The sequence below is a fragment of the Burkholderia sp. M6-3 genome (assembly GCF_050858985.1).
Lineage (GTDB): Bacteria > Pseudomonadota > Gammaproteobacteria > Burkholderiales > Burkholderiaceae > Paraburkholderia > Paraburkholderia caledonica.
Genome location: NZ_CP110090.1, coordinates 459717 through 517387, shown reverse-complemented (window position 1 = coordinate 517387; position 57671 = coordinate 459717). Strand labels below are relative to the sequence as shown.

The 57671-nt window shown below is 63.0% G+C and carries 52 protein-coding genes (2 of these 52 cut by a window edge); 31 read left to right on the top strand and 21 right to left on the bottom strand.

The annotated features are described in order from the left end of the window. The 3 genes from OH764_RS02285 to tldD all read left to right on the top strand — a co-directional run. On the top strand, positions 1-2614 hold the 3' portion of the coding sequence (locus OH764_RS02285; protein WP_498847889.1) for a YhdP family phospholipid transporter. Its footprint begins 1574 nt before the window's first position; 2614 of the gene's 4188 nt are visible here — the last part of the coding sequence; its start codon lies off the left edge, out of view; its stop codon occupies positions 2612-2614. Between the two features lie 173 nt (positions 2615-2787). Further along, positions 2788-3681 carry a carbon-nitrogen hydrolase family protein gene (locus OH764_RS02280; RefSeq protein ID WP_498847888.1) on the top strand — a complete coding sequence of 298 codons (894 nt, stop codon included), beginning with the start codon at positions 2788-2790 and terminating at the stop codon, positions 3679-3681. A gap of 99 nt (positions 3682-3780) precedes the next feature. Continuing rightward, on the top strand, positions 3781-5247 hold the full coding sequence (gene tldD, locus OH764_RS02275) for a metalloprotease TldD (RefSeq protein ID WP_088173110.1): 1467 nt from the start codon (positions 3781-3783) through the stop codon (positions 5245-5247). A 103-nt stretch (positions 5248-5350) separates the two neighbouring features. Here tldD and OH764_RS02270 read toward each other — a convergent pair whose 3' ends face one another. Continuing rightward, positions 5351-5533 carry a hypothetical protein gene (locus OH764_RS02270; protein ID WP_169740531.1) on the bottom strand — a complete coding sequence of 61 codons (183 nt, stop codon included), beginning with the start codon at positions 5531-5533 and terminating at the stop codon, positions 5351-5353. Positions 5534-5590: 57 nt separating this feature from the next. Between OH764_RS02270 and aroG the strand changes: the two genes are divergently transcribed. Continuing rightward, positions 5591-6664 (top strand): 3-deoxy-7-phosphoheptulonate synthase AroG, encoded by a 1074-nt coding sequence (gene aroG, locus OH764_RS02265; RefSeq protein WP_020069697.1) that lies wholly within the window; start codon positions 5591-5593, stop codon positions 6662-6664. A 239-nt stretch (positions 6665-6903) separates the two neighbouring features. Here aroG and hmpA read toward each other — a convergent pair whose 3' ends face one another. Next, positions 6904-8109, bottom strand: coding sequence for an NO-inducible flavohemoprotein (gene hmpA / locus OH764_RS02260; protein ID WP_498847887.1), 1206 nt, complete (start codon positions 8107-8109; stop codon positions 6904-6906). A gap of 104 nt (positions 8110-8213) precedes the next feature. Further along, entirely contained in the window at positions 8214-8768 is a 555-nt protein-coding gene (locus tag OH764_RS02255; RefSeq protein WP_498847886.1) for an ATP:cob(I)alamin adenosyltransferase, read from the bottom strand. A 507-nt stretch (positions 8769-9275) separates the two neighbouring features. On the opposite strand from OH764_RS02255, the gene OH764_RS02250 reads away from it, so the two are divergent. The 6 genes from OH764_RS02250 (at position 9276) to proC (ending at position 16419) form a co-directional block, all read left to right on the top strand. Beyond that, complete coding sequence (locus tag OH764_RS02250) at positions 9276-10691, top strand: FAD-linked oxidase C-terminal domain-containing protein (RefSeq protein ID WP_498847885.1); 1416 nt, start codon at positions 9276-9278, stop codon at positions 10689-10691. 140 nt (positions 10692-10831) lie between these two features. Continuing rightward, on the top strand, positions 10832-12325 hold the full coding sequence (locus OH764_RS02245; protein WP_498847884.1) for an FAD-binding oxidoreductase: 1494 nt from the start codon (positions 10832-10834) through the stop codon (positions 12323-12325). A gap of 136 nt (positions 12326-12461) precedes the next feature. Beyond that, positions 12462-13550, top strand: coding sequence for a glycolate oxidase subunit GlcE (gene glcE / locus OH764_RS02240; RefSeq protein WP_498847883.1), 1089 nt, complete (start codon positions 12462-12464; stop codon positions 13548-13550). 7 nt (positions 13551-13557) lie between these two features. Continuing rightward, complete coding sequence (glcF, locus tag OH764_RS02235; RefSeq protein WP_498847882.1) at positions 13558-14784, top strand: glycolate oxidase iron-sulfur subunit; 1227 nt, start codon at positions 13558-13560, stop codon at positions 14782-14784. Between the two features lie 36 nt (positions 14785-14820). Further along, positions 14821-15519, top strand: coding sequence for a pyridoxal phosphate-binding protein (locus tag OH764_RS02230; protein ID WP_498847881.1), 699 nt, complete (start codon positions 14821-14823; stop codon positions 15517-15519). 84 nt (positions 15520-15603) lie between these two features. Then, a complete protein-coding gene (proC, locus tag OH764_RS02225; protein ID WP_498847880.1) occupies positions 15604-16419 on the top strand; it encodes a pyrroline-5-carboxylate reductase in 816 nt (271 codons plus the stop codon). A gap of 145 nt (positions 16420-16564) precedes the next feature. Here the strand turns inward: proC and ubiA are convergent, their stop codons facing one another. The 7 genes from ubiA to recG form a co-directional block, all read right to left on the bottom strand. Next, entirely contained in the window at positions 16565-17428 is an 864-nt protein-coding gene (ubiA, locus tag OH764_RS02220) for a UbiA prenyltransferase family protein (protein ID WP_498847879.1), read from the bottom strand. Positions 17429-17722: 294 nt separating this feature from the next. After that, the gene (locus OH764_RS02215; protein ID WP_006047907.1) at positions 17723-18211 is read right to left on the bottom strand and encodes a Dps family protein; all 489 of its coding nucleotides are present in this window, start codon (positions 18209-18211) and stop codon (positions 17723-17725) included. A 266-nt stretch (positions 18212-18477) separates the two neighbouring features. Next, positions 18478-18639: a hypothetical protein gene (locus OH764_RS02210; protein ID WP_498847878.1), complete on the bottom strand. Its 162-nt coding sequence runs from the start codon at positions 18637-18639 to the stop codon at positions 18478-18480. A 78-nt stretch (positions 18640-18717) separates the two neighbouring features. Then, positions 18718-20172: a catalase gene (locus OH764_RS02205; RefSeq protein WP_498847877.1), complete on the bottom strand. Its 1455-nt coding sequence runs from the start codon at positions 20170-20172 to the stop codon at positions 18718-18720. 82 nt (positions 20173-20254) lie between these two features. Next, positions 20255-20392, bottom strand: coding sequence for a hypothetical protein (locus OH764_RS02200; RefSeq protein WP_498847876.1), 138 nt, complete (start codon positions 20390-20392; stop codon positions 20255-20257). Positions 20393-20587: 195 nt separating this feature from the next. Then, positions 20588-21547, bottom strand: coding sequence for a LysR substrate-binding domain-containing protein (locus tag OH764_RS02195; RefSeq protein WP_498847875.1), 960 nt, complete (start codon positions 21545-21547; stop codon positions 20588-20590). A gap of 148 nt (positions 21548-21695) precedes the next feature. Further along, a complete protein-coding gene (gene recG, locus OH764_RS02190) occupies positions 21696-24074 on the bottom strand; it encodes an ATP-dependent DNA helicase RecG (RefSeq protein ID WP_498847874.1) in 2379 nt (792 codons plus the stop codon). 167 nt (positions 24075-24241) lie between these two features. Between recG and queA the strand changes: the two genes are divergently transcribed. The 5 genes from queA (at position 24242) to secF (ending at position 30278) form a co-directional block, all read left to right on the top strand. Continuing rightward, positions 24242-25309 carry an S-adenosylmethionine:tRNA ribosyltransferase-isomerase gene (queA, locus tag OH764_RS02185; protein WP_498847873.1) on the top strand — a complete coding sequence of 356 codons (1068 nt, stop codon included), beginning with the start codon at positions 24242-24244 and terminating at the stop codon, positions 25307-25309. A 103-nt stretch (positions 25310-25412) separates the two neighbouring features. Next, positions 25413-26603, top strand: a complete 1191-nt coding sequence (gene tgt / locus OH764_RS02180; protein WP_498847872.1) for a tRNA guanosine(34) transglycosylase Tgt — start codon at positions 25413-25415, stop codon at positions 26601-26603. Between the two features lie 198 nt (positions 26604-26801). Beyond that, positions 26802-27131 carry a preprotein translocase subunit YajC gene (gene yajC / locus OH764_RS02175; RefSeq protein WP_020069679.1) on the top strand — a complete coding sequence of 110 codons (330 nt, stop codon included), beginning with the start codon at positions 26802-26804 and terminating at the stop codon, positions 27129-27131. 117 nt (positions 27132-27248) lie between these two features. Continuing rightward, positions 27249-29309 (top strand): protein translocase subunit SecD, encoded by a 2061-nt coding sequence (gene secD / locus OH764_RS02170; RefSeq protein WP_087750842.1) that lies wholly within the window; start codon positions 27249-27251, stop codon positions 29307-29309. A gap of 18 nt (positions 29310-29327) precedes the next feature. Further along, a complete protein-coding gene (secF, locus tag OH764_RS02165; RefSeq protein WP_110402672.1) occupies positions 29328-30278 on the top strand; it encodes a protein translocase subunit SecF in 951 nt (316 codons plus the stop codon). Positions 30279-30414: 136 nt separating this feature from the next. Here secF and OH764_RS02160 read toward each other — a convergent pair whose 3' ends face one another. The 4 genes from OH764_RS02160 to OH764_RS02145 all read right to left on the bottom strand — a co-directional run bounded on the left by OH764_RS02160 (position 30415) and on the right by OH764_RS02145 (position 33781). Then, entirely contained in the window at positions 30415-31692 is a 1278-nt protein-coding gene (locus OH764_RS02160) for an MFS transporter (protein ID WP_498847871.1), read from the bottom strand. A 320-nt stretch (positions 31693-32012) separates the two neighbouring features. Then, on the bottom strand, positions 32013-32585 hold the full coding sequence (locus tag OH764_RS02155) for a YceI family protein (protein ID WP_498848855.1): 573 nt from the start codon (positions 32583-32585) through the stop codon (positions 32013-32015). 63 nt (positions 32586-32648) lie between these two features. Further along, a complete protein-coding gene (locus OH764_RS02150) occupies positions 32649-33212 on the bottom strand; it encodes a YceI family protein (RefSeq protein ID WP_498847870.1) in 564 nt (187 codons plus the stop codon). 8 nt (positions 33213-33220) lie between these two features. Further along, on the bottom strand, positions 33221-33781 hold the full coding sequence (locus tag OH764_RS02145; protein WP_498847869.1) for a cytochrome b: 561 nt from the start codon (positions 33779-33781) through the stop codon (positions 33221-33223). 375 nt (positions 33782-34156) lie between these two features. Between OH764_RS02145 and OH764_RS02140 the strand changes: the two genes are divergently transcribed. From OH764_RS02140 to OH764_RS02110, 7 genes are all read left to right on the top strand, one after another. Then, complete coding sequence (locus tag OH764_RS02140) at positions 34157-34936, top strand: paraquat-inducible protein A (protein ID WP_498847868.1); 780 nt, start codon at positions 34157-34159, stop codon at positions 34934-34936. Positions 34937-34943: 7 nt separating this feature from the next. Continuing rightward, positions 34944-35594, top strand: a complete 651-nt coding sequence (locus OH764_RS02135; RefSeq protein ID WP_498847867.1) for a paraquat-inducible protein A — start codon at positions 34944-34946, stop codon at positions 35592-35594. Then, positions 35587-37245, top strand: coding sequence for a PqiB family protein (locus OH764_RS02130; RefSeq protein WP_498847866.1), 1659 nt, complete (start codon positions 35587-35589; stop codon positions 37243-37245). The genes OH764_RS02135 and OH764_RS02130 overlap by 8 nt, the downstream gene beginning before the upstream one ends. Continuing rightward, positions 37242-38012 (top strand): PqiC family protein, encoded by a 771-nt coding sequence (locus tag OH764_RS02125; RefSeq protein WP_498847865.1) that lies wholly within the window; start codon positions 37242-37244, stop codon positions 38010-38012. The genes OH764_RS02130 and OH764_RS02125 overlap by 4 nt, the downstream gene beginning before the upstream one ends. A gap of 541 nt (positions 38013-38553) precedes the next feature. Beyond that, complete coding sequence (locus OH764_RS02120) at positions 38554-39843, top strand: THUMP domain-containing class I SAM-dependent RNA methyltransferase (RefSeq protein WP_498847864.1); 1290 nt, start codon at positions 38554-38556, stop codon at positions 39841-39843. Between the two features lie 333 nt (positions 39844-40176). Continuing rightward, complete coding sequence (locus tag OH764_RS02115) at positions 40177-40560, top strand: VOC family protein (protein ID WP_498847863.1); 384 nt, start codon at positions 40177-40179, stop codon at positions 40558-40560. An 82-nt stretch (positions 40561-40642) separates the two neighbouring features. Further along, a complete protein-coding gene (locus tag OH764_RS02110) occupies positions 40643-41383 on the top strand; it encodes a helix-turn-helix transcriptional regulator (protein ID WP_087750849.1) in 741 nt (246 codons plus the stop codon). A 110-nt stretch (positions 41384-41493) separates the two neighbouring features. On the opposite strand, the gene OH764_RS02105 is transcribed toward OH764_RS02110, so the two are convergent. The 3 genes from OH764_RS02105 to OH764_RS02095 are packed head-to-tail and all read right to left on the bottom strand — an operon-like array spanning position 41494 to position 44446. Beyond that, on the bottom strand, positions 41494-42948 hold the full coding sequence (locus OH764_RS02105) for an NAD(P)(+) transhydrogenase (Re/Si-specific) subunit beta (protein ID WP_087750850.1): 1455 nt from the start codon (positions 42946-42948) through the stop codon (positions 41494-41496). After that, positions 42948-43277 (bottom strand): NAD(P) transhydrogenase subunit alpha part 2, encoded by a 330-nt coding sequence (locus tag OH764_RS02100; protein ID WP_006047931.1) that lies wholly within the window; start codon positions 43275-43277, stop codon positions 42948-42950. The genes OH764_RS02105 and OH764_RS02100 overlap by 1 nt, the downstream gene beginning before the upstream one ends. Before the next feature lie 26 nt (positions 43278-43303). Beyond that, the gene (locus OH764_RS02095) at positions 43304-44446 is read right to left on the bottom strand and encodes an NAD(P) transhydrogenase subunit alpha (protein WP_498847862.1); all 1143 of its coding nucleotides are present in this window, start codon (positions 44444-44446) and stop codon (positions 43304-43306) included. A gap of 293 nt (positions 44447-44739) precedes the next feature. Here OH764_RS02095 and OH764_RS02090 point away from each other — a divergent pair, with 293 nt between their 5' ends. The 8 genes from OH764_RS02090 (at position 44740) to OH764_RS02055 (ending at position 53743) form a co-directional block, all read left to right on the top strand. Next, positions 44740-45219: an NUDIX hydrolase gene (locus OH764_RS02090; RefSeq protein ID WP_498847861.1), complete on the top strand. Its 480-nt coding sequence runs from the start codon at positions 44740-44742 to the stop codon at positions 45217-45219. Positions 45220-45289: 70 nt separating this feature from the next. Continuing rightward, positions 45290-46435, top strand: coding sequence for an MnmA/TRMU family protein (mnmA, locus tag OH764_RS02085; RefSeq protein WP_498847860.1), 1146 nt, complete (start codon positions 45290-45292; stop codon positions 46433-46435). Positions 46436-46564: 129 nt separating this feature from the next. After that, the gene (locus OH764_RS02080) at positions 46565-48175 is read left to right on the top strand and encodes an FMN-binding glutamate synthase family protein (RefSeq protein WP_498847859.1); all 1611 of its coding nucleotides are present in this window, start codon (positions 46565-46567) and stop codon (positions 48173-48175) included. Positions 48176-48321: 146 nt separating this feature from the next. After that, positions 48322-49329, top strand: coding sequence for a glycine--tRNA ligase subunit alpha (gene glyQ / locus OH764_RS02075; RefSeq protein WP_498848854.1), 1008 nt, complete (start codon positions 48322-48324; stop codon positions 49327-49329). Between the two features lie 15 nt (positions 49330-49344). Continuing rightward, positions 49345-51447, top strand: coding sequence for a glycine--tRNA ligase subunit beta (gene glyS / locus OH764_RS02070; RefSeq protein WP_498847858.1), 2103 nt, complete (start codon positions 49345-49347; stop codon positions 51445-51447). 10 nt (positions 51448-51457) lie between these two features. Next, complete coding sequence (gmhB, locus tag OH764_RS02065) at positions 51458-52012, top strand: HAD family hydrolase (protein WP_498847857.1); 555 nt, start codon at positions 51458-51460, stop codon at positions 52010-52012. A 40-nt stretch (positions 52013-52052) separates the two neighbouring features. Continuing rightward, positions 52053-52811, top strand: a complete 759-nt coding sequence (locus OH764_RS02060; RefSeq protein ID WP_498847856.1) for a lysophospholipid acyltransferase family protein — start codon at positions 52053-52055, stop codon at positions 52809-52811. A 44-nt stretch (positions 52812-52855) separates the two neighbouring features. Next, complete coding sequence (locus tag OH764_RS02055) at positions 52856-53743, top strand: M48 family metallopeptidase (RefSeq protein ID WP_408413402.1); 888 nt, start codon at positions 52856-52858, stop codon at positions 53741-53743. A gap of 75 nt (positions 53744-53818) precedes the next feature. On the opposite strand, the gene OH764_RS02050 is transcribed toward OH764_RS02055, so the two are convergent. The 3 genes from OH764_RS02050 to OH764_RS02040 all read right to left on the bottom strand — a co-directional run bounded on the left by OH764_RS02050 (position 53819) and on the right by OH764_RS02040 (position 55880). Then, positions 53819-54217 carry a DUF4440 domain-containing protein gene (locus OH764_RS02050; protein ID WP_498847855.1) on the bottom strand — a complete coding sequence of 133 codons (399 nt, stop codon included), beginning with the start codon at positions 54215-54217 and terminating at the stop codon, positions 53819-53821. 40 nt (positions 54218-54257) lie between these two features. Then, on the bottom strand, positions 54258-54644 hold the full coding sequence (gloA, locus tag OH764_RS02045) for a lactoylglutathione lyase (protein WP_020069654.1): 387 nt from the start codon (positions 54642-54644) through the stop codon (positions 54258-54260). Positions 54645-54767: 123 nt separating this feature from the next. Next, positions 54768-55880 carry a porin gene (locus tag OH764_RS02040; RefSeq protein WP_498847854.1) on the bottom strand — a complete coding sequence of 371 codons (1113 nt, stop codon included), beginning with the start codon at positions 55878-55880 and terminating at the stop codon, positions 54768-54770. Positions 55881-56239: 359 nt separating this feature from the next. On the opposite strand from OH764_RS02040, the gene OH764_RS02035 reads away from it, so the two are divergent. Further along, the gene (locus OH764_RS02035; protein ID WP_498847853.1) at positions 56240-57166 is read left to right on the top strand and encodes a DMT family transporter; all 927 of its coding nucleotides are present in this window, start codon (positions 56240-56242) and stop codon (positions 57164-57166) included. Between the two features lie 115 nt (positions 57167-57281). Here the strand turns inward: OH764_RS02035 and rsmA are convergent, their stop codons facing one another. Then, positions 57282-57671 carry the end of a ribosomal RNA small subunit methyltransferase A gene (gene rsmA / locus OH764_RS02030; protein ID WP_498847852.1) on the bottom strand. The gene runs 441 nt beyond the window's last position, so 390 of the gene's 831 nt are visible here — the last part of the coding sequence; the start codon falls outside the window, past its right edge; it ends in the stop codon at positions 57282-57284.

The following is a 57671-nucleotide window of genomic DNA, read 5'->3' as shown; positions in this document are numbered from 1 at the left end:
TCTGCACGGTCGCGCCGACTGGACCATCGGCAAGAAGGCGCCCGGCGACAACCACCCGGCGTTCACAGTGAAACTGGCCGATTTCGGCGTCTCGAATGCAGACGTCGCGGCGAGCGCCACCGCCGACTACAGCAACCCCGGCCACGGCCGCGGCTCGCTCGACCTGAAAGCGGACTTCGAACGCGCGCAGGTCTCGCGCATCGCCCGTTATCTTCCGACCAGCATCAGCGAAAAGCTGCGCATCTATCTTGGTCACGGTTTGCAGGCCGGCATGTCGCGCGGCGGGACGATCGAGATACATGGCGATCTGACGAAATTCCCCTACTCGCGCGATCCCGACGCGGGCGTCTTTCACATTGTCGCGCCGTTCAAGGGCGGCAAATTCGACCCTTCGCCATACCCGCCGCGCAAGATGAGGAACGGCACGCCGAACGTGTGGCCGCCGCTCGACGGCATTGACGGCGTGTTCGAACTCAAAGAGAAGATGTTGCGCTTCGACATCGACCGCGCACGCTATAAACGCGTGGCGCTGCATGGCGTGAACGGCAGGATCGAGGACCTCGGCACGCGCGAGTCGAACCTCGTGATCAAGGGCGACGGGCTCGGGCCGCTCGCCGACATGCTCGACTACGTGAACGAAAGCTCGCTCGGCATCATGGCGCGGCACCAGACCGAGAAGATCCGTGCCGAAGGGCCGGCCTCACTCGCGCTGAAGCTGACGGTTCCGCGCACGCCCAAGCCGCATATCGGCGTGGAAGGCGCGCTTGGCTTCGAGAATAATCGACTGACGGTAGAAAACGTGCCGCCGTTGTCCCAGCTGAGGGGCAAAGTGCACTTTACCGAACGCAGCGCGCAGACCGACCGGCTCACCGCGCAGTTTCTCGGCGGCGATCTGCGGGCAAGCGGCGGACTGAAGCAGGACGGCACTTACGCTCTCGACCTGGACGGCCATCTCGCCGTCGATGCCGCGCGCGGTCTCGGCCTGCATGGTCCGGCGGCCCAGGTGCTCACGCGGATGAGCGGCAGCGCCCCTTACGCGCTCAATGTGAGCGGCGCAAAAGGCAGGCTGCCGCAACTCACCATGAACTCGGACCTGACCGGCCTCGCGCTCGACTTTCCGGCGCCGTTCAACAAGCCGGTCGGCACACCAATGCCGCTACGGCTCGCCGCCGGGCCGTCCACGGTTGCCGGCGAAAGCGGACTGGAGCGTGCGGAACTCAACTTTGGTCCGATCGCCGCGCGCTACTTGCTGGACTACAAGCCGAAAAGCCCGCCGACGGTGCTGCGCGGCGCAATCGGCGTGAACCGGCCGGCCGACCTGCCTTCGGAAGGGGTAATCGCCGCGGTCGACGTCGAAACGTTCGATGCCGACGCATGGCGCTTCCTTGTTACACAGATGCGCAACAAGGAAGCGCCTGCTGCAACGGCCACGCCTGCCACCCCCAACCCGACCGTCGCGCAGTTCCTGCCGAGCCGCTTCGCGCTCCACATCGGCACTTTGACGCTGCTCAAGCGCCATTGGGACAGCGTGATCGTCGGCGCTTCGCACGCGGACGGCATATGGCAGGCAAATATCGCGTCCAATCAGGTGTCGGGGCACGTTTCGTGGCTCCCGGGCGCCGACAAGGCGTCGCCGGGCACGCTGCAGGCGCGCTTTGCGCGCGTGGTGATTCCGTCGGTGGCCGACAAGGATCTGCTCGGTCAAGCTATCTCGGCTCCGGTGCAGAACATGCCGTCGATCGATCTGGTCGTGAACGAACTGATCGTGCGCGACCGCGATATCGGCCGGCTCGAAGTGCTGGCGCACAATTTCAACGAAGACGGCGTGCCCGTCTGGCAACTCGACAAGCTGGACATTGCAAATCCTTCGGCCACGCTCACCGCGACGGCGAACTGGCGCACCTCGACGGAACTGGCCAACTCCGCCGACGAGACCACGTCGCGGCGCACCGTCTTCGATTTCAAGCTCGACATCAAGGACGCGGGCGGGTTGCTCCAGCGCTTCGGCCAGCCGCGCACGCTGAAGGCGGGCAGCGGCACGCTATCGGGCAAGATGGTGTGGCGCGGTGGCCCGACCACGATCGACTACCCGACGCTAAACGGCAACATGGCCGTCGATCTTCGTCACGGCCAGATTCTCAAGGTCGATCCGGGCGTCGCCAAGCTGCTCGGCGTCCTCAGTCTGCAAAGCCTCGCGCGCTTCGCGACGCTGAACTTTCGCGACGTGATCGGCGAAGGTCTGCCGTTCGAGCACGTCACGGGAACCGCACAGATTCACAACGGCATCGGCCGCACCGAAAACTTCGAGATGGTGACCGCGCCGGCCCGCGCCGAAATGAAGGGCTCCGTCGATCTGGCTCAGGAAACGCAGGATTTGCATGTCCGGATCGTGCCGACGGTGAGCGCCGGCGCAGCGGTCGTCGCGGCCGCGGTAATCAATCCACTGCTCGGCCTGGGCGCGCTGGTGGCGGATCTGGCGTTCAGCCAATCGATCTCGCACGCGTTCGCGCGGGAGTACGCTATCACCGGCTCCTGGTCGAAACCGCACATCGAGCGGGTCAAGAACGATCGGGGTAAGATGGACGCTCCAGCTTCGACCGCGGTCGCTCAGTAAGCGTCTTCAGTTGAAGCTTTGGCTCAAGCTCCAAGTCGACGGCGGGTTCGACGCTGTCGGCGGGTTACGGATCGACCGAGCTCCGAACCCAGGTGCTGGAGCCAGCCACGAACGACGTATGCGGCGCCAGCATTTCGCGCCGCCGCCTTTGCCGGGAGTTTCTCGAAACGCTCATGAGCGAAACACACGTCTCTTCATCTTCGTCCCCTGCTTTGTCGGCCGCGCCAGGCGACTCGCAGCTTGCGCAGGCAAGCGGCACACAGAGCACGTTCCGCGTCGCGGCGCTGCAGATGGTGAGCACGCCGGACCGCGATCGAAATCTGGCCGACGCCGAGCGCCTGATTGCTGAAGCCGCGGCCGATGGCGCGCAGCTTGTCCTCCTGCCGGAATACTTCTGCTTCATGGGCTTCAAGGACACGGACAAGCTGGCCGTGCGCGAGTCTTACCGCGACGGCCCGATTCAGCGCTTTCTCGCGGATGCCGCGCGCCGTCACAAGCTGTGGGTGATCGGCGGCACGCTGCCGGTCACGGCGCCCGAGCCGTCGCGAGTATTGAACACCACACTCGTATTCGACGCGCGAGGACACGAGGCGGCCCGCTACGACAAGATTCATCTGTTCAACTTCGAGAAAGGCGAGGAATCGTTCGACGAGGCGCGCACCATCTGCCCCGGCGACGAGGTCCGCACCTTCCAGTCGCCCTTCGGCCGTGTCGGCCTGTCGGTCTGCTACGATCTGCGCTTTCCCGAGCTGTACCGGCGCATGGGCGATTGCGCGCTGATCGTGGTGCCATCGGCGTTTACCTACACGACCGGCCGCGCGCATTGGGAGATGCTGCTACGCGCCCGAGCCGTCGAAAACCAGTGCTATGTGCTAGCCGCGGCGCAAGGCGGCAAGCACGAGAATGGCCGCCGCACGTGGGGCCACAGTATGTTGATCGACCCGTGGGGTGAAATCGTGGCAGTGCGTGACGAAGGCGCCGGCGTGGTCGCCGGCACACTGGAGCGCACGCGTATCGACGAAGTGCGGCAGAGCCTGCCCGCCTGGCGTCACCGGGTGCTGAGCTAGACTCATTGACATTGAAACTGCGGCGCCCCTCACCCATATAGTGTTGGTAGTGTTGGTGGCGCTAACCGAATCCTTCGTATCGAGCAGAACATACTTCGCATGAATATCATCGAACCCGGTATCCGTAATCTCGCCACCGCCAAGGACATCCTCCTGACGCCCTACGGTCTCGACGAGTCCCTGCTCACCCGCACGCTGGCTGAGATCTTCACGCATCGCGTCGACTACGCGGACCTGTACTTCCAGGCAACCCGCAGCGAAGCATGGAGTCTGGAAGAAGGCATCGTGAAGTCGGGCAGTTTCAGCATCGACCAGGGCGTCGGCGTGCGTGCCGTGTCGGGCGACCGCACGGCTTTCGCGTATTCGGACGACCTGTCGCCCGAAGCCATCCGCCAGGCGGCCATTGCCACACGAGCAATTGCCAAGGCGGGCGGCGGCAAGCAGAAAATCAAGGTGGCGTCGTCGTTGACCGGCATTGCCGGGCGCGATCTGTACCTGCCCGCCGATCCTCTGCATTCGCTCGACGCGACCGCCAAGGTCAAGCTGCTCGAGCGCATCGAACACATGGCGCGCGGTCGCGACCGGCGCATCCAGCAAGTCATGGCGGGCCTCGCCGGTGAATACGACGTCGTGCTGGTTGCGCGCAGCGACGGCGGGTTCGCCGCGGATATCCGTCCGCTCGTGCGCGTGTCGGTCACGGTGATCGCCGAGCAGAACGGTCGCCGCGAGATCGGCAGCGGCGGCGGCGGTGGCCGCTTCGACTACAGCTATTTCACCGACGAAGTGCTGTCGCGTTACGTCGACGACGCGGTGCACGCAGCACTCGTGAACCTCGAAGCGCGTCCGGCGCCGGCCGGCGCGATGACCGTCGTGCTCGGACCGGGCTGGCCCGGCGTGTTGCTGCACGAAGCAATCGGCCACGGTCTGGAAGGCGACTTCAATCGCAAGGGGTCGTCGGCGTTTGCAGGACGCATCGGTGAGCAGGTCGCGGCCAAGGGCGTGACCGTCGTCGACGACGGTACGCTGCCGAACCGCCGCGGCTCGCTCAACATCGACGACGAAGGCAATCCGACGCAGTGCACGACGCTGATCGAAGACGGCATTCTCAAGGGTTATATTCAGGACACGCTCAACGCGCGTCTGATGAAGATGCCGGTCACGGGCAATGCACGCCGTGAGTCGTACGCGGCGCTGCCCATGCCGCGCATGACCAACACGTACATGCTCAACGGCGACAAGGACCCGCAGGAGATCATCGAATCGGTGAAAAACGGCTTGTACGCGGTGAATTTCGGCGGCGGCCAGGTCGACATCACCAACGGCAAGTTCGTGTTCTCGGCCTCCGAGGCGTACATGATCGAAGACGGCAAGATCACGTACCCGGTCAAGGGCGCGACGCTGATCGGCAGCGGTCCGGAGTCGCTGAAATACGTCAGCATGATCGGCAACGACATGAAGCTCGATTCAGGCGTCGGCGTGTGCGGCAAGGAAGGCCAGAGCGTGCCGGTCGGGGTCGGGCAGCCGACATTGCGCATCGACCGGATGACGGTTGGCGGCACGGCTTAATTGAACTCGCCGCATGATTCGTGCATCAACTGAGTGAATCATGCGGATTTTCCGCATTTTCTGGCCCCGGTGCTTGTCAGTCGAGCTTAGCCGGGTTATAAAGTCATTCACCCTTTTTGACCAGCGACTCCATTTCGCCATGTCCGCCAAGTTTTACTTTTACTTTTTCTGGTATCTCAGACCGCTGGCGGATCGAGAGGGGTGTTAGTGCACGTAGAACACCGAGAATTCCCGAAAAACCGCCAGCGAGTCTGGCGGTTTTTTTTCGCCTTCCGTCTTTGAACATTATGTTTTGCACGCAGCGCCTGCGCGAACACGCTACGAACCGATTCAGGAGAACAACATGCCCCCGCACAACACCGACGATGTCCGCATTCGCGAATTGAAAGAGCTCACTCCTCCCGCGCACCTGATCCGCGAATTTGCCTGCGACGAAGCGGTGTCCGATCTGATCTACAACTCACGCACCGCCATGCATCGCATTCTGCACGGCATGGACGACCGCTTGATCGTGATCGTCGGACCGTGCTCGATTCACGACACGAAGGCGGCGTTGGAATACGCTGGGCGCCTCGTCGAACAGCGCAAGCGCTTCGCGGGCGAACTCGAAGTCGTGATGCGCGTGTACTTCGAAAAGCCACGCACGACGGTCGGCTGGAAGGGTCTTATCAACGACCCGCATATGGACAACAGCTTCAAGATCAACGAAGGGCTGCGCACGGCGCGCGAGCTGCTGTTGCGCATCAACGAACTGGGGCTGCCGGCCGCCACCGAGTATCTCGACATGATCAGCCCGCAGTACATTGCCGATCTGATCTCGTGGGGCGCGATTGGCGCGCGGACTACCGAGTCGCAAGTGCACCGCGAACTCGCTTCGGGACTGTCGTGCCCGGTCGGCTTCAAGAACGGCACCGACGGCAATGTGAAGATCGCCGTCGACGCGATCAAAGCCGCGTCGCAGCCGCACCATTTCCTGTCGGTCACCAAGGGCGGCCATTCGGCGATCGTATCGACGGCGGGCAACGAGGATTGCCATATCATTCTGCGCGGCGGCAAGACGCCGAACTACGACGCGGACAGCGTCAACGCGGCGTGTTCGGACATCGGCAAGTCAGGTCTCGCCGCGCGCCTGATGATCGACGCGAGCCACGCGAACAGTTCGAAGAAGCATGAGAACCAGATTCCGGTGTGCGCGGACATCGGCCGGCAGGTTGCTTCGGGTGACGAACGAATTATCGGCGTGATGTTGGAATCGCATCTGGTGGCCGGCCGCCAGGACTTGCAGGAAGGCTGCGCGCTCACGTACGGGCAGAGTGTGACCGATGCATGCATCGGCTGGGACGAAAGCGTTGCCGTACTCGAAGGTCTCGCCGACGCCGTCAAGCAACGGCGCGTGGCGCGCGGAAGCGGCAACTGATTGCTGTTCGATTGCGTCGTGTGACGCAGTTCGCAGATGAAAAACCCGGCTCGACGAGCCGGGTTTTTTTCTGGCCAAACGGATGAATGTTGCTGGATGGACCGCCTCAGTTCCGTAGCAAGTCATCGTCGGTCTCAGCATGACTTGCGGTGAGCGGAAGCCGCCGGTTACGTTGACGATGTCGTGCGTGACTCGCGTCCCTTAAGCTTTTTTTGGAGCTTGCCATGTACGGCTACGTTTCACTCGACCACGCCCGAACCGAAGACTTCAGTGTGAATCCGCGCCGGGTCCACGCCGAGCGCCGCCAGCGCATCGCACTGCGCGCGCATGAAGGGCACCGGTCCACAGATGTAGTAGTCGGCGTCCGGCACGACGACCTGCTCGGCAATTCTTGCTACGTCGAGACGACCGTCGAAATCGTAGTCCACGCCCCGCCGGTCGCCCTCGCCGACCGCTTCGTAGAACACCACGCGCTTCACGTTCGAATGCGACGCGACCGTCTCGTTGAGCCACTGCCGGAACGCGTGCACGCGGCCGTTGCGGCATGCGTGAACAAAAGTCACGCTCCGCTCGCTGCCATCGGCGAGGATAGTTGACAGCATCGAGGTCATCGGCGTCACACCCACGCCGCCGCTCATCAGCACCACAGGCGTGGTTTTCTTGCGATCGGGCGTGAAGTCGCCCATCGGCGCGCTCACATGCACGACGGTGCCCTCTTCGACATCTGCGTGCAGCAGGTTAGACACGTGGCCGGGCGCTGTGTCTTCGCGGCCGTCTTCGCGCTTCACGGAGATGCGCAGCCACTTGCCATGCGGCGCGTCCGACAAGCTGTACTGACGCGGCTGATCGACACCCAGCTTGTCGACGAAACGTTTCACGCTCACGTACTGACCCGGTTCGAAGTCACACGCGGCCGAACCGTCGGCTGGCGTCAGATAGAACGACGTGATTTCGTCGCTCTCCACCTGTTTGCGCGCCACCTTGAACGGGCGGAAGCCGCTCCAGGCCGCACCTTCATACAGCTTCGCCTCGGTGCTCACGAAGATGTTCGCAAGCTGACCGTACGCGACTTGCCAGGCGTCGAGCGTGGGTTGATCGACCGCGTCGCCGAGCACGTCGACGATTGCACCCAGCAGGTGGCGGCCCACAATCGGGTAATGCTCGGGCCGGATGTTCAGGCTCGCGTGCTTGTTGGCGATCCGCGAGACAGTCGGGCCGAGCGCGCCCAGATTGTCGATGTTGGCTGCGTACGCATACACCGCGCGCGCAAGCGTCTCGGGCTGATTGCCGCTTTGCTGATGCGTCTGGTTGAACAGATTCTTCAGCTCTGGATGGTGCGCAAACATGCGCTTGTAGAAGTGCTTCGTGATGGTCGTGCCATGCTCAGCAAGCACGGGCACAGTGGCTTTGACGCGGGCAATCTGTTCGGCGGTCAGGGCGGTCATTTATACTTCTCCTTAAAGATGCATATAAGATACATCTTTAAGGAGTGACTTGCTCAGACAGATTGTCGCAGGCCACTGTCGCGTGCTGAAAGCGGCCGTGGCGCCTAGTTGTGCCCTCGATCCTGCTGCCAGAGCACGTCCGCGCCGCCGTCAGCGCGATTGAGCACGCGCGCGAGCACGAACAGAAGGTCCGACAGACGGTTCACATATTGTCGCGGCGCGGCGTTGACGGCCTCCTCGTCACCGAGGGCGACAATCGAGCGTTCGGCGCGGCGGCAAACCGTACGGCAAACGTGCGCGAGAGACGCCGCGCGCGAGCCTCCCGGCAAGATGAACTCCTTTAGCGGCGGAAGCGCAGAGTTGTAGTCGGCAAGCCAGCCGTCGAGTTGCGCGAGATGGCGGTCGGTGATCATTGTGTGACCGGGAATGCAAAGTTCGCCGCCCAAGTCGAACAAATCGTGCTGGATCGAGACCAGCGCCGCTCGCACGGCATCAGGCAAGGGCTCGCACAGCAGCACGCCAAGATTCGAATTGAGTTCGTCGACGTCGCCGATCGCCGCAATGCGCGCGCTGTCCTTGCGGACGCGGCGGCCGTCGCCGAGACCGGTGGTGCCGTCGTCGCCGGTACGAGTGGCAATCTTGCTCAGACGGTTACCCATGATTTCTCCCTGCACCAATGATGAAGTCCGCGCCGATAGCGTATCGGTCGCCGACTAAAGTCCCGGTTTCTTGCACTGTGGTGGCGGCAGATCGGTCACCGCATCATCTGCCGCCTCATCTCTGTCTTGTCACCGCGTTAACCATGTTGCGCGGAGGCAGTAGCCGCCGCCATTATAGGAGCGATAGCCGGCGCGAAGCCCCAGAAGCATGGGAGCGGCCCGCCCCCGGCAGAAAGCGATCGGCGTAAAATGAAGTGCCTGCTGCAAAAAGCAGCTTCGCCTGACAACGACTAACAGACCTGTTCATGGTGCTGACCGGCGTAAGTGCTGAAGCACTAACGTGGATGCACATTATTCATGGGACCGGCGTAAGTGCTGAAGCACTAACGCGAATGCACATTATTGATGGGACCGGCGTAAGTGCTGAAGCACTAACGTGAATGCACATTATTGATGGGACCGGCGTAAGTGCTGAAGCACTAACGCCGGTCGACACAGGAGACATGCGTGAATCATTCCGTTCCGCCGGCCGCGCTGCGCCGGCCATTCCCTGGCGAATTGCTGAGCGCGCTCACCAACGCGTTCGGTGAGCGCGTGTCGATCGCGCAAGCCGTGCGCGAACACCACGGCCGCGACGAATCGCCGTTCGATCCCCAACTGCCCGACGCCGTCGTCTTCGCACGCAACACCGAAGACGTGCAGACCGCCGTCAAGCTGTGCGGCCAGTACAACGTACCTATCATTCCGTACGGAAACGGCTCGTCGCTGGAAGGGCACCTGCTTGCGGTGCAAGGCGGCGTATCGATCGATCTGTCGGAAATGAACCGCGTGCTGTCCATAAACGCCGAAGACCTCACGGTCACCGTCGAGCCAGGCATTTCGCGCAAGCAGTTGAACGAGGCGCTACGCGACACCGGCCTCTTTTTCCCAATCGATCCGGGCGCGGACGCGAGCATTGGCGGCATGTCGGCCACGCGTGCGTCAGGTACCAACGCGGTGCGCTACGGCACGATGCGCGAGAACGTGCTCGGGCTCACCGTGGTGCTGGCCGACGGCCGCGTGATCAAGACGGGCACGCGGGCGCGCAAATCGTCCGCGGGCTACGACCTCACGCGTCTGTTCGTCGGTTCGGAAGGCACGCTCGGCGTGATCACCGAAGTCACCGTGCGCCTTTATCCGCAGCCGGAGGCCGTGTCCGCCGCTGTCTGCGCATTTCCGTCGATGGGCGACGCGGTTCGCGCCGTCATCGAAACAATTCAGATCGGCGTGCCGATTGCGCGCGTGGAATTTGTCGACGCGCTCGCGATCCGCTCGATTAACCGGCATTCGAATCTCACGCTGCGCGAGGCGCCCACACTGTTCTTCGAATTCCATGGCACCGAGGCCGGCGTGAAGGAACAAGCCGAACTCGTGCAGGAACTTGCCGCGCAGAACGGCGGTGAAGGATTCGAATGGGCGACGCGTCCGGAAGACCGCAGCCGTCTGTGGAACGCGCGTCACAATGCCTATTTCGCCATGCTGCAACTGAAGCCCGGTTGCCGCGCCGTCACGACCGACGTCTGCGTGCCGATCTCGCGGCTCGCCGAATGCGTCGTCGAAACGGAACAGGACTTGAAGGCGTCGCCGCTGCCCTGCCCGATTGTCGGCCATGTCGGCGACGGCAATTTCCACGTCGCTATCCTGATCGATCCCAACAAACCGGAAGAACTTGCGGAAGCCGAGCGGTTGAACCATCGCATCGTGCAGCGCGCGCTGCGCATGGACGGCACCTGCACCGGCGAGCATGGAGTCGGTCTGCACAAGATGGATTTTCTACTGGAAGAACATGGCGACGTTGCGGTAGACACCATGCGCTCTATCAAACACGCGCTCGATCCGCAGAATCTGATGAACCCCGGCAAGATTTTCAGCTGGGCCGCCTGACGCGTCGTTTCAAGGCGCGTGGTCGGGAACGATTGAGCAGGACTGAACGCGGCTGAGCGTTATCGAGCCGCGGCGGCCGCAAACGGGCCGCCACGCAAGCGCCGGATAGCGCTGGGTGAAAACAGGAGGAGACGACTCACATGAATGCACCCGCCGAACTGTCAGCAGAGGTTCTCGCCCAGCGCCAGCGCGAAGTCGTGCAGGCGCTGATGGCGGTGTTGCCGAACCACTGTCTGCTATATCGCGACGAAGATACCGTCGCGTACGACTGCGACGGCCTCGCCGCCTATCGCCGTCTACCGCTCGCCGTCGCGTTGCCGGAAACGGAGTCGCAAGTGCAGCGCATCGTGCAGATCTGCCATCGTCTCGGGGTGCCGATCGTGCCGCGTGGCGCGGGCACGGGCCTGTCCGGCGGTGCAATGCCGATTCGCCACGGCGTGGTGGTATCGCTCGCACGCTTCAGGAAGATCATCGAGGTGGACTCGTACGCGCGAACCGCCACGGTGCAACCGGGCGTGCGCAATCTGTCGATTTCCGAAGCCGCCGCGCCTTACGGTTTGTACTATGCGCCGGACCCGTCGTCGCAGATCGCCTGCACGATCGGCGGCAACGTGTCGGAGAACTCGGGCGGCGTGCATTGCCTCAAGTACGGCCTCACCGTGCACAACGTGCTGCGCGTGCGCGCCGTGACAATGGAAGGCGAAATCGTCGAGTTCGGCTCGCTCGCGCCCGACGCGCCCGGCCTCGATCTGCTTGCGGTGCTGATCGGCAGCGAAGGCATGTTCGCGATCGTCACCGAGGTCACCGTCAAGCTGATCCCAAAACCGCAAACGGCGCAGGTCATCATGGCCAGTTTCGACGACGTCGTAAAAGGCGGCGATGCGGTCGCCGGCATCGTTGCCGCGGGCATCATTCCGGCCGGCCTCGAGATGATGGACAAGCCGGCCACGCGCGCGGTCGAGGAATTCGTCCACGCGGGCTACGATCTCGACGCGGCGGCAATCTTGCTGTGTGAATCCGACGGTACGCCCGAAGAAGTCGCCGACGAAATCGTCCGTATGACCGCAGTGCTGCGCGAGCACGGCGCAACGCGTATTCAGATTTCGCGCACGGAAGGCGAGCGGCTGCGCTTCTGGTCCGGCCGCAAAAATGCGTTTCCAGCTGCGGGCCGGATTTCGCCGGACTACTACTGCATGGACGGAACCGTGCCGCGCCGCAGTATCGGACCGCTGCTTTCCCGCATCGAGGAAATGGAGAAGAAGTACGCGCTGCGCTGCATCAACGTCTTTCATGCGGGCGACGGCAACATGCATCCGCTGATCCTCTTTAATGGCAACGACCAGGATGAATGGCACAGAGCCGAGGCATTCGGCTGCGACATCCTCGAAGCGTGCGTCGAATTGGGCGGCACAGTGACGGGCGAGCACGGCGTCGGCATCGAGAAGATCAACTCGATGTGCGTGCAATTCTCGCCGGAAGAGCGGGATGCATTTCACGCGGTCAAACGTGCGTTCGATCCGCCCGGTCTGCTGAACCCGGACAAGGGTATCCCCACGCGAGCGCGGTGCGCCGAGTACGGCAAGATGCATGTGCGCGGTGGTCTGTTGCCACATCCGGAACTGCCGCGCTTCTAGCGCCAGGCAATACGCATAGCCCGCCGCGGCGGGCTATGCCGCCATTCCACCCTGATTACCCGATGCGGGTCCGCTCCGGGTTGTCAGCGAGCCCCCGCCCGGTACAATCGATCGAAACATAACGAAGCAGGGCATCATGGAAGAGGACGACATCGTCGCCATGTGGTCGGAACGCGTGCGTTCCGCCAGCGCCGCAGGCCGCGCGTTGCGCGTTCGCGGCGGCGGTACGAAAGACTTTTACGGTCAGACGCTGGAAGGCGAGATCCTCGACACGCGCGCTTATCGCGGCATCATCGCTTACGACCCGGCGGAGTTGGTCATCACCGCGCGCGCCGGCACGCCGCTGCTCGAAATCGAGGCGGCGCTGGCCGAACACCATCAGATGCTCGCCTTCGAGCCGCCGCACTTCGGACCGCAAGCCACCTTCGGCGGCTGCATCGCTGCGGGCATCGCCGGCCCGCGCCGTCCGTCGGCCGGTGCGGCGCGCGACTTCGTACTAGGTGCGGTCATCATGAACGGCCACGGACAAGCGCTGCATTTCGGCGGCCAGGTGGTGAAAAACGTCGCTGGCTACGACGTCTCGCGCTTGATGGCGGGCTCGCTCGGCACGCTGGGGCTCATCCTCGAACTCTCGGTGAAGGTGCTGCCGCAACCGCAGGCCGAAGCCACGCTCAAGTTCGACGTAAACGGCACCGACGCTGTCCGTAAGCTCAACGAATGGGGCGGCCGCCCATTGCCGATCACCGCGAGCGCGTGGCGTCACGGCACGCTCGCGGTACGTCTCGCGGGCGCAGAGAGCGCGGTCAAGTCGGCGCGTGCGTCGCTGGGCGGCGAGGTTGTCGATGCGGTCGAGGCAGAGCGCTTCTGGGCAGGCCTGCGCGAGCAGACCGACACGTTTTTCGCCGCAATTCCGCCGAAAGCCGCGCTGTGGCGGCTCGCGCTGCCGTCCATCACCGAGCCGCTTCAATTGCCCGGTGCTCAATTAATGGAATGGGGCGGCGCGCAGCGCTGGTGGATCACGGACACCGACGCGCAAACCGTGCGCATCAGCGCCAAGCAAGCCGGCGGTCACGCGACCATCTTCCGCACTGGCCACGGCTATGACCGCGGAGCCGGGGTGTTCACACCGCTGCCCGCGCCGCTGATGAAAATCCATCGCGGCCTGAAAACCGCTTTCGACCCGGCCCGCATCTTCAATCACGGCCGTCTCTACCCCGACTTCTGAGCGCGCGATGCAAACTAATCTCGCGGACTTCATTCGCAACACGCCCGACGGCGACGAAGCCGACGCTATCCTGCGCAATTGCGTTCACTGCGGCTTCTGCACGGCCACGTGCCCCACCTATCAACTGCTCGGCGACGAACTCGACGGCCCGCGCGGCCGCATCTATCTGATCAAGCAGATGGTGGAAGGCGCCGAAGTCACGCGTAGCACGCAGGTTCACCTCGACCGCTGCCTCACTTGCCGCAATTGCGAATCGACCTGCCCGTCCGGCGTTCAGTATGGCAAGCTGGTAGAAATTGGCCGCAAGATCACCGAGAAAAAGGTGACACGCCCGCTCGGCCAGCGTCTCACGCGCCGCTTCCTCGCGAGCTTCGTGCCGAACAGCGCGCTATTCACGCCGGCCATGCGTCTCGGCCAGCATTTCCGGGCGCTGCTGCCGCGAAAACTGCGCGACAAGGTGCCCGCGCGGCAGCGTCCGCTCGAGTGGCCGACCGCAACGCACACGCGCAAGATGCTGATGCTCGCGGGCTGCGTGCAACCGTCGATGATGCCCAACGTCAACGTCGCCACCGCGCGCGTGCTCGATGCGCTCGGCGTGCAAACGCTCGTCGCGCCCGACGCGGGCTGTTGCGGTGCCGTGCGCCTGCATCTCGGCTACAACGACGAAGCGCTCGTCGACATGCGCGCCAACATCGACGCATGGTGGCCGTATGTCGAACAGGGCGTCGAAGCGATCGTGATGAACGCGTCGGGCTGCGGCGCGACCGTCAAGGAATACGCGCACCTGTTGCGCCATGACCCGGCCTATGCGGAGAAAGCGCGCCGCATCGTCGAATTGACACGCGACATTGCCGAGATCCTGCCGGACTTCGAGGAACAACTCGCGTCGATCACGCGCCGCCGCGCGATCCACACGGTCGCTTTTCATCCGCCCTGCACGTTGCAGCACGGACAGCAGGTGCGCGGCACAGTGGAACATCTGTTGACGCGACTCGGCGTGGAAGTGCGCCTGCCCGCCGACAACCACCTTTGCTGCGGCTCGGCCGGCACTTACTCGCTCACGCAGCCGAGGCTCTCGTATGCGTTGCGGGATCAGAAGCTCGAGCGGCTGCACGCGCAGGAGCCGCAAATGATCGTGTCCGCGAATGTGGGCTGTATTTCTCACCTGCAGAGCGGCACGTCCACGCCGGTCGCGCACTGGATCGAATTGGTGGAGCACATGCTGTCCGTATAATCGGGGCATCGACTTCCGTCCGTTCCCGTTCGTTCCATGCCCGATCTGATTCATAACCTCGAAGCGGTGAAGCAGCGCATCGCAATGGCCGCACACGTGGCCGGGCGCGACGCGCGTTCCATCGCGCTTCTCGCGGTCTCGAAAACTTTCCCCGCTGAAGACGTGCGCGCGGCGCACACCGCCGGTCAACGCGCGTTCGGTGAAAACTACGTGCAGGAAGCGCTCACGAAGATCGAAGCGCTCGCCGATTTGCGCGGCTCGCTCGAATGGCATTTCATCGGGCCGTTGCAATCGAACAAGACCCGTCCGGTGGCCGAGCAGTTCGACTGGGTGCATTCGGTCGATCGCCTCAAGATCGCACAGCGGCTTTCCGAACAGCGGCCCGATAATCTACCGGCGCTGAACGTCTGCCTGCAGGTCAACATTAGCGGCGAGAGCTCGAAAAGCGGCGTGAGCGTCGAGGAAGCCGCCGAAGTCGCCCGGCAAATCGCCACGCTGCCCAAGCTGAAGTTGCGCGGCCTGATGGCGATTCCCGAACCGGTCGGCAGCATCGACGAACAGCGCGTGCCGCATCGCCGGTTGCGCGAGCTGTTCGAGCGTCTGCGCGACGACGGTCTCGCGCTCGACACGCTCTCGATCGGCATGTCGGGCGACCTGGAGGCCGCGGTACTCGAAGGCGCGACCATCGTGCGCGTGGGCACTGCCATTTTCGGCGCGCGCGATTACTCGAACTAGCGGTTGCAAGGGCGGTTTCAACTACGGTTGCAAGCTCAGTTGTAAGCGCGAACTCATACGTTCAATCAAACCTTCCGGAACATCATGAAAATTGCTTTTATCGGCGGCGGCAACATGGCTGCGGCGTTGATCGGCGGCCTTATCAAGCGTGGCGTCGCGCCCGCCGATCTCTATGCGATCGACCCTAACGACGGCGCGCGCAAGCGTAACGAAGAACAGTTCGGTATCAAAACCGGCGCCGCCGCCGACGCGGCGCTCGCTGCGTATGACGCCGTCGTGCTCGCGGTGAAGCCGCAAATCCTGAAGAGCGTTGCGCAATCGCTCGCGCCGCATCTCAAGGCGTCGCAACTGGCAATCAGCATTGTCGCCGGCATCCGCATGGACGACATGTCACGCTGGCTGAACGGCCATACGCGGATCGTGCGCGTCATGCCGAATACGCCGGCGTTGATTGGCATGGGCGTCGCCGGATTGGCCGCAACGGCAAGTGTCGACGAAGCGGGCCGCGCGCTTGCATCGCAGGTGCTAGGCGCCGTGGGTGAGACGGTATGGTTCGACGACGAAGCGAAAATCGACGCCGTCACCGCCATTTCGGGAAGCGGCCCGGCCTACGTGTTCTATTTCATCGAAGCGCTGCAGGAAGCCGCGCGTCAGCTCGGCATGAATGAAGCGCAAGGCCGCGCGCTCGCCGTGGCGACCTTCACGGGAGCCGCGCAACTTGCAGCCAATTCGGACGAGCCGCCGAGCCTGTTGCGCGAACGCGTGACGTCGAAGGGCGGCACGACTGCGGCAGCGCTTGCCTCGTTTGACGCAAGCGGCGTGAAGGAAGCAATCATTCGCGGGGCGCTCGCCGCCGATGCTCGCGCGAAAGAAATGGGCGACGAGTTCGGTAAGCAATAAGCGCGGCTATCGCCGGTTCGCCAGTTACGGTCTATCGGCTTACTACCTGCTGCAATGGAATAAGCCGTGCGACGCGGAGTCGGGTCAACCCGCTCCGCGTTCAGCGAAAAGAGTCATGCGGCAAATGGGCAGCCCTCGCCAAAAGTCAGAACGAGGCCACCGCATAATGCGCGGCAATGCCCACGAACAACGCGCCGCCCAGCCAGTTGTTGTGCCGGAACGCCGCGAAGCAGGCCATCCGCTCACGGTTGCGAATGAGCGTGTAGTGATAGACCGCGCAGCCCGCCGCAGCAACCCAGCCTAACCAGTACAGAACGCCGAAACCCAGTATCACGCCGATGCCGACGTAGATTCCAAGCGTCACCGCATAGCAGAGCATGATCGCGGCCACGTCGAAGCGGCCAAAAGTGAGCGCCGAAGTACGGATGCCGATTTTGATGTCGTCGTCGCGATCGACCATTGCATATTCGGTGTCGTAAGCGACCGACCAGAACACGTTCGCGAGCAGCATGACCCAGGCGAGCATCGGCACGTGGTTCTGCACGGCCGCGAACGCCATCGGAATGCCGAATCCGAATGCGATACCCAGGTACGCCTGCGGAATCGCGAAGAAACGCTTGGTGAACGGATATGAGCCGGCAACGAACAGCGCGGCCACCGACAACTCTTTCGTCAACGCATTGAGCGGCAGAATCAGCAGAAAAGCCAGCAAGGACAAACCGGCGGCGAGCGCCACCGCTTCCCATGCCTTGACCTTGCCTGACGTGATCGGACGATTCTCAGTGCGCTTCACGTAGCGGTCGAAATCGCGATCGGCGTAGTCGTTGATCGCACATCCTGCGGAGCGCATTAGCACGGTGCCTACCGTGAAGATGACGAGAAGCGGCCACGACGGATGACCGTCGGACGCGATCCACAGCGCGTTGAGCGTCGGCCACAACAGCAGCAGACTGCCGATAGGCTTGTCCATACGCACAAGGCGCAGATAGAGCGGAAGTCGGGCAAACATGGCGGACTCTGTAAAAGCGGGCGGAATGCGGAAACTGTGCCGCCATTTTACGGGATGCAGCCCGCGCCGAGCGTCGTGCGGCCCGCACCTTGAACGCTCATGCCGCGACAGCGATTGCGAAAGCCGCGCCGCAAAAAACAAAACCTCCCGCGAGGGGAGGCTTTGATATATCCGGCTGTATCGGAGCGCGTCTGGACGTTTTCGCCTGTGCCGGCCGATTTCCGTTCCGGGAACCGGAATCGGATCCTGCCCCGGCCGGCGATGGACCGGCAAAAGAACGACCGCAGCGCGAGATCAGGCCAGCATCGAGCGCAACATCCACGCGGTCTTTTCGTGCGTCTGCATACGCTGCGTCAGCAGGTCGGCGGTCGGCTCGTCGTTCGCGGCTTCCGTCGACGGAAAAATTGCGCGCGCGGTGCGTACCACGGCTTCCTGACCTTCCACCAGCTGGCGGATCATTTCCTCTGCAGCCGGCACGCCGTCCGCTTCGGGAATGGACGACAACTTCGCGAAATCCTTGTAGCTGCCCGGCGCATGCACGCCAAGCGCGCGAATCCGTTCAGCGATCGAATCGACGGCGAGTGCCAGTTCGTTGTATTGCGTTTCGAACATCAGATGCAGCGTGTTGAACATCGGACCCGTCACGTTCCAGTGGAAGTTGTGGGTCTTCAGGTACAGCGTATAGGTGTCAGCGAGCAAACGCGACAGACCTTCCGCAATCTTCTTGCGGTCCTTGTCGCTGATTCCGATATTGACGTGTTGTACAGCTTCTTTTTTGGCCATGATGACTCCTTTGAAGAGTGATACGAACCGGTGGCAAAGTAACGGCGTGCTATGGATTGACTGACGACGAAGCCGGTAGAGCGGGCGCTCGACAGTTTATCGTAGAAAGGTGCTGGACTCGTGTGACGCGTGGTCACTACGGCGCGCGCTAGCGGGCGCGCGGTGTTCTGCGCGGCTCGCAACGGTGGCCTGCCCGGCGCGCCATCACACGCTGCTACGCGCCTACACGGGCCCGCTGTTGCATGTCGCTGCCTGCCATTGCCCGCTTACCCTCCCACTGCATGCTGCAGCACCTGCGCCGCGATAACCGCGAGTCCGCTCGTCACGATCGCGAAACCCACGGCTCTGCGCAATCCCAGCGCGTAGTGCAGCTGCGCGCGGTGAGCAACCCGTGATTTGCCCGCAGTGGCTTTCATCATCTCGATCATCAGCGTGCTCCTCGGTTAGCGCCGTTTACTCCGTTCACCCTTCGCGGGACGCCTACGCGTCCCGCTCGTGCTGCCTGGTTACTTCTTGCCGCCTTCCGCGAGTTCTGCCATCGCAGCGATCACGCCTTCGGCATAAGCGGGATCGATACGACGGAAATGCTCAACCGCGCGCGCAACGATGTCTTGCGGTACGCCGTTGATGTGCCGCGCAATGTTGCCGAACAACCGCTCGCGTTGCGCCGCGTCAAGGAGCGCAAACAGCATGCCCGGCTGCGTGTAATAGTCGTCGTCCGCGCGATGATCGTAGCGATCGACCGCACCTGCTGCGAGTGCGGGCTCCAATGCATTGGTGTCCTGCGCGAAGTCGCCGAAGCGGTTCGGCTCGTAGTTCACGTTGCCGCCGAGGTTGCCGTCCGTACGCATTGCCCCGTCGCGATGGAACGAATGCGGGTTCGGCACGCGCGACGCATTCACCGGAATCTGGTGGTGATTGATGCCGAGACGATAGCGCTGCGTGTCGCCGTATGAGAAGAGACGCCCCTGCAACAGCCGGTCTGGCGAGAAACCAATGCCGGGCACCACATTGGCCGGCGTGAACGCTGCCTGCTCCACATCCGAGAAATAGTTGGCCGCGTTGCGGTTCAATTCGATCGTGCCAACGTCGATCAGCGGATAGTCTTTCTGCGACCACACCTTCGTGATGTCGAACGGGTTGAAGCGATACGCTGCGGCTTCCGCCTCCGGCATGACCTGGATCGCAAAGCGCCATTTGGGGAAGTTGCCCGCGTCGATGTTGCCCACCAGATCGCGCTGCGCACTTTCACGGTCTTGCGCGACGACTTGCGAGGCTTCGCCATCGGTGAGATTTTCAATGCCTTGCTGCGACTTGAAGTGGAACTTCACCCAGAAGCGCTCGTTGTTCGCGTTGATGAACGAGTACGTGTGCGAACCGAAACCGTGCATCTGACGGTAGTTTTTCGGAATGCCGCGGTCGCTCATCAGGATCGTGACCTGATGCATCGACTCCGGATGACGCGTCCAGAAATCCCACGCGGCGATGTTGCTGCGCAGGTTGGTGTACGGGTCACGCTTTTGCGTGTGGATGAAGTCCGGAAACTTCAACGGATCGCGAATGAAGAACACCGGCGTGTTGTTGCCCACCACGTCCCAGTTGCCTTCTTCGGTGTAGAACTTGATCGAGAAGCCGCGCACGTCGCGTTCAGCATCCGCCGCGCCGCGTTCGCCCGCGACCGTCGAAAACCGCATGAACAACGGCGTTTCCTTGCCCACTTCGGCGAACACTTTGGCCTTCGTGTAGCGCGAAATATCGTGAGTTACCTTCAGCGTGCCGAACGCGCCCGAGCCCTTTGCATGAACGCGGCGCTCGGGAATCACTTCGCGGTCGAAGTGAGCGAGTTTTTCGATCAGCCAGACGTCTTGCAGGACGACCGGGCCGCGCACGCCGGCTGTCATCGAATTCTGGTTATCGGCGACGGGCGCGCCGGCGGCATTGGTGAGCTTCTGTTCTGACATGCGGAACTCCTGGATGGTTTTCGTTGGAAAAGGAATGCGGGGAGAAGCGCGGCAAAGCAATGCCGAAGGCTTATGTGAACAATCAGGCCGACAGAGCGCGATCGACGAGGAGAGAAAGCGCGACCGCGCGCATACCGAGCATGGCGGCGGCAAAACCGGTATTGGCGCCGGCTGGGTCGGTGGCGAATGTCTGAGTTTGCGGCGAGTCTGATTGAGTCATAGTGTCCTCCGGGCCTTGGGGATCTTGCGATCCATGGAGGACACTATATCAATGCTATTGGAATTGCGTGTTTTATAAATTTAATCTATCCAATAGGCGCACCCTGGCGCACCCTAGCGCAGATTGGCGCGCCGCCGCCAAGCGAAACGGGCGCCGCGGCGAGAAGCCGTCAGCGCCCGTGCGCCTTGCCGCCGTTCAGTTCACGGCGACCGGCAAATCCAGCTTTCTGACGCCCGGCAGGTCGCAGGCGCTGATTGCGTCGCAAATCGCGTCGATGGCGGGCATCCGCGTAAAGCTCTTGCGCCACGCCAGCACGACGCGGCGATCGGGCACCGGCTCGCCGAACGGGACATAGGAAAGCAGCCCCGAGTCGATGCCGCCCGCGTACGGCTTCACCTCGTGCACGGACATGCGCGGCAACACGGTGATGCCCACGCCGCTTGCGACCATGTGGCGAATTGTTTCGAGCGACGATCCTTCGAACGTTTTCTGGATGCCGTCGGCGTTCTGCGAGAAACGCATCAGTTCGGGACAGACACCCAGCACGTGATCGCGGAAGCAATGGCCGCTGCCGAGCAGCAGCATGGTTTCCTGCTTGAGATCGTCCGCGTCGATCTTCTGACGGTTTTCCCACGCGTGACCCGACGGCAGCGCGACGACGAACGGCTCGTCGTAGAGCGGGCGCAGCATCAGTCCGGTTTCGGGGAACGGCAGCGCCATGATTGCAACGTCGATCTCGCCCTGCTTGAGCAGTTCGATCAGCTTTAGCGTGTAGTTTTCCTGCAGCATCAGCGGCATTTGCGGAACGCGCTTGATCATCTGCTTGACGAGCGTGGGCAGCAGGTACGGTCCGATCGTGTAGATCACGCCGAGGCGCAGCGGCCCGACGAGCGGATCTTTGCCCTGCTTCGCGATTTCCTTGATGGCGAGCGTCTGTTCCAGCACCCGCTGAGCTTGCGTGACGATCTGCTCGCCGATCGGCGTGACGCTCACTTCACTCGTACCGCGCTCGAAAATCTGTACGTTGAGCTCGTCTTCGAGCTTCTTGATGGCCACCGACAAGGTCGGCTGGCTGACGAAACACGCTTCGGCGGCCCGGCCGAAGTGCCGTTCGCGGGCAACGGCAACGATGTACTTCAATTCGGTGAGCGTCATTGGGGGACCAATCAGTGCAGTGGATTCGATAGGTTTCAGTTATACACCCATAGGGTCGGTTCGCCAACCCGGTACGCGGGCTTTCAATATCCGCGAAACGCGCCACGGGTGCGCCCCCCAGGCGAAGGCCGACGGTCGGTGCGCCCGGTCATGCCTTCAGATACTGCTCACGAGCCCCCAGCCAGCGCGCCAGATGCTGCGTGACGACATCCGGATACGTCTCCAGCAACGCCGCAGCCGCTTCGCGCGCGGGCTCGATCAGCCATTGATCGTTCTGCAGATCGGCAAAGCGGAGCATCGCCGCGCCGGATTGGCGCGCGCCGAGGAACTCGCCCGGGCCACGAATTTCCAGGTCCCGACGCGCGATTTCAAAGCCGTCCGTCGTTTCGCGCATGGTCTGCAGGCGCGCGCGCGCCGTCATGGACAACGGTCCGGTGTACAGCAGCACGCACACCGACGCCGCGCTGCCCCGCCCGACACGCCCGCGCAACTGGTGCAACTGTGCGAGGCCGAAGCGCTCGGCGTGCTCGATCACCATCAGCGACGCATTGGGCACGTCGACGCCCACTTCGATCACCGTCGTCGCGACCAGCAACTGCACTTCGTTGCGCGTAAAGGCGTCCATGACAGCCGCTTTTTCAGCCGGTGCCAGCCGCCCGTGCACGAGTCCGACGTTCAGTTCAGGCAGCGCTGCGACCAGCGTTTCGTAGGTCTCGACCGCGGTCTGCAGTTGCAGCGTTTCGCTTTCCTCGATCAGCGGACAGACCCAGTAGACCTGACGCCCGGTCAGCGCGGCCTCGCGCACCCGGCCGATCACCTCTTCTCGGCGCGCGTCGGACACGAGCTTGGTCAGGATCGGCGTGCGCCCGGGCGGCAATTCGTCGATGGTCGATACGTCCAGGTCCGCGTAGTAGGTCATCGCGAGCGTGCGTGGAATCGGCGTGGCGGACATCATCAGTTGATGCGGCTGAAAATCGCGCGCGCCGTCGGCGGCGTTCTTCGCTTTTGCGCGCAACGCCAGCCGCTGCGCGACGCCGAAACGGTGCTGTTCGTCGACGATCACGAGCCCGAGACGCGCGAACTCCACAGCGTCCTGAATGATCGCGTGCGTTCCGATCACGAGCTGGGCAGTGCCGAGCGCCGCGGCTTCGATCGCGGCGCGTTTTTCCTTGGCCTTCAGGCTGCCGGCGAGCCACGCGACGTTCACGCCGAGCGGCTCCAGCCAGCCGCGCAACTTGCGCGCGTGCTGTTCGGCGAGGATTTCGGTCGGCGCCATCAGCGCGGCCTGATAACCGGCGTCGATAGCCTGCGCGGCGGCCAGCGCGGCGACAATTGTCTTGCCGCTGCCGACGTCGCCTTGCAAGAGCCGCTGCATGGGATGCGGCTGCGTCAGGTCGAGAGCGATCTCGCCGCCAACTCGCTCCTGCGCGCGGGTCAGCGAAAACGGCAACGCCTCAAGCAGACGCGCGACCAATGCGGATTCGTCGCCCAGCTTCCGGCGCGGCATGGCAGGCGCCGAGCGCGTGCGGCGCTCTTCGTGCGCGCGCTTGAGCGACATCTGCTGCGCAAGCAATTCCTCGAATTTGATGCGCACCCATGCCGGATGTGTGCCGTCGATCAACGCGGTTTCATCGGACTGCGCGCCGGGATGATGCAACGTGCGCACCGCGTCCATCAGCGAGGGCACGCCGAGCGGCTGCAACCATTGCCGCGCGACGGCCTCGGGCAGCAGTTCCGGCAAAGACGTGCGCGACAGCGCGTTGTCGATCGACTTGCGCAAATACGCCTGCGTCACGCCGGCTGTACTGGGATAGACCGGCGTGAGCGCTTGCGGCAGCGGTGTGTCTTCGTCGACCACACGCACCGCCGGATGCACCATCTCCATGCCGAAGAAGCCGCCGCGCACGTCGCCGCGCACTCGCAGCCGCGCACCGATCGCCATCTGCTTGACCTGCGAACCGTAGAAGTTCAGAAAACGCAGCACGAGTTCGTCGCCCGCGTCGTCGCGCAATTTGACGAGCAACTGCCGACGCGGACGATAGGCGATCTCGTTGTCGAACACGACTCCCTCGGTCTGCGCAATGCCGCCTGGCAGCAGGTGGCCAATTGGCGTCAACGAAGTTTCGTCTTCGTAGCGCATCGGCAGATGCAGCACCAAGTCGATGTCACGCGTGAGACCGAGTTTGGCGAGCTTGTCGACGGGTTTAGCGGACGCTTTCGCCGATGACTTCGCCGCCGATTTCGCCGACGCGCTCGCTTTTCCGGCCGCCGCCTGCAGTGCGGGGGCGGTCATTCCCTCTGGTGTTTGCTGACGCGCCTGCTGCGATGTGCGCCGGGACGCTTCATCAGGCGCTTCATCAGATGTCTGGTCCGCTCGCTTCACAGCGCGCGCCGTCCGCCTGGGTTGCGCCGTGCCGTCGGCCTGCCCGCTTGCGTCCGCCGACGTGCCGCGTCGCGCAACCGGGGCTGCCGGTTCGGCGCTCACTTCATCGGTAGCGGAGGGCAATCGGCGGTCGGACAAAGGCATGGGCTGCTTCGCAAGTACAATATCGGCTGTCAAAAGTATCGAAGGGCGCGTCGCTATCTGGCTGGCGCGCAAGCGCGGGCTCGCGGCACGCTGCGGCGCCCCGCAATCATAGCCGCCCGGCTCGGCCTTCGGCTCAATTCAGTCTCCATTCGCTTCCAGTCGTTCGCATGTTCAAGCTTTCCGATTTCGATTTCGATCTGCCGCCCGAGCTGATCGCGCAAGTCGCACTACCCGAGCGCAGCGCCAGTCGGCTGCTTCAGGTGGACAACGCGGCCCATGCCGACGGCGCCACGCGTCTCGTCGACCGCCGCTTCGCCGAACTGCCCGAATGCGTTTCGGCCGGCGACCTGCTGGTCTTCAACGATACCAAAGTCCTGAAGGCGCGCTTCCTCGGCCAGAAGGCCAGTGGCGGAAAGATCGAAGTTCTGGTCGAGCGCCTCACCGGCGAGCGCACGGCGCTCGCGCAGATCCGCGCGAGCAAGAGCCCGCAGGAGGGCACGACGATCCGTCTCGCCGATGCGTTCGACGTGACCGTCGGCGAGCGCGTCGAGCCGTTCTACACGCTGCATTTCCCCGACGACTGCCTGACGCTGATCGAGCAGTTCGGGCGTTTGCCGCTGCCGCCGTACATCGAGCACGACCCCGACTCGACGGACGAAACCCGCTATCAGACCGTGTTCGCGCAAAATCCCGGCGCGGTCGCGGCGCCCACGGCGGGCCTTCATTTCGACGACGCGCTCCTCGCGCGGCTCGACGCCGCTGGCGTTGAGCGGGCCACACTGACGCTGCACGTCGGCGCCGGTACGTTCCAGCCGGTGCGCGTCGAGAACCTGGCCGAGCACAAGATGCACAGCGAGTGGTATCACTTGCCGCAGTCTCTAGCCGACAAAATCGCGGCGACGAAGGCGCGCGGCAACCGCGTGATAGCAGTGGGCACGACGTCCATGCGCGCACTCGAAGCCGCCGCGCGCGACGCCGAAGCGGCCGGTCGCCCGCTTGCTGCGGCGAGCACCGAGACAGACATTTTTATCACGCCGGGTTACCGGTTTCGCGTCGTCGACCGGCTCGTGACGAACTTTCATTTGCCAAAGTCGACGCTGCTGATGCTGGTGTCGGCATTCGCGGGCGTCGAGACGATTCGCGCCGCGTATCGCCATGCGATCGAGGAGCGTTACCGCTTTTTCAGTTACGGCGACGCGATGCTGTTGACGCGGCGCGACGACCGAGCCGTCTGACGCGCCGTCCACGGGTTTGCAGTTTCCTCAGCCGCCGAACATCTTCGGCGGCGTTTCATTGTTTGCGCCGGACTGTTTTCCGGTTGCCCATGGAGTTACCTCAATGACCTCCGGTCACCACTCGCAACAGACAACCACCGAGCGCCCCGCCAACGGCCTCCACTTTGAATTGCTCGGCACTGACGGCCAGGCGCGCCGCGGCCGCGTCACGCTGAATCACGGCGTCGTCGAAACGCCGATCTTCATGCCCGTCGGCACTTATGGCACCGTGAAAGCCGTCCAGCCGCGCGAACTCGAGGAAATGCACGCGCAGATCATCCTCGGCAATACGTTTCACCTCTGGCTGCGCCCGGGGCTCGAAACGATCGGCGCACACGGCGGCCTGCACGGTTTCATGGGCTGGAAAAAGCCGATCCTGACCGACTCCGGCGGCTTCCAGGTGTTTTCGCTCGGCGACCTGCGCAAGATCACCGAAGACGGCGTCACCTTCGCGTCGCCGATCAACGGCGACAAGCTGTTTCTGTCGCCGGAAGTGTCGATGCAGATCCAGAAGGTGCTGAACTCGGACATCGTCATGCAGTTCGACGAATGCACGCCCTATGCAACGAACAACGTGCCGACCTCGCACAAGGAAGCGGCCGACTCCATGCGCATGTCGATGCGCTGGGCGCAGCGCTCGATCGGCGAATTCCAGCGGCTCGGCAATCCGAACGCGCTCTTCGGTATCGTCCAGGGCGGCATGTTCGAGGACCTGCGCGACGAGTCGCTCGCGGGTCTCGCGGAGAAAGACTTCCACGGCCTCGCGATCGGCGGCTTGTCGGTCGGCGAGCCGAAAGAAGACATGATGCGCGTGCTGAATCACATCGGCCCGAAGCTGCCGGCCGACAAGCCGCACTATCTGATGGGCGTCGGCACGCCCGAAGACCTGGTGGCCGGCGTGGCTGCAGGCGTCGATATGTTCGATTGCGTGATGCCTACCCGCAACGCGCGTAACGGCTGGCTCTTCACACGCTTCGGTGACGTCAAGATCCGCAACGCCACGCACAAGAATTCGCTCCGTCCGCTCGACGAGCAATGCGGTTGTTACACGTGCCGAAATTTCACTCGCGGCTACCTGCACCATCTGCATCGCGTGGGGGAAATTCTCGGCGCGCAACTGAATACCATTCACAACCTGCACTACTACCTCGAACTGATGCAGGAAATGCGCGACGCCATCGACGCGAAAATGTTCGAACCGTTCCGCAAGCGCTTTCACGAGAACCGCGCGCGCGGCATCGACGAGGCGCCATGACCGCCTGGTTCGTCGGATTCGGCGGAAGAATCCGTCAGATGCTTGCGGAAAACCTTACAATCTACTTTCGCGGACGGCGATAAACGGCTTTAAACGATTGATCCCAAAGCCGAATCGCCGCGCCGACGCGCGCAATGCCGGTGGTAGAATAACCGGCTGATTTTTTTGATTGAATTGATCTATAACGGAGAGACCAACGTGTCGTTCATTTCCAATGCCTTCGCCCAAGGCACAGCCGCAGGTGGCATCGAATCGAACTTGATGAGCTTCCTGCCGCTGATCCTGATGTTCGGCGTGCTGTACTTCATCATGATTCGCCCGCAAATGAAGCGCCAGAAAGAACATCGCAACATGCTCGCCGCCATGGCCAAGGGCGACGAAGTTGTGACGAACGGCGGCATCGTCGGCAAGGTGACCAAGGTGGGCGAGGCTTACGTCGGCGTCGAAATTTCGGAAGGCACGGAAATCACCGTGCAAAAAGCGTCGGTCACGACGATTCTCCCGAAGGGCACGATCAAGTCGCTGTAAAGGCCTGCTCTCTCGCGTCCGGCGCGGCCTCGCCGGCGATCAGGCAAGCAGACGCCGGATCGCCCGCGCTCATCGCCGGGCGCATCGCTTTCAAGCCAACCTTCCGTTGGACTACTCATGAATCGTTACCCCCTCTGGAAATATGCCGTGATGCTGGTGGCTCTCGTCATCGGCCTCGTGTACACGCTGCCCAACCTGTTCGGCGAAGCGCCGGCGGTGCAGGTGTCGAGCGGCAAGGCAACGGTCAAGCTCGACTCGACCACGCTGTCGGCAGTCGAAGCCGCGCTCGCAGCCAATCAGATCAAAGCAGACGACGTCACGTTCGACAACACGTCGGCCAACGCAAACATTCGCGTGCGCCTGCCGGACACCGACACGCAATTGCGCGTGAAAGATCTGCTGCAGAAGTCGCTGAACAGCGACCCCACCGACCCGCAGTTCATCGTGGCGCTCAACTTGCAAAGTGCGTCGCCGCGCTGGCTGACCGCATTGCACGCGCTGCCCATGTACCTCGGTCTCGACTTGCGCGGCGGTGTGCACTTCCTGCTGCAGGTCGACATGGCGGGCGCGCTGAACAAGAAGCTCGACTCCGACGCGTCGGACGCGCGCACGCTCCTGCGCGACAACAACATTCGCGACGGCGGCGTGAACCGCGTCAACCAGACGGTGGTGATCAATTTCGCCGACCAGGCCACGGCGGACAACGCAGCGAAGCAACTGAGCCGCAGTATCAGCGAACTCCAGTGGACGTCGCAGAACGGCACTGACGGCTCCGTGCAGCTCGTCGGCACCTTCACGCCGGCTGTGCAACGCGCCGTGCAGGACGCCGCGCTCAAGCAGAACATCACCACGTTGCATAACCGCGTGAACGAACTCGGCGTGGCCGAGCCGGTGATCCAGCAACAGGGCGCCGACCGCATCGTGGTCGAACTGCCGGGCGTGCAGGACACGGCGAAGGCGAAGGACATCATCGGCCGCACGGCAACGCTCGAAGCGCGCCTCGCCGATCCGGTCAACACGCATCCGAATCCGTCCGACCCGGTGCCGCCGGGCGACGAGCTGTTCACGCACGGCAACCAGACGCCGGTGCTGCTCAAGAAGCAGATCATTTTCACCGGCGACCGCATTATCGACGCGTCGGCGGGCTTCGACGAACATCAGCGTCCGTCCGTCAACATTCGCCTCGACTCGGCCGGCGGCCGCGCGGTGCGCAGCGTGTCGCGCGACAACATCGGCAAGCCGATGGCAATGGTGCTGTTCGAAAAGGGCAAGGGCGAAGTGCTGACGGTCGCGACCATCCAGTCGGAACTGGGCGATCGCTTCCAGATCACCGGACAGGCCACGCCGCAAGGCGCCGCCGACCTCGCGCTGCTGCTGCGCGCCGGTTCGCTCGCCGCGCCGATGGACATTATCGAAGAACGCACGATCGGCCCGAGCCTTGGTGCCGACAACATCAAGAAGGGCTTCCACTCGGTCGTGTGGGGCTTCGCGGCGATCGCCGTCTTCATGATCGCGTACTACATGCTGTTCGGCGTGATCTCGATGATCGGCCTGTCCGTGAATCTGTTGCTGCTGATCGCAGTGTTGTCGATGCTGCAGGCCACGCTCACGTTGCCCGGCATCGCTGCAATCGCGCTCGCGCTCGGTATGGCGATCGACGCCAACGTGCTGATCAACGAACGCGTGCGTGAAGAACTGCGCAACGGCGCGCCGCCGCAACTGGCCATCCAGAACGGCTACGCGCATGCATGGGCGACGATTCTCGACTCGAACGTCACCACGCTGATCGCCGGTATCGCGCTGCTCGCGTTCGGCTCGGGCCCGGTGCGCGGTTTCGCGATCGTTCACTGTATCGGCATTCTGACGTCGATGTTTTCGGCAGTGTTCTTCTCGCGCGGCATCGTCAACCTTTGGTACGGCGGCAAGAAGAAGCTGAAGTCGCTGGCAATCGGCCAGGTGTGGCGTCCGGAAACGGCGCCTGCGGGCTCCGCGGCTTACCTCGGCACCGACGACGCAGCTACCGACACGGCGCAGGCCATGCGTGCCGCATCGGCCGCCGCCGTGAAGCCAAAGGCGCCGGCCGCTGCCGCGCAGTCGCGCGCGGGCAAGCCGACCGTACGCCGCCGCAATGCACAGGGCACGCCAAACACGCCGCAGAAACCGGGTTCATCCCGCTGAGTCCCGGAGAACAAGACCATGGAATTTTTCCGCTTTCGTAAAGACATTCCGTTCATGCAGCGCGCGTTGATCTTCAACGCGATTTCGCTGCTGACGTTCCTCGCCGCGGTGTTTTTTCTCGTGCACCGGGGACTGCATCTGTCGGTGGAGTTCACCGGCGGTACCGTGATCGAAGTCCAGTATCCGGGCGCCGCGCCGCTCGATCCGGTACGCGGCACGCTGAGCAAGCTTGGCTACGCCGACGCGCAGGTGCAGAACTTCGGCACCTCACGCGACGTGCTGATCCGTTTGCCACTCAAGCAGGGTTTGACGTCCGCGCAGCAAAGCGATCAGGTCATGAGCGCGCTGAAAACCGAAACGCCGCAGGTGCAGTTGCAGCGCGTCGAGTTCGTCGGCCCGCAAGTCGGCAAGGAACTCGCCACCGACGGCTTGCTTGCGCTCGCCTGCGTGGTCGCGGGCATCGTGATCTATCTGTCGTTCCGCTTCGAATGGAAGTACGCCGTGGCGGGCGTGATCGCGAACTTGCACGACGTCGTGATCATTCTCGGGTTCTTCGCGTTTTTCCAGTGGGAGTTCTCGCTGTCGGTGCTGGCCGCCGTCCTTGCGGTGCTCGGCTATTCGGTGAACGAATCGGTGGTTATCTTCGACCGGATTCGTGAGACGTTCCGCCGCGAGCGCAAGATGACCGTGATCGAAGTGATCAACCACGCAATCACCAGCACCATGTCGCGGACCGTCATCACGCACGGTTGTACGCAAATGATGGTGCTGTCGATGTTCCTGTTCGGCGGCCCGACACTGCACTACTTCGCTCTGGCGCTGACGGTCGGTATCCTGTTCGGTATCTACTCGTCGGTGTTCGTTGCCGCGGCGCTTGCCATGTGGTTCGGCGTGAAGCGCGACGATTTGATCAAAGACAAGAAAGAACGCGTCGATCCGAACGATCCGAATGCGGGCGCTCAGGTTTGATCGCGTTGAAGTAAGTAACGCATTGGCGACAGAAAAGGCCGGTTCATCGCGACCGGCCTTTTTCATTTGTGGCGTTGTCCTCAGCGCTTTATTGCCCGCCTCGCCGGGCCCGCCGACTGATTGAAACAGTCGACATCTACCGGAAGCCCAATTTACGCCGCGCCGCAGTCAGCGCCGCGACACTCAGGAGCGCGGCAAAAATCAGGTAGTAACTGGGCGCGGCCTTCGAACCCGTGAAGCCGATCAACCACGCGATGATGAACGGCCCAAAGCCGCCGAAAACCGTCACGGCGATGTTATAGGCAAGCGACATACCGGTCGTGCGTGTCTGCACCGGAAACATCTCCGACAGCAAACCCGGCAGCGCCGCGAAATAGCCTGTCATGAGAAAGCCGAGCACCACCTGGAGTGCGATCAGCGTGCCAAAGGTCGGATGCGCGACGAGATACACGAACGCCGGGTAGATCAGCACGAGAAGCAGCACTGCCGAAATCAGCATGATCGTGGTGCGCCCATGCCGGTCCGACAGATGCCCAACCACCGGCGAAAACACCATCTGAATCAAGCCCGTCAGCGCGATGGCGGAGAACGCGACCGAAGGTGCGAGCCCCAGTTGCTTCACGCCGAAGGTCGGCATGAACAGCACGAGGTAAGTGGACACAGTGCCAAGCACTACTGCGCCAATCGCGATCAGTAGCCGCAGTTTCTGACTCGTGAACGTGTCGCGCAACGGCGTGCTCGTCGTTTCAGCAGCGAGAAACTCCGGCGTTTCATCGAGCTTCGTGCGAATGTACCAGGCGACTGGTCCGATCAGGAGCCCGAAGAAGAACGGCACGCGCCATCCCCAAGATGCCATCTGATCCGGCGTCAGATTGCCCGTAAGTGCGACGCCGAAACCGGCGGCAAGCAGCGTAGTAAGCCCCTGGCTTGCGACCTGCCAGCTTGCGAAAAAGCCGCGCCGCCCCGGCACATGCTCCGCGAGAAAGGCGGTGGCGCTGCCAAACTCACCGCCCGCCGAAAAACCTTGCATCAATCGCGCGATGACGAGAATCACGGGCGCGGCAATGCCAATGCTCCTGTAAGTCGGCAAGACCGCGATGATCAGCGTGCCGCCCATCATCAGCAGAATGGACAGCGTGAGCGCGGCCTTGCGCCCGGCGCGGTCCGCGTATGCGCCAATCACGATCGCGCCGAGCGGACGCATGAAGAACGACACGCCGAACGTGCCAAGCGTGAGCAGCAGCGAAACTGTGTCGTTGCCGGCGGGAAAGAACAGCTTGGCGATGACCACGGCGAAAAAGCCGTAGACCACCAGATCGAACCACTCCAGCGCGTTGCCGATCGATGCGGCGATCACCGCCCGCCACGAATTTCGCCGGCTTCCCGCAAGGCTTGCTGCTGTCGTTGCGTTCATGCAGATCTCCAGTTTGCGCGAATATTATGGATGCGGACTCAGGCCCCATCTCGCCGTATTGGATGCGCGCACAACCAACGCGGTGCCAGCGCTCTATGTACCCGAAAAATTAAACCGAGGCGAGCGGCAAATTACGCGCCCGCGCCGCATAACGCTCGCACGCCGCGATGCGCGGGCCGCTCCATGAAAAAACCGCTTCGTCGCGGAAGCGAACGAAGCGGTCATATATTCAGCGGGACGCGAAGTACTATTTGTGCTGCGCCGCAGCGGCGCCGTTATCGCGTCATCGTGAATCAGTGCGCATGCGCGCACCGCTGCAGTTACTGTTGCTTGATGCCTTCAGCCTGAATATGCAGCTTGGTGTCCATATTGAAACCGTACTTTGTGCCGAAGTCGATACCGTAGTCCGCGCGGTCGAAATGACCGCTCGCTTCCACGCCGCACACTTCGCGCTTGAGCACCGGGTGCTGCATGCACTTGAACGACTCGACCTTCAGGTTCAGCGGCTTCGTCACGCCGTGCAGCGTCAAGGTGCCGACCACTTCCGAAGGCTTGTCGCCGTCGAACTTGATGTCCGTGCCTTTGTAGGTCGCGGCGGGAAACTTCGACACGTCGAAGAATTCAGCCGACTTCAGATGGTCGTCGAGCTTGCCGTTCCCGGTGGCGATCGAAGCGGGATCCACATTCACTTCGACGGTACCCGTTTTTGCAGTGCGGTCCAGCGTGACCGTGCCGGAACTCTTCGTGAACTTGCCGCGCCACACGGAAAGTCCGCCCAAGTGGTCTGCTTCGAAGCTCGGATAGGTGTGAGTCGGGTCGAGCTGATAAGTGTCGGCGGCGGCGAATGCGCTCAGCGAAACACAGGAGGCCAATGCACCGGCGGCGATCAACATGGATGTCTTCAATTCATGCTCCCAGTCAGTTAAAAACGGCTGCACTGAACCGCGCAGCGCAAGTTATTTATGTGCGGCGACGATATGGAACTTGATGACCACGTCATCGGCAACAACCGACGTGTCTTTCCATTCGCCCGTGCCGATGTCGAATTGCGAGCGCTTGATCGGCAACGAACCGTCGAACGTTTGCGTCGCACCTTGCTGCGTCACGGTGACCGGCACCACCACCGTCTGCGATTTGCCCTTGATGGTCAGCTTGCCAGTCACTTTGTACTGGTTACCGCCGGCCGGCGCAATGGCGCTGGAAACGAACGTGGCGCTGGGATAGGTCTTTGCGTCGAACCATTCCTTGCCGCGCACCTGATCGTTGTAGCTCTCGTCGCCGAGATCGTAGCTGCCGACGTCGATGTTGAGCTGAGCGCTGCCCTCGGCCGGCTTGGCCGGGTCGAACTTGATCTGCGCACCGAATTTTCCGAACTTCCCTTCCACCGGCACGTTCATCTGCTTCGACGTGGCCGTCACCGAACTCTTTGCGACATCGACCTGGGCCAGCGCGCTGCCCGTTGCGGTCAGCGAAACCGCGGCAAATGCGGCGAGCATATAGCGATAAAACGAGACCTTCATGGTTGTCCTTATTTGAGGAAGGGAAGCATGCGCGACAGCAAGCCGTCGCGGTCCAGCCACTGATGCTTGAGCGCCGCCGCTACATGCAGCCCGACCAGCACCAGCAATGTGTAATTCAGCACGATATGGACGTTCTTGAGCAGTTCCTTCAGATGCGGGTCGGGCGCGATCAGGCGCGGCAGCGGAATCAGCCCGAGATAGACAACCGGCACATTTGCCGCCGAGCTGTACAGATAGCCGGAGACGGGAATCGCGATCATCAATACATAGAGCAGCAGATGCACGAGGTGCGCGGCGCCGCGCTGCCACGTGGGCATGCGGCGCGGCATCGCCGGAGCACCATGCGTCGCGCGCCATAGAATGCGCACGACGGCCAGCGCAAATACCGTCACGCCAATCCATTTATGCCACGAAAAATAGCGCAGTTTGGTCGGCGTGAAGCCAGGGATGTCGGTCATCACCCAGCCGAGTGCAAAGCCGCAGACGATCAGCAATGCGATCAGCCAATGAAAGGCAATGGCAGTCCGCGTGTACGACTCCCGGCCACCGAATGAAGGGTTGTGTGCCATGACAGGTGAACGCTTGCTAAGAGAGGATAACGGTGCGGCAGGCCCGGCTATTCCGTGCCGATTCAAAGTCTGTCGGCGGGTGGCCAAGCGCCGCGGCCTTCGAGACGCGCCAGGCCGCCATGCTACCCGAAGCGAAAAAAGCTGGCTGCGGCGACGCGAAATTTACCGAAAGGCGACTTGGGGCGCGCCTCGCCACGCCGTTGAACAATTGGGGACGGACGCTGTCAGAGCTTTCATTCACAAGGCGCAGCGCCCACGCGCGCGCCTGCAACGCGTTTGGTACTATTGCTGCACAAATTTTTTCGAACTGCGTTATTCGCCCACACTTGCGACCGGCATTGCACGCTTACTCACATATCGTTGGCCCGCTGCCGTATGGAAAATGACAACCTGATTGCGTGCCACGAGTGCGATACGCTATTCCGCAAGCCGCGGCTTGCCGGGCGCAAACTCGCGCGCTGTCCGCGTTGCCGTGCGACGCTCTACAGCGGCGTCTCGCGCAAGCTGGAGGGCATCAGCGCCATGACGCTCGCCGCGCTGATCACATTCCTGATCGCGCAGGGATTTCCCATCGTCGAACTAGAAACCAATGGCATTACCTCGCAGACCACGCTGTTCGGCGCGCTCGTCGCGCTCTGGAACGAGGACATGCAGATCGTCGCCGTCATGGTGTTCTGCTCGACCATTCTGTTTCCACTCACCGAACTCGTCGCGCTGCTGTACGTTCTGATCCCGCTGCGCTCGGGCTATGTGCCTGCGGGCTTCAACCGCGTCTTGCGCGCTATCCAGTTCGTCCGTCCCTGGGGGATGATCGAAGTGTTCATGCTCGGTGTGCTGATCACCATCGTGAAGATGGTCAGTCTCGCGCGCGTGATACCCGAGGCGGCGCTTTTCGCGTTCGGCGCGCTGACACTGATGTTCGCCGTGGTCGTCACCTTCGACCCGCGCATTCTGTGGGATCTCGCGGACGAACTCGGCGCACGCAGTCAGCGGCCGCTGCCGCGCAGTTCTGCCGATAGCGCGGCACTCGCGGTCGGCGCGGTTGCGGGCCCGCCCGCTCTGCCTGCGCTGCAAGTCGACGCGCAACCAGGCGTAGACCGCGACCAGCCCCCCGACGCAAGCCCCGGCGTACCGCCGGCGCCGCATCGAGGGTGACCCGCGCATGAAATACATCACAGCAAGACGCGCGGGCCTCGTCGCCTGCCACGCGTGTGGACGCGTCGAACCGAGCATCCGCTCGATCACGCCGCAGCATTGCTCACGGTGCGGCTCGCGCCTGCACTCACGCAATCCGGACAGCCTAATGCGCACGTGGGCGCTGCTAATCGCGGCGGCGTTGCTGTATATTCCGGCAAATTTGTTGCCGGTCATGCATACCTCGTCGCTGCTGGGTTCGGAGGACGACACCATCATGAGCGGCGTCGTGTACTTCTGGACGTCCGGCGACTGGCCGCTTGCAGTAATCGTGTTCGTCGCCAGCATCATGGTGCCGATGCTCAAGCTGAGCGTGCTCGCGCTCCTCACCATCACCGCGCAGCGCCGCTCGCGCTGGCGTCCGGAGCAACGCACCACGCTTTACCGGATGGTCGAACGGATCGGCCGCTGGTCGATGCTCGACGTGTTCGTGGTCACATTGACGGTCGCGCTGGTGCGCTTCAAGTCGCTTGCAGTCATCACGGCTGGACCGGGCGCGATCGCGTTCGGCTCGGTGGTAATCCTCACGATGATGGCATCCATGCAATTCGATCCACGGCTCATCTGGGACGACGTGGACGGCAGTACTCAAAAACCTCAGGATCTCGAACATGACTAGCCCGCCAGGACCGACGCCCGCCTCCGATGCGCCGCGCAACGATTCGAACGGACCGCAGCTGCCGCCCCAACTCCCAGACCCCCAGATCGAGCCGCGCAGCCGCTGGCTGCCGTCGCTCGTCTGGGTGATTCCCTTGATCGCCGCACTGATCGGTATTGCGCTCGTCATCAAGTCGGCGACGGAAAAAGGCCCGACCATCACGATCAGTTTCGTCAGCGCCGAAGGGCTCGAGCCCGGCAAAACCAAGGTCAAATACAAGGACGTCGACGTCGGCGCGGTGAAGTCGATCACGTTGTCGAAGGATCTTTCTCACGTGCTCGTGCAGGTGCAGTTGACGAAGGAAGGCGAGGACTTCGCGGTCAAGGACTCGCGCTTTTGGGTCGTGCGACCGCGGGTGGGCGCAAGCGGCGTGTCCGGGCTCACCACCCTGCTTTCCGGCGCCTATATCGGCGCGGACGCCGGCCATTCGCCCGACAGTGAGAAGAATTTTGTCGGCCTCGAAACACCCCCGCCTGTTACCGGCGACCAGAAGGGCCACCAATTCATCCTGCACGGCGATTCGCTGGGCTCGATCGACATCGGTTCGCCTATTTTCTACCGTCGCGTGCAGGTCGGCCAGGTGGTCGGCTTCTCGCTCGACAAGGACGGCACCGGCGTGACGATGCAGGTGTTCGTGTCCGCACCGTTCGACCAGTACGTCGGCACCAATTCACGCTGGTGGCATGCGAGCGGCGTCGATCTGCGGCTCGATTCGAGCGGTTTCAAGCTGAATACGCAGTCGCTCGCAACGGTGATCGTCGGCGGTTTGTCGTTCCAGTCGCCGCCCGGCCAGGGGGTGGGCGCGCAGGCACCGAACAACATGACGTTCCGCCTCGGTTCGGACGAAGGCGACGCGATGCGCGAGCCGGACGGCGAGCCGCTGCGCGTCGTGATGAACTTCAATCAGTCGCTGCGTGGGCTGTCGGTCGGCGCTACGGTGGACTTCCGCGGCATCGTGCTAGGTCAGGTGACGAACATCGGCATCGACTACGATCCGAAGACGCGCAGCTTCACGATGCCCGTGACCATGAATATCTACCCGGACCGCCTCGGCAAGCGCTTCCGCGAAACGGCTCCGACGCCGGGCAGCCTTGCCGGTCAGAACCTGTTGCAACAGCTGGTCAAACACGGTCTGCGCGGCCAGTTGCGCACGGGCAATCTGATCACGAGCCAGCTCTATGTTGCGCTCGATATCTTCCCGAAGGCGCCGCCGGCCACCGTCGACGTAGCAAGCGATCCGCTCGAATTGCCGACCATTCCGAACACGCTCGACGAGTTGCAGCTCCAGGTGGCGGACATCGCGAAGAAGCTCGACAAGGTACCGTTCGACCAGATCGGCAACAACCTGAACAGCGCGCTGAAGAATGCCGATCAGCTCTTCAAGCGCCTCGACACGGAAGTCGTGCCGCAAGCCCGCGACACGCTGGCGGCGGCGAAGCAGACCTTCGGCTCGGCGGAGGCGACGTTGCAGCAGGACTCGCCGTTGCAGTCGGACGTGCATCAGGCGTTGCAGGAATTGACGCGGACGTTGCAGTCGCTGAATGCGCTGTCGGATTATCTGGAGCGTCACCCCGAATCGTTATTGCGCGGTAAAGCAGGAGATAAACCATGATGTTTGGCCGCCTTTCCAGACTGTCCCGGCTTTCGCGCCTGCCGGGCGGGCGCGCGCGCAACGCTTTCCAAGCCAGTGCACTCGTCGCCTTGCTCGCACTGGCGGCGTGTGCATCGCCGAGTAGCCGGTTCTATACGCTCGGCGGCGCAAGTGTGGGCGCGTCAGCGGGCGCGTCGAGCGTGCGTACGGCGGCGGCGCCGGCGTGGCTGATCGAAGTCGCACCGATCGACGTGCCGCCGCAAGTTGCCAAGACGCAGTTGGTCGTGCAAACAGGCCCGACTCAGGTGAAGGTGCTGGAAGAGGAACGTTGGGCGTCACTGCCGGGCGACGAACTGCGCCGGGCGTTGTCGACGAGTCTCACGCAACAGTTGAATACGATCGATGTGTATGGCACCGCTTATTCCGATACGACGCCTGTGTATCGCGTGAGCATGAATGTGCAGCGGTTCGAATCCTGGCCGGGGTCGCATGCGTTGATCGACGCGGTGTGGAGTGTGCGGGCTGTTCGGAGTACTGCTGTGATGACTTGTCGCAGCGTCGTGAGCGAGCAGGTCGGGAGTGGGTACAACTCGCTCGTCGATGGGCATCGGAGGGCTTTGCGGCGGGTTTCTGAGCAGGTGGCGGGGGCTTTGCGGGCGATGGCTGCTGCTTCTTCTGCTTCTGCCAGTGCCGCTGCTGCTGGCGCTTCTGCTTCGCAGGCAAAGGGAGCGACGCGGGTGAGCGTGCCGGCTTGTCCTTCCGACGGGGCAGCTGTTGCTGCGGGGTAGGTTTCGAAGGAGCTTGGGTTCCTTCGCCGTTTGAACCCCTTGGCCTTTCCTTGATTTCACGGTGGTCTATTGGCGTTGCCCCTGTGCGGGGCGGCACTTACTTTCTTTGCATGCCGCAAAGAAAGTAAGCAAAGAAAGCGGCTTTGCACCGCTAGCTCATAAGTGGGTCCCCTGGCTAAGAGGGGTAGTGGTGCGTCTGGAATCTGTACCCTCGCACACTCCGCGTTTGTGACAAGGCAGTCATACCTCCCGCCTCGCACTGCGAGCTCGTCGGAAAGGTCTGCTTCAAAACCGCTCGCCTGGATTCTTCGCGCACGGTCGCGAGGGCAAGACAATCGGCGTAGGTCCAGCGGTTTTGCGAACAACCGCCGCGGCGCGCGAAAAAGTAAGTGCCGCCCCACACGGGCAACGCCAATGGACCATCGCGATCTCAACGAAACGCCTACGGCTCCAAAACCCCCGCCCCCCGTCAGCGAAAAAACGCGCCAGCCAACCGCGTACAATACGCCCTTACCCAACGCCCACCGGCTCGCCCCACCCCATGTCCTTTGATTTCTTCCTCCCCTGCCCGCGCGGCCTCGAAGCCTCGCTCGCCACTGAACTCGCCGAAATCGCTGCGAAACATCTGAACGGCGCGCCATTCTCGGCGGGCTCGCAAGTCCCCGGCGGCGTGCATTTCCGCGGCGGTTGGGCGGCCGGCATGGCGGCCAATTTGCATTCGCGCATCGCGAGCCGCGTGTTGCTGAAAATCGCGCATCGCCCGTATCGCAGTGAACAGGACATCTACGCGCTCGCCGTCGAACAACGTTGGGAGCAGTGGTTCTCGGCGAACGAGACTTTGCGCGTCGACGTCACCGCGATCAAGTCGCCTCTGCGCAGCCTCGAATTCACCACGCTGCGCGTAAAGGACGCCATCTGCGATCGGCTGCGCGAAGTCAGCGGCGCGCGCCCGAACATCGACACCGCGACGCCCGACGTCCGCGTATTCGCGTTTCTCACCGCGACCGACTGCACGCTCTACCTCGACACATCCGGCGACCCGCTCTTCAAGCGCGGCTGGCGCCTCGACAAGGGCGCCGCGCCGCTGCGCGAAAATCTCGCGGCGGGCATCCTGCGTCTGACGGGCTGGAATGCAGGCACGCCGCTGTACGACCCGATGTGCGGCAGCGGCACGTTCCTCGCCGAAGCCGCGCAAGTCGCGCTGAACATCGCGCCGGGCGCGGAGCGCCGCTTCGGCTTCGAAAAGCTCAAGCAATACGACAGCAAAACCTGGCAAACACTGAAGGCCGCCGCGCTCGACGCCAAGCACGCCGCTCGTACCTCGCGCGCCGATCTGCAAATATTCGGCAGCGATATTTCCGGCGACATGCTCGACAAAGCGCGTGCGAATTTTCAGCGCGCAGGCTTGCCGTCGATCCCGCTCAAACAGGTCGACGCTCGCGGCATGACGCCGCCGAGCTCCGAGCCGGGCATTCTCGTCGCGAATCCTCCGTACGGCGAGCGGATCGAAGTGCGCGGGCGCAACGCGCGAGGCGAAATCCGCGAGCCGCGCAACCGCGATAATCGCGATGACGACAGCTTCCGCCGCGCTCAGGAAGAAACGCCCGACAGCGAATTTTTCCAGTCGCTCGGCGACGCGCTCAAGCAGCGCTTCACCGGTTGGCACGCGTTCATCCTGACTTCGGATCGCAAGCTGCCCGGCCAATTGCGTCTGCGCGAATCGACCAAGACGCCGCTTTTCAACGGCGCGCTCGAATGCCGGCTATTCCGCTTCGATCTGATTGCGGGCAGCGTGCGCCAGCGCCCGCAGAGCGACACGCCCGCCGATTGACGCGAGCCGCTCGCCGCGCACCGTTTCCGGCGCAGAGGCGCGGCTTGCGCACCTCATAAACCCGAGCACAGACGGAAGCACAAGTAGAAGCAGAAGCAGGACAAAGAAACCGCGGAACCGATTTCCGCGGTTTTTTTTCGCGTCGCCGAAACCGCACGCCCGACTCCTCTCCCTGGCACCCTCCTGACACCACGCTGTCAGCAGCACACCCGCACACTTCTCCTCACGCCATCCGGCGCTTTATACGGCATATCCGCCGTCCATCCAACGAACCATCTTGCATGGGACCAGAGCAAGCGCTGAAGCACTGGCTCGGGTCAACAGGAGAGTGTCATGTCTGCATCGTCGAAAGTTGTTGCATGGTTTGAGATCCCGTCCGTCGATTTCGATCGCGCCGTCCGGTTCTATGAAGCCGCGCTCGACGTCAAACTGAATCGTCAGGAAATCGGTGGCCAGCCGATTGCCGTGTTCGGCTACGAAGAACCGGCCACGGGCGGCGCGATCGTCCACAGTCCGTCGATGACGCCCAACGGCGACGGCGTGCTCGTCTACCTGAATGCGCAGCCGACCGTGGACGCCGCCCTCGCCCGCATCGAAGAAGCCGGCGGCAAGACCGACGGGCCGGTCGTCAAGCTGCCGCAGGACATCGGCTATATCGCGTTCTTCACCGATACTGAAGGCAACCGCCTCGGCCTGCACTCGCGGACCAACGGCTAGGGCGCAGAGCGGCGAACAGAGCGCACTCAACGCAGCACTAAGCGCGACGCGCACGGCGTCCGAACGCTGACCGGAGCGCGGCATGCGGCGCTATCATCGCGGGACTGTCCCTGTCCTTTTCTACAAGACGCCCACGATGACGCGCCGCGCCGACCGCCTGTTCCAGATCGCCGAACTGCTGCGCGGCCGGCGTCTGACCACCGCGCAACAACTCGCCGACTGGCTCAACATCTCGCTGCGCACGGTCTATCGCGATGTGCGCGATCTGCAATTGTCGGGCGTGCCGATCGAGGGCGAGGCCGGCATTGGCTACCGGCTGAGCCGCGCGGCGAGTCTGCCCCCGCTCACCTTCACCGCCGACGAACTCGCAGCACTCGCCGCCGGCGCGCGCATGCTGGAATCCTGGGGCGGCGCCGACTTTGCAAGCGGAGCGCGCGGCGCGCTCGCCAAGATTGCCTCGGCGATGCCGGCGGACAAGCGCGCGTCGCTCGAAAGACTCGCTGTCTTCGCGCCGTCGTTTCATATCAGGAGTGATTTCTCGGCACAGCTTGACACGCTGCATCGAGCAATCGACACACGGCAAGTGGTGAGCTTTTCGTACACCGATGCAAACGGCGCCGCAACCGAGCGCCGCGTGTGGCCGCTCGCGCTCGCGTATTGGGGCGCGCGCTGGACGCTAGGCGCGTGGTGTGAATTGCGCGGCGACTTCCGCAATTTTGGACTGGAGCGGATTCAGGAACTGGAAGTGCGCGAACCTTATCCGGACCAGCAAGGCAGGCGACTCGCGGACCTGTTGCGGCACGTCAACGCAAAGCCGCGCTAACGCGACAACGCGAGACATGCGTCGCGGCTGCCGGATTTTAAAAATACAGACTTCAGTGTGGATGGAGTCCCGCGTCAACGGTCAAAAATCCGCGAGACTCCCTTACGCGTCTAGTCGACCGCCTTCACCATATCTTCGATCACCTTCTTGGCGTCGCCGAACACCATCATCGTCTTGTCCATGTAGAAGAGGTCGTTGTCGAGCCCGGCATAACCCGCCGCCATCGAGCGCTTGTTCACAATGACAGTGCGCGCCTTGTACGCCTCGATGATCGGCATGCCCGCAATCGGCGACTTGGGATCGTTCTTCGCGGCCGGGTTCACCACGTCGTTTGCGCCGAGCACGAGCACCACGTCGACCTGGCCGAACTCGCCGTTGATGTCGTCCATCTCGAACACCATGTCGTACGGCACTTCGGCTTCGGCGAGCAGCACGTTCATATGGCCAGGCATCCGTCCGGCCACCGGGTGAATCGCGTACTTGACCTCGATGCCCTTCTCGACGAGCTTGTCGGTCAACTCCTTCAACGCATGCTGCGCGCGCGCCACCGCAAGGCCGTAGCCCGGCACGATCACGACCGTTTCGGCGTTGCCGAGCATGAACGACGCATCGTCGGCGGAACCGGATTTCACCGGACGCTGCTCGGCCGAGCCGCCCGCTGCCGCCGCGCCCGCCTCATTGCCGAAGCCGCCCAGAATCACGTTGAAGAACGAGCGGTTCATCGCGCGGCACATGATGTAAGACAGAATCGCACCCGAGGACCCAACCAGCGAGCCCGCGATAATCAGCATCGGATTGTTGAGCGAGAATCCGATCCCCGCCGCCGCCCAGCCCGAGTACGAGTTGAGCATGGACACGACGACCGGCATATCCGCGCCGCCGATCGGAATGATGATCAGCACGCCGAGCACGAACGCGATGGCCGTCATGACAATGAACGGCAGCCACGACTGCGTAAAAAAGAAGATGATGCCGAAGCCGAGCATCGCGATGGCGAGCATCAGGTTGATCAGGTGCTGGCCTGCATACACCACCGGCGCGCCCTGAAAGAGGCGAAACTTGTATTTGCCCGAGAGCTTGCCGAACGCGATCACCGAACCGCTAAAAGTAATTGCGCCGACGAACGTGCCGATAAACAGCTCGACGCGATTACCGTAAGGCAGAAACCCCGGCACCGGATACTCGGGATCGACGAGACCGAACGCGGCCGGCTCCGACACCACCGCGTACGCGATGCAGACCGCCGCCAGACCGATCAGCGAGTGCATGGCCGCGACGAGTTCCGGCATCTTGGTCATCTCGACGCGCGCGGCGACAAACGCGCCTATAGCGCCGCCGATAATCAAAGCGACCAGCAGCAGTCCAAGCCCCAGGCCAAGATTCGATCCGAGCGCGGTGGCCTGCTTGGCGATCAAGGCAATGGTCGTGAGAATCGCAATTGCCATCCCGACCATGCCAAACGTATTGCCGATGCGCGCGGTCTTCGGATTCGACAGCCCCTTGAGCGCCTGAATGAAGCAGACGGACGCGACCAGATAAAGCAGCGTGACGACGTTCAGGCTCATTACGCGTTCTCCTTGCTCTTGTCGGCGATCAGCTTCTTCGGCTCTTTCTTGCGGAACATCTCAAGCATTCGCCGCGTGACGAGGAAGCCGCCGAACACGTTGACCGCCGCGAGCGCGACGGCAAGCGTGCCAAAGAACTTGCCCGGCGTGCCGAGCGTGAGGCCGGTTGCCAGCATTGCGCCGACAATCACGATCGCCGAAATGGCATTCGTCACGGCCATGAGCGGCGTGTGCAGGGCCGGCGTGACGTTCCAGACCACGTGGTAGCCGACGTAAATCGCCAGCACGAAAATGATCAGGTTGATGACGGTGTGGTTGAGCACTTCCATCGCCGTTTCTCCTCGGTGGATTCGTTTTATGCCTTGCGCGCGACTTCGCCGTCGCGTGCAAGCAGCGTGGCGGCGACGATGTCGTCGGCGAGGTCGATATTCAGCGCGCCTTCCTTCGTCACGATCAGCTTGAGGAAGTCGAGCAGATTGCGCGCGTAGAGCGACGAAGCGTCGGCGGGCACCATCGAGGCCAGATTCGTGTAGCCGACAATCGTCACACCATGCTTGACGACCACCTTGTCGGCTTCGGTCAGCGGACAGTTGCCGCCGCGCTGCCCTTCATAGTCCGCGCCGCGGCCCGCGGCAAGGTCGACCAGCACGGAGCCCGGCTTCATCGCCTGCACGGTTTCGACTGAGATCAGCGTCGGCGCCGCACGGCCGGGAATCAGGGCGGTGGAGATCACCACGTCGGCCTGCTTCGCGCGCTCGTGGACGAGCGCCGACTGCCGCTGCAGCCACGAGGGCGGCATGGGACGCGCATAGCCGCCGACGCCTTGGGCGGCTTCGCGCTCTTCATCGGTTTCATACGGCACGTCGAGAAACTTCGCGCCGAGCGATTCGATCTGTTCTTTCACGGCCGGACGGACGTCGGACGCTTCGATCACGGCACCGAGGCGCTTGGCCGTCGCGATTGCCTGCAAGCCCGCCACGCCCGCGCCGAGAATCAGCACGCGCGCGGCTTTTACGGTGCCGGCCGCGGTCATCAGCATCGGCATGAAGCGCGGGTACAACGTCGCCGCGAGCAGCACTGCCTTGTATCCGGCGATGTTCGCCTGCGACGACAGCACGTCGAGGCTTTGCGCTCGGGTCGTTCTGGGCGCGGCTTCGAGCGCGAAAGCGGTAACGCCGGCGGCAGCCAGTTTTAGCGCATTCTCTGCATTGAACGGATCGAGCATGCCGACCAGCACCGCGCCGCGCTTGAGGAGCGGCAGTTCGGCTTCGGTTGGAGATTGCACTTTGAGGACGAGCTCGGCGCCAAACGCGCTGGCGGCGTCGACGATTTCCGCTCCGGCGGCTGTGAAGGCGTCGTCGGGAAAGCTGGCGCCAGCTCCGGCGCCGCTCTGGATGGTGACCCGATGGCCCTGGCTCACGAACTTCTTGACCGTTTCGGGCGTCGCGGCGACGCGGGTTTCGTGCGCGCGCGTCTCGGCTGGCACTCCGATGTGCATCGTGCTTCCTCCTCGACTTACTGTTTGACGACAGATCGGCCGACGAGGCACGCCGGCTTGCAGGTGCAACGGCTAACGCCTCACTTTACCCGAAACATGGGGGGCGGCAGAAATCGGGGACAATCCGGGGGTGCCGGTGGGCTGGCGCGCGCGGGGGGCCGTGCGTTTCGGGGTCCGGTGGCCATCCTGGGCCGCGTGCGAGCCGCGCGCCCGCAGCCCGCGGTCCAACCGCCCGTCCCGCCGGCCGCCCGCTTCCCGGCAGCGAGTGCCCATAAACGGTAAAATGCGCACCCATGAAACCGGAAACCTGGCTGCCGCACGTGACCGTCGCGGCCATCGTCGAGCGTGACGGGCGCTTTCTCGTGGTCGAGGAACACACGGCGGCCGGTCTGCGCCTGAATCAGCCGGCCGGCCATCTGGAAGCCGGCGAAACGTTGCTGGAAGCCGTGGTCCGCGAGACGCTCGAAGAAACCGCGCACCCGTTCACACCCGAGGCGCTGGTCGGCATGTACATGACGCATTTCGAGCGGCCGGACAGCGAAGGCGTCACGTATTTGCGCTTCACTTATTGCGGCACCGGCGGCGAACCCGAGGCAACACGCGCGCTCGATCCCGACATTGTGCGAACGTCGTGGATGAGCGCCGACGAACTGCGCGCCTGCCCTGAACGGCACCGCACGCCGCTCGTCATGCAATGCATCGACGATTACCTGGCAGGCCGGCGTTTCCCGCTCGACTTCGTGCATACGCATTCGGTCGGGCCGAAAAGGTAACCGCGGATAAAACCGCACGGCAGCAGCGACCCACGATCCATGAAGTTTCGCAGTACCCAGTGAGCATCTTATGAGCAAGCAGAAAGTCGTAGTAGGCATGTCGGGCGGCGTCGATTCGTCGGTTACCGCGTGGCTGCTGAAGGAACAGGGCTACGACGTGGTCGGCCTGTTTATGAAGAACTGGGAAGACGACGACGACAGCGAATACTGCTCGACGCGCCAGGACTGGATCGACGTGGTGTCGGTCGCGGACCTGATCGGCATCGACGTGGAAGCGGTCAACTTCGCGTCCGAATACAAAGACCGCGTGTTCGCCGAGTTCCTGCGCGAATATTCCGCGGGGCGCACGCCGAACCCGGACGTGCTGTGCAACGCCGAAATCAAATTCAAGGCCTTTCTCGACCACGCTATGTCGCTCGGCGCGGAAACCATCGCGACCGGCCACTACGCGCGCGTGCGCGAGAACAATGGCCGCTTCGAATTGCTGAAGGCGTTCGACCATACGAAAGATCAGTCGTACTTTCTACATAGGTTGAACCAGGCGCAGTTGTCGAAAACGCTGTTTCCGCTCGGCGAAATACCCAAAACGAAGGTGCGCGAAATCGCCGAACAGATCGCGCTGCCCAATGCGAAGAAGAAGGATTCAACCGGCATCTGCTTTATCGGCGAACGGCCGTTCCGCGACTTCCTGAACCGCTATCTGCCGACCAGGCCGGGCCCGATGAAAACTACCGACGGCAAAACGGTCGGCGAACACATCGGACTCGCGTTTTACACGTTCGGACAGCGCAAGGGCATCGGTCTCGGCGGCAGCAAGGAAGGCAGCGGCGAGCCGTGGTTCGTGGCGGGTAAGGACATCGCGTCGAATACGCTGTACGTCGCGCAAGGTCACGATCATCCGTGGCTCCTGAGTCATACGCTCAGCGCGGGCAACACGAGCTGGGTCGCGGGCGAGCCGCCGGCGGAAGGCTTCGCCTGCGGCGCGAAGACCCGCTACCGGCAGGCAGATGCACGCTGCACTTTCACGACGGCGAACTACGACGAGAGCCTCTTCGAACTCAATTTCGACGATGCGCAATGGGCTGTCACACCGGGGCAATCGGCGGTGCTCTACGATGGCGACGTCTGTCTCGGCGGCGGCATCATCGAACATGCTGCGACTGCGCAGCCAACCGCGCGCGAGCCGCAAAAAGCGGCGTTGCTGAGCGTGCGTTAAAGCCGCTCGCGTCTCCCGGCAGTGTGCTTTTCCCAACGGGCAGTCGCTCGTTTTCATTCGCGGTGGATCCGTCCGCGCCGCCGGCGCCGGCGATCCCTCCGCGACGATCTTCACTGCACCGGAGTCCCCATGTTTGCTCGACGTTATCTGGCCATGTGGAGCGCGGTCGCGCTCCTCGCCGTTTGCGCGGCGCTCACCGCGACGCATCATATGTCGTGGCTGTGGATCATCGTGCCGCTCGCGCTCGTCGCGCTCGGCCTCTTCGATCTGGGTCAGCAGCGGCACGCAATTCTTCGCAACTATCCGCTGTGGGGCCATTTCCGTTTTCTGTTCGAGTTCATTCGCCCGGAAATCCGCCAATATTTCGTCGAAGGCGATACCGACGAAAAGCCGTTTTCGCGCGCTCAACGCAGCATCGTCTATCAGCGCGCAAAAAACGACGTCGATAGCCGCCCTTATGGAACCGAGGTCGACGTCAAGGCCGTCGCGCACGAATGGATCAGCCACTCGCTTGCGCCCACCACGCTCGATAGTCACGACTTCCGCATCGTCGTCGGCGCAGAGCGCGCGCAGCCTTACTCGATGTCGATCTTCAACGTCTCGGCAATGAGCTTCGGCTCGCTGTCCGCAAACGCGATCATGGCGCTGAACCTCGGCGCGAAGAAAGGCAACTTCGCGCACGACACAGGCGAAGGCTCGATGTCGAAGTATCACCGCGAGCACGGCGGCGACATCATCTGGGAAATCGCGTCGGGCTATTTCGGCTGCCGTAACGACGACGGCACCTTCAGCGCAGAAAAATTCGCGAAACAGGCGGCCGAACCGCAGGTGAAAATGATCGAGGTCAAGCTGTCGCAAGGCGCAAAGCCGGGTCACGGCGGCGTGTTGCCGGCCGCGAAGATCACGCCTGAAATCGCGGAGACGCGCGGCGTGCCGATGGGCCGCGACTGCATTTCGCCGGCCACGCATTCGGAGTTTTCGACGCCGCGCGGGCTGCTCGAATTCGTCGACCGCTTGCGCACGTTATCGGGCGGCAAGCCGACTGGGTTCAAGCTGTGTATCGGGCATCCGTGGGAATTTTTCGGCATTGCCAAGGCGATGCTGGAGACGGGCATTCTGCCGGACTTCATCGTCGTGGACGGTGCGGAAGGCGGCACGGGCGCAGCGCCGCTCGAGTTCACCGATCACGTCGGTGTGCCGTTGCAGGAAGGCCTGCTGCTCGTGCACAACACGCTGGTTGGCATCGGCTTGCGGCAACGGATTCGCATCGGTGCGAGCGGCAAGATGATCACCGCGTTCGACATCACGAAGACACTCGCGATCGGCGCGGACTGGGTCAACGCGGCCCGCGGCTTCATGTTCGCCGTGGGCTGCATTCAGGCGCAAACCTGCCACACGGGACGCTGCCCGACCGGCGTCGCGACGCAAGACCCGGTGCGCCAGCGTGCGCTCGTCGTACCGGACAAGGCCGACCGCGTGTTCAGCTTCCACCACAACACGCTGCATGCGCTGAAGGAAATCATTCAGGCCGCCGGGTTGAAGCATCCTGCCGAGTTGCGCGCGCATCACATCGTGCGGCGAGTGTCGTCGCATGAGGTGCAGTTGATGTCGGAGTTGCTCAAGTATCTCGAGCCGGATGATCTGCTCAACGGAAAATACCGCTACTCGTTGTATGAGAAGTGGTGGCAGGTCGCGCAAAGCGATTCGTTTTCGCCGAAGGCGGAGTTGGCGGTGGCGTGATAGAGCGCCGCTCGTGCCGTCAGTCCCTCCCCAAAACCGGACGCCCCCCCGCCTTTCCGTTAAAATCGCAGGTTTAGCACTTCGCTCCACGGCCGCCTCGCGCGCTCACGCGCTCGCGGCGCGGCCTCATGCCCGAAAGGCACTTCATGCTCACGTTTCAGCAAATCATTCTGACACTGCAATCCTATTGGGATAAGCAGGGTTGCGCGTTGCTCCAACCGATCGACATGGAAGTCGGCGCGGGCACCTCGCACGTCCACACTTTCCTGCGCGCGGTCGGCCCGGAACCGTGGCGCGCGGCGTACGTGCAGCCGTCGCGCCGCCCGAAAGACGGCCGCTATGGCGAGAACCCCAACCGCCTGCAGCATTACTACCAGTACCAGGTGGTGCTAAAGCCGGCGCCGGAGAACATCCTCGATCTGTATCTCGGCTCGCTCGAAGCACTCGGCTTCGACCTGAAGCAGAACGACGTGCGCTTCGTCGAAGACGACTGGGAAAATCCCACGCTCGGCGCGTGGGGACTCGGCTGGGAAGTGTGGCTGAACGGCATGGAAGTGACCCAGTTCACCTATTTCCAGCAGGTCGGCGGCCTTGACTGCAAGCCGGTGCTCGGCGAAATCACGTACGGTCTCGAGCGCCTCGCGATGTATCTGCAAAAGGTCGAGAACGTCTACGACCTCATCTGGACCGAGTGGGAGGAGCAAGGCCCGAACGGCCCGGAAACGCGTCGCCTCACTTACGGCGACGTGTACCACCAGAACGAAGTGGAACAGTCCACGTATAACTTCGAGCACGCAAACGTCGATCTTCTGTTCACGTTCTTCAACAGCTACGAAGCTGAAGCGAAGCGCATGATCGAAGCGCAGATCGCGCTGCCCGCCTATGAGCTCGTGCTGAAGGCCGGCCACACATTCAATCTGCTCGACGCGCGCGGCGCGATCTCGGTCACGGAGCGCGCGGCCTACATCGGCCGGATTCGCGCGCTGTCGCGCCTGGTCGCGCAGGCCTACTACGATTCACGCGAGAAGCTCGGTTTCCCGATGCTCGGCAATCCGGTGCACGCCGTACCCGGCCTCACCACTGACGAGCAGGACGCCGCCATGCCCGCGTGGGCGCCGCCGCTGAAAGTCGAACGCAAGATCGACGCGGACTGACGAGAACATCAAGAAATGACTCAATCCCATCAAGCTACCCTGCTGGTCGAACTGCTGACCGAGGAACTGCCGCCGAAAGCGCTTGCCCGTCTCGGCGACGCCTTCGCGGAAGGTATTGCGGTGCGCCTCGCGGCGCGCGATCTGATCGAAGGCGAGCTGTCATTCGAGCGTTATGCGACGCCGCGCCGCCTCGCTGTCACGATCAAAAACGTACGCACGGTTGCGCCGGAAAAGCACGTGCGCGAAAAAGTTTTACCGGTTTCCGTCGCGCTCGATAAAGACGGCCAGCCCACCGCGCCGCTCGCGAAAAAGCTCGCCGCGCTCGGCTTCCCCGATTTTTCGGTGAAAGACCTGGAGCGCGCGCAGGACGGTAAGGCCGAAGCCTTCTTCCTGCGCTACGCCGCACCCGGCGCCACGCTGGCGGAAGGCCTGCAGGCTGCGCTCGACGAAACGCTCGCCAAGCTGCCTATTCCCAAGGTCATGACCTACCAGCGCCCCGACGGCACGAACGTGCAGTTCGTGCGGCCGGCGCATCGCCTGACCGCGCTGCATGGCGAGCAGATCGTTCCGGTCAGCGCGCTCGGCATCGACGCAGACGACACCACGCTTGGTCATCGCTTCCTGTCCGAAGGCTTCGTGCAGATCCAGCACGCGGATTCGTATGCCGACACGCTGATGCACAAGGGCCGTGTGGTACCGAACTTCGCCGACCGCAAGGAAACCATCCGCACGCATTTGCTTGCGCACGCTGACGGCGATCAGGTCGTGATGCCTGAATCGCTGCTGGACGAAGTGACGTCGCTGGTCGAATGGCCGGTCGTCTATGCATGCCGTTTCGAGGACGAATTCCTGCAAGTGCCGCAGGAATGTCTGATCCTCACCATGCAGACGAACCAGAAATATTTCGCGTTGACGGATGAGAACGGCAAGCTGCGCTCGCGCTTCCTGATCGTGTCGAACATCGAAACGTCCACGCCGGGCGATATCGTCGAAGGCAATGAGCGTGTGGTGCGCCCGCGTTTGGCCGACGCGAAATTCTTCTTCGAGCAGGACAAGAAGAAGCCGCTCGCCGACCGCGTGCCGTTGCTTGCGAACGTCGTGTATCACAACAAGCTCGGCTCGGCGCTGCAACGCGTGGAGCGCGTCGAAGTGCTGGCCGGCGCGATCGCCGAACTGATCGGCGCGGACGTGGCGCTCGCCAGGCGCGCCGCGCGTCTGGCCAAGGCCGATCTGATCACCGACATGGTCGGCGAGTTCCCCGAGCTGCAAGGCACGATGGGCACGTACTACGCGCGCCACGACGGCGAGCCGGAAGAAGTCGCGCTCGCATGCTCGGAACATTATCAGCCGCGCTTCTCCGGCGACGCGTTGCCGGGCACGGCAACCGGCACGGTCGTCGCGCTAGCCGACAAGCTGGAAACGCTGGTCGGCATCTGGGGCATCGGCCTGCAACCCACCGGCGAGAAAGACCCGTTCGCGCTGCGCCGTCACGCGCTCGGCGTGCTGCGCATTCTGGTCGAGAAGCAACTGGCCGTGGATTTCGTCGAACTGCTGCGCACCGCTTACGCGCAATTTGCCGCAGTGCCGAGCGTCGTCGATTCGACGCAAGCCATCTACGACTTCAGCATGGATCGTCTGCGTGGTTTGTTGCGCGAACGCGGTCATGCACCGGGGGAAATCGACGCGGTGCTCGCGCTCAACCCGACGCGTCTCGACGATATCGTCGCGCGCCTCGATGCAGTACGCGAGTTCGCGGCGTTGCCGGAAGCGGCATCGCTCGCGGCAGCCAACAAGCGCATCTCGAACATCCTGAAGAAGTCGGAAGGCGCTACCGCTACCGGCGGCGTGCAGGTCACGCTGCTCGTCGAGCCGGCGGAAAAGGCCCTGCATGCGCAGCTGGAGCAGGTCGCGCCGCGTGTGCAGTCGCAACTCGCCGCACGCGATTACACGGGCGCGCTTACCGCGCTTGCCGCGTTGCGCGAACCGGTCGACACTTTCTTCAACGACGTGATGGTCAACGCTGAAGATCCGGCGCTGCGCGCGAATCGTCTGGCGTTGCTAGGCGCGCTGCATCAGCAGATGAATTGCGTCGCCGACATTTCTCGACTCGCCGCCTGAGCCGCACGCCATGCCGACCAAAAAAGTGGTGATCCTCGACCGCGACGGCGTGATCAACGCCGATTCCGACGCGTTCATCAAGTCGCCGGACGAGTGGGTCGCGTTGCCGGGTTCGCTCGAAGCGATTGCGCGCCTCAGCCAGGCGGGCTATCGCGTGGCAGTCGCAACGAACCAGTCGGGCATCGGCCGGGGGCTCTTCGACATGAACGCACTCAACGCAATGCACCTCAAGATGCATCGCATGGCGGCGTCCGTCGGCGGGCGCATCGACGCGGTGTTCTTCTGCCCGCACACCGCGGAAGACCACTGCGAATGCCGCAAGCCGAAGCCCGGCATGCTGAAGATGATCAACGAGCGTTTCGAGGTCGACCCGGAAAACACGCCGGTGGTCGGCGACGCGATGCGCGACCTGCAAGCGGGCGCGGCGCTTGGCCACCCGGTTCATCTGGTGCTCACGGGCAAAGGCCGCAAGACGCTCGCGGCCGGTGGCCTGCCGGAAGGCACCGTCGTCCACGACGACCTGAGAGCGTTCGTGCTCGACTTCCTCGCCGACGCTCAAGAGTGACGCGTACCACGCGCGTCCCCACCCCTTACTGATCACGCCGATGCGCTTCATTCGTTCTTCGCTACTGCTGATTTACTTCATCGTGTTCACGGTGCCGTACGCGACCGCGTGTTTCATTGCGTTCCCGTTCATGCGCGCCGATAGCCGCTACTGGATGGCGGCCGGCTGGTGCCGCGCAACGCTCAAAGCGGTGCGCTGGCTCAACGGCATCCGCTACAAGATCGAGGGCATGGAGAACCTGCCCAACGGCCCGGCGGTGTTGTTGTCGAAGCATCAATCGGCATGGGAGACGCTGGCGTTTCCCGCCTTGATGCCTCGGCCGCTGTGCTACGTGTTCAAGCGCGAGTTGCTGTATGTGCCGTTTTTTGGCTGGGCGCTCGGCCTCCTGAAGATGGTTCATATCGACCGTAAAGAAGGCAAGTACGCGTTCGAGTCGGTGATCAGGCAGGGCAAGGCACGCATGGCGGAAGGCGCCTGGGTGATCATGTTTCCGGAAGGCACACGCACGCCGACTGGCAAGCAGGGCAAGTACAAAACCGGCGGTGCGCGTTTTGCGATTGCAACCGGCGCGCCGGTCGTGCCGATCGCGCACAACGCCGGACGCGTGTGGCCTCGCAACTCGTTTATCAAATATGCGGGTATAGTCACAGTGTCGATCGGCAAGCCGATCGAGACCACGGGGCTCACGCCCGACGAAGTGAACACGCGCGTCGAACAGTGGATCGAAGCTGAAATGCGTCGCATCGATCCTACAGCGTATCGCGCGGCGGGAAGCAGTTCCGCCGCCGCACCTATCTGACGCGCCCACGCCCTCGAAGGCGTACTTGCGCGAAGCCGAATCCGATGCAGAAGTCTCCTACGCCGCAGCCCGCTGCGGCGCTCGATAACCGGCAACTCGATCTCCCGCTCTTTGCAGAGCCGGGGTCGACTTCGTCGTCCCCTTCACCGTCCGCGCCTTCGGCAACGCCTCAGGGTCAGCAGCCCGCGGTGCCGCTTGCACCGGACGGCAGCAAGCTGCGCAGTCTCGTCATCGGCTCGCGCACGCTGCATTACGCGCTCAAGCGTTCGGCGCGCCGCTCGATCGGCTTCGCAATCGACAGCACCGGTCTCACGATCACGGCGCCGCGTTGGGTCACGCTCGCCGATATCGAAACCGCGATCACCGAAAAACAGCGCTGGATTTTCACGAAGCTGATCGAGTGGCAAACGCGCGTCGAACAGCGCGCGTTGCCGAAGGTCGACTGGAAAGACGGCGCCGAGGTGCCCTATCTCGGGCAGCCGGTGCGCGTAACGCTCGGCTCGCCGCAAGGCACGCTCGCGTTTAGTGCGACCGACTCCGCCCTGCAAGTGCCGCTGCCGCTGCAAGCAGACCCGCAGCAGATCAAGGACCGCGTGCAAGGCTGGTTGCAGAACGAAGCGAAGCGTGTGTTCGGCGAGCGCCTCGCTATTTACGCCGAGAAGCTGGGCGTCAACTATCGCGCGTATGCGCTCTCTTCAGCGGCCACGCGTTGGGGTAGTTGTTCGAGTGACGGCAAGATTCGCCTGAACTGGCGGCTGATTCACTTTCCGCTTTCCATCATCGATTACGTCGTCGCGCATGAGTTGGCGCATCTGCGGGAAATGAATCACAGCCCGCGCTTCTGGCAAACGGTCGAATCGATTTTTCCGGAATTCCGCGAAGCGCGGCAGACGCTGAAGTCGCATCCGCCGGAATTGCTGCCGACGCTCTAGAGCCGGCGTTTCTCGTGCTTTCCCGCAGCGCGGGAAAGCCGGACGCGGCGTGGATGATGACCCACGCCGCGCGACCTACTCCGTGCAAAATGTCTCATGCAGATGACGCCACGTCACCTTGCCTTGCGCGTCGACGTCCATCACTGCGGTTGAGCGCCGCACGTTCGCATTACCAGCATCGTCCCGCTGATACTCTCGATATTTCACCACCGCGCCAGACGGATATTCGACGACGATCTCCCTGTCGCGAATGTCGATCTGCGAGCCCGGCCGCGCGCCGCGCAGCCTTGCGAACGTCTCGCGCAGTGCGGTCCGATCGAGCGCGGCGCCGGACGGCATGATCAACGTGAACCGCGGCGCGAAGCGCGCCATGATCCGCTCGAGCGCGAGGTCGTCCGCGGAACCGTCGAACAAGGCCTCAATTTCGACGTGGATAGCATCGAGTTCGTTGAAGTAAGGGTTGTTGTTGTTCATGACGTGATCGAATGAGACCTCGGCTCGCCGGCATCGGCGTTTATTTTTTCTTCTGGATGAACTCGATCTTGTAGCCGTCCGGATCGGTGACGAATGCGATCACGGTGGTGCCGTGTTTCATCGGCCCCGCTTCGCGCACAACCGTGCCGCCTTGCGCCTTGATTTTGTCGCATGCGGCATAGGCGTCTTCCACCTCGACGGCGAGATGGCCGAAGCCGTTGCCGAGGTCATAGGCCGGCGTGTCCCAGTTGTGCGTCAGTTCGATGACAGTGCCGTCGCGCTCGTCCGTATAGCCGACGAACGCCAGCGTGAATTTGCCGTCCGGATAATCTTCGCGGCGCAGTAACTTCATGCCGAGCAATTCGGTGTAGAACGCGATCGAACGGTCCAGGTCGCCGACCCGGAGCATGGTGTGAAGCAGGCGCATCGTGTACTCCCTGTTGCTTGATGTCGAGAGCATAAATGTACCCGGAATCGACCGTCGTTGCAGGGACGCCGGCGCGTAGCGGGCGGCGTGGAGCGCGCGCCGCGCCGATATGTACCCGATATGTCAGAACTGGTGCCGCAGCCCCGCCATCAAGCCGATTTGCGAGCCTTTCTGCGCGAGCCCGACGCCATTCACGCCTTGCAGTTGCGCGCCGATCAGATCGCCGCGATACAGCGAATAATCGCCTTCCACATAGACGTCTGTGCGCTTTGACAGGTTGTAGTCCGCGACGAGCTGGTATTGCCACGCGGAACCGTCTTTGGCCGCGGTCTTGCCGTCCTGCAGCGTGCGCCAGACGTTTGCCGCGAGGTGCCAGGCGTCGCCCACCTGCTGCGTGATGCCGCCCATGAACATGCGTCTCCGCGAAAAGTCCGTGTATTTCAGCGCGGTCAGCGCGGCAGCCGTGAACGGTCCGTTCGCGAAAGTGGAGAAACCGGCGTCGGCCCGATTGACGATATAACCCAGCGAAAAGCGCGTTTTGTCCCACGTGTACGAGCCGCCGAATGTCCACGCTTTGGCCGAGGCTCCGTTGACCGAGTCTTTCGACTCCTCGTATGCGCCGCCGACGGTAAATGGTCCTCCCGCGGGCGCGTAAGCGGCCGCCGCGCCGATCTGGCTGCCGTACGAATTGCCGGCGTTGCCGCCGAACGCGTAGCCCGCCGCGAAGCTCAAGCCGTTGTACTTTGCCTGATACTGCACCTGATTACTGGTCCAGATGCCGCCCGTCATCGTCACCTCGGGCTGGAAGCTGAAGTCGTAAGGAATCCACGGATTGCTGCCGTAACCGCCTACCGTGATGCCTTCGATCATCACGTTGTACTGACGGCCCAAAATGACCTGGCCGTAGGAAGTGGAGCGCACACCGACCTGCGCTTCGTTGAAGAACGGCAAGGTCGGATCGCTCTGTCCACTGTTGATGTAAAGGCGATTCTCGAGTTTGAAGAAGGTAGACCACCCGCCGGCAAGGTCTTCGACGCCTTTCAGCCCCCAGCGGCTTTGCGTCATGCCGCCCGTGCCCAGCCCGAGGGAAGAGTCGCCCGCTTTGTTGGCATGCGTGAGGTAGCGCACGCTCTCGTCGACCACGCCGTAAAGCGTCACGCTCGATTGAGCCTGCGCAACCGGACAACCGAACGATACCAACGCCACGACCGCCGCGCCTCTGCTGAGGGTCTTCATGCCGTTTCCTCGTACAGGCTCCGCTTCGCGCGGATGGAGTTTGTCTGCTCACGCGACGCATCGCCCGGTGGCCGGCTTCTTACTGAAGCGACTGAAGCCCGATTCTGCGACGCAGCGCGTACGAACGTACCGACAGAACATGTCGTCGAACCTTAGCGCGAAATCAGGATGGTAAGAAATAGGTGTTGCGCGAGGTGTTGCGCGGTAGTTGCGCAGGCGCTCCCGAATTCTCAAATGACTTGCGACTTGTCGGAAGCACGCGTAGGCGGTGGGGTCATCGAATGGACGCGTGAGCGGGTTTGGTATCGTACGCGCTGCGCGAGACAACCCCGTCTTGCCTTTTTCGTCATCACAACGCCATGAGCACCACTGCCCTTCACACGCGCCGCACCCCCGATGGCTTCGCCATCCTGCTGATGGTCGGCTTGTGCGCGATCTGGGGATTCCAGCAAGTGGCGATCAAAAGCGCCAACGCCGCGTTGCCACCGTTTTTTCAGGCGGGCTTGCGTTCGGCGATCGCCACGCTGCTGGTCTGGGGCTGGGCGCGCTCGCGCGGCACGCCGCTTTTCCGCGACGACGGCACGCTTAGCGCCGGTCTGCTGGCGGGCATCCTGTTCGCTGCCGAGTTCGTGTGCATCTTCCTCGGACTCACACTCACGAGTGCGTCGCGCATGGCGGTTTTTCTCTACACCGCACCCTGCTTTACGGCGTTGGGCCTGCACTGGTTCGTCGATGGCGAGCGGATGCGGCGCATTCAGTGGCTCGGCATTTTCGTGGCTTTTGCGGGCATTACGCTGGCTTTCGCGGATGGCTTCCTGCATGGCGCGACGGCGCGCAGCGCGTCGCTTGCCGCTGTAGCCGGCGACGCGCTCGGCGTGCTCGCAGGCATCGCGTGGGCGGCGACGACCGTCGTGGTGCGCGCGACGCGGCTCGCGCACTCGAGCGCGAGCAAGACGCTCTTCTATCAACTGGCGATATCCGCCGTGGTGCTGCTCGCGCTGGCGCTTGCGTTCGGCGAGGCGCACGTGGACACGGTTACGCCGTTGGCGATCGCGAGCCTCGCGTATCAGGCGGTGGTGGTCGCGTTCGTCAGCTATCTGGTGTGGTTCTGGCTGCTCACGCGCTATGTCGCGTCGCGCCTGTCGGTGTTCTCGTTTCTCACACCAATGTTTGGGGTCACCTTCGGAGTGCTGCTGCTCGGCGAGTCATTCAGCTTGCGGTTTCTGATGGCTGCGGCACTTGTGCTGACGGGTATCGCGCTGGTCAATGCGCCGGTCAAGCGGTGAGCGGTTCGAGCTTTCGTCCGTAACCATTGCGCCTGAACTTCCGGCTTAACGGCTCGGAACTCCTGCCGACGCTTTAGCCTACGAACTTCAGCGCCCCAAACCCCGCGCCCATCGCTTAGCGCTTACCCGCCACGATCTGCGCGACGCGCACGTATTCGGCCACCGGCACGTCTTCGGCGCGGCGCTGCAGGTCGAAGCTAATGGCGTCGAAGTCGACGGTGTCGCGCAACGCAGCCAATGTGTTGCGCAACATCTTGCGACGCTGGGAGAAAGCCGCCGTCACCACTTCGCCGAGCACGCGCTCGTCTACAGGCATGAGTTCGTGCGGCGCATACGGGATCATTCGCACAATTGCCGAATCGACTTTGGGCGGCGGCTGAAATGCCTCGGGCGGCACGTCCAGCTGCTTGTCGATGACGTAGCGGTATTGCAGCATCACCGAGAGACGGCTGAAGGCCTTGGTGCCTGGCTCGGCCACCATCCGCTCGACCACTTCGTTCTGCAG

Bases quoted from the DNA above. Each gene is read 5' to 3' on its own strand.
- OH764_RS02280 (WP_498847888.1), top strand. From the start codon at position 2,788: ATGAGCGAAACACACGTCTCTTCATCTTCGTCCCCTGCTTTGTCGGCC.
- tldD (WP_088173110.1), top strand. From the start codon at position 3,781: ATGAATATCATCGAACCCGGTATCCGTAATCTCGCCACCGCCAAGGAC.
- OH764_RS02270 (WP_169740531.1), bottom strand. From the start codon at position 5,533: ATGTTCAAAGACGGAAGGCGAAAAAAAACCGCCAGACTCGCTGGCGGT.
- aroG (WP_020069697.1), top strand. From the start codon at position 5,591: ATGCCCCCGCACAACACCGACGATGTCCGCATTCGCGAATTGAAAGAG.
- hmpA (WP_498847887.1), bottom strand. From the start codon at position 8,109: ATGACCGCCCTGACCGCCGAACAGATTGCCCGCGTCAAAGCCACTGTG.
- OH764_RS02255 (WP_498847886.1), bottom strand. From the start codon at position 8,768: ATGGGTAACCGTCTGAGCAAGATTGCCACTCGTACCGGCGACGACGGC.
- OH764_RS02245 (WP_498847884.1), top strand. From the start codon at position 10,832: ATGAATGCACCCGCCGAACTGTCAGCAGAGGTTCTCGCCCAGCGCCAG.
- glcE (WP_498847883.1), top strand. From the start codon at position 12,462: ATGGAAGAGGACGACATCGTCGCCATGTGGTCGGAACGCGTGCGTTCC.
- glcF (WP_498847882.1), top strand. From the start codon at position 13,558: ATGCAAACTAATCTCGCGGACTTCATTCGCAACACGCCCGACGGCGAC.
- OH764_RS02230 (WP_498847881.1), top strand. From the start codon at position 14,821: ATGCCCGATCTGATTCATAACCTCGAAGCGGTGAAGCAGCGCATCGCA.
- proC (WP_498847880.1), top strand. From the start codon at position 15,604: ATGAAAATTGCTTTTATCGGCGGCGGCAACATGGCTGCGGCGTTGATC.
- ubiA (WP_498847879.1), bottom strand. From the start codon at position 17,428: ATGTTTGCCCGACTTCCGCTCTATCTGCGCCTTGTGCGTATGGACAAG.
- OH764_RS02215 (WP_006047907.1), bottom strand. From the start codon at position 18,211: ATGGCCAAAAAAGAAGCTGTACAACACGTCAATATCGGAATCAGCGAC.
- OH764_RS02210 (WP_498847878.1), bottom strand. From the start codon at position 18,639: ATGATCGAGATGATGAAAGCCACTGCGGGCAAATCACGGGTTGCTCAC.
- OH764_RS02205 (WP_498847877.1), bottom strand. From the start codon at position 20,172: ATGTCAGAACAGAAGCTCACCAATGCCGCCGGCGCGCCCGTCGCCGAT.
- OH764_RS02200 (WP_498847876.1), bottom strand. From the start codon at position 20,392: ATGACTCAATCAGACTCGCCGCAAACTCAGACATTCGCCACCGACCCA.
- OH764_RS02195 (WP_498847875.1), bottom strand. From the start codon at position 21,547: ATGACGCTCACCGAATTGAAGTACATCGTTGCCGTTGCCCGCGAACGG.
- recG (WP_498847874.1), bottom strand. From the start codon at position 24,074: ATGCCTTTGTCCGACCGCCGATTGCCCTCCGCTACCGATGAAGTGAGC.
- queA (WP_498847873.1), top strand. From the start codon at position 24,242: ATGTTCAAGCTTTCCGATTTCGATTTCGATCTGCCGCCCGAGCTGATC.
- tgt (WP_498847872.1), top strand. From the start codon at position 25,413: ATGACCTCCGGTCACCACTCGCAACAGACAACCACCGAGCGCCCCGCC.
- secD (WP_087750842.1), top strand. From the start codon at position 27,249: ATGAATCGTTACCCCCTCTGGAAATATGCCGTGATGCTGGTGGCTCTC.
- secF (WP_110402672.1), top strand. From the start codon at position 29,328: ATGGAATTTTTCCGCTTTCGTAAAGACATTCCGTTCATGCAGCGCGCG.
- OH764_RS02160 (WP_498847871.1), bottom strand. From the start codon at position 31,692: ATGAACGCAACGACAGCAGCAAGCCTTGCGGGAAGCCGGCGAAATTCG.
- OH764_RS02155 (WP_498848855.1), bottom strand. From the start codon at position 32,585: ATGTTGATCGCCGCCGGTGCATTGGCCTCCTGTGTTTCGCTGAGCGCA.
- OH764_RS02150 (WP_498847870.1), bottom strand. From the start codon at position 33,212: ATGAAGGTCTCGTTTTATCGCTATATGCTCGCCGCATTTGCCGCGGTT.
- OH764_RS02145 (WP_498847869.1), bottom strand. From the start codon at position 33,781: ATGGCACACAACCCTTCATTCGGTGGCCGGGAGTCGTACACGCGGACT.
- OH764_RS02140 (WP_498847868.1), top strand. From the start codon at position 34,157: ATGGAAAATGACAACCTGATTGCGTGCCACGAGTGCGATACGCTATTC.
- OH764_RS02135 (WP_498847867.1), top strand. From the start codon at position 34,944: ATGAAATACATCACAGCAAGACGCGCGGGCCTCGTCGCCTGCCACGCG.
- OH764_RS02130 (WP_498847866.1), top strand. From the start codon at position 35,587: ATGACTAGCCCGCCAGGACCGACGCCCGCCTCCGATGCGCCGCGCAAC.
- OH764_RS02125 (WP_498847865.1), top strand. From the start codon at position 37,242: ATGATGTTTGGCCGCCTTTCCAGACTGTCCCGGCTTTCGCGCCTGCCG.
- OH764_RS02120 (WP_498847864.1), top strand. From the start codon at position 38,554: ATGTCCTTTGATTTCTTCCTCCCCTGCCCGCGCGGCCTCGAAGCCTCG.
- OH764_RS02115 (WP_498847863.1), top strand. From the start codon at position 40,177: ATGTCTGCATCGTCGAAAGTTGTTGCATGGTTTGAGATCCCGTCCGTC.
- OH764_RS02110 (WP_087750849.1), top strand. From the start codon at position 40,643: ATGCGGCGCTATCATCGCGGGACTGTCCCTGTCCTTTTCTACAAGACG.
- OH764_RS02105 (WP_087750850.1), bottom strand. From the start codon at position 42,948: ATGAGCCTGAACGTCGTCACGCTGCTTTATCTGGTCGCGTCCGTCTGC.
- OH764_RS02100 (WP_006047931.1), bottom strand. From the start codon at position 43,277: ATGGAAGTGCTCAACCACACCGTCATCAACCTGATCATTTTCGTGCTG.
- OH764_RS02095 (WP_498847862.1), bottom strand. From the start codon at position 44,446: ATGCACATCGGAGTGCCAGCCGAGACGCGCGCGCACGAAACCCGCGTC.
- OH764_RS02090 (WP_498847861.1), top strand. From the start codon at position 44,740: ATGAAACCGGAAACCTGGCTGCCGCACGTGACCGTCGCGGCCATCGTC.
- mnmA (WP_498847860.1), top strand. From the start codon at position 45,290: ATGAGCAAGCAGAAAGTCGTAGTAGGCATGTCGGGCGGCGTCGATTCG.
- OH764_RS02080 (WP_498847859.1), top strand. From the start codon at position 46,565: ATGTTTGCTCGACGTTATCTGGCCATGTGGAGCGCGGTCGCGCTCCTC.
- glyQ (WP_498848854.1), top strand. From the start codon at position 48,322: ATGCTCACGTTTCAGCAAATCATTCTGACACTGCAATCCTATTGGGAT.
- glyS (WP_498847858.1), top strand. From the start codon at position 49,345: ATGACTCAATCCCATCAAGCTACCCTGCTGGTCGAACTGCTGACCGAG.
- gmhB (WP_498847857.1), top strand. From the start codon at position 51,458: ATGCCGACCAAAAAAGTGGTGATCCTCGACCGCGACGGCGTGATCAAC.
- OH764_RS02060 (WP_498847856.1), top strand. From the start codon at position 52,053: ATGCGCTTCATTCGTTCTTCGCTACTGCTGATTTACTTCATCGTGTTC.
- OH764_RS02055 (WP_408413402.1), top strand. From the start codon at position 52,856: ATGCAGAAGTCTCCTACGCCGCAGCCCGCTGCGGCGCTCGATAACCGG.
- OH764_RS02050 (WP_498847855.1), bottom strand. From the start codon at position 54,217: ATGAACAACAACAACCCTTACTTCAACGAACTCGATGCTATCCACGTC.
- gloA (WP_020069654.1), bottom strand. From the start codon at position 54,644: ATGCGCCTGCTTCACACCATGCTCCGGGTCGGCGACCTGGACCGTTCG.
- OH764_RS02040 (WP_498847854.1), bottom strand. From the start codon at position 55,880: ATGAAGACCCTCAGCAGAGGCGCGGCGGTCGTGGCGTTGGTATCGTTC.
- OH764_RS02035 (WP_498847853.1), top strand. From the start codon at position 56,240: ATGAGCACCACTGCCCTTCACACGCGCCGCACCCCCGATGGCTTCGCC.